Annotated in this window: 49 protein-coding genes and 1 pseudogene (2 of these 50 only partly in view); 38 read left to right on the forward strand and 12 right to left on the reverse strand. The window is 69.3% G+C overall.

Features of this window, described 5'->3' with window-relative positions; genetic code table 11:
* The 8 genes in view from AC07OH_RS02360 to AC07OH_RS02395 are tightly spaced (at most 9 nt apart) and all read left to right on the forward strand, a layout consistent with a single transcriptional unit that may run on beyond the window.
* On the forward strand, positions 1–507 hold the 3' portion of the coding sequence (locus AC07OH_RS02360) for a beta-ketoacyl-ACP synthase III (RefSeq protein WP_495299437.1). It extends 630 nt beyond the left edge of the window; 507 of the gene's 1,137 nt are visible here — the last part of the coding sequence; the start codon falls outside the window, past its left edge; it ends in the stop codon at positions 505–507.
* Positions 508–509: 2 nt separating this feature from the next.
* On the forward strand, positions 510–905 hold the full coding sequence (locus AC07OH_RS02365; protein WP_495299438.1) for a DarG family dialkylresorcinol biosynthesis protein: 396 nt from the start codon (positions 510–512) through the stop codon (positions 903–905).
* Positions 902–1,882, forward strand: a complete 981-nt coding sequence (gene darH, locus AC07OH_RS02370; protein WP_095947357.1) for a BtrH-related acyltransferase DarH — start codon at positions 902–904, stop codon at positions 1,880–1,882. Before AC07OH_RS02365 ends, darH begins: the two co-directional genes overlap by 4 nt.
* Complete coding sequence (locus AC07OH_RS02375; protein WP_495299439.1) at positions 1,882–2,790, forward strand: ABC transporter ATP-binding protein; 909 nt, start codon at positions 1,882–1,884, stop codon at positions 2,788–2,790. The genes darH and AC07OH_RS02375 overlap by 1 nt, the downstream gene beginning before the upstream one ends.
* A gap of 9 nt (positions 2,791–2,799) precedes the next feature.
* On the forward strand, positions 2,800–3,957 hold the full coding sequence (locus tag AC07OH_RS02380; RefSeq protein ID WP_495299440.1) for an ABC transporter permease: 1,158 nt from the start codon (positions 2,800–2,802) through the stop codon (positions 3,955–3,957).
* Positions 3,954–4,232 (forward strand): acyl carrier protein, encoded by a 279-nt coding sequence (locus tag AC07OH_RS02385; protein WP_139706326.1) that lies wholly within the window; start codon positions 3,954–3,956, stop codon positions 4,230–4,232. Before AC07OH_RS02380 ends, AC07OH_RS02385 begins: the two co-directional genes overlap by 4 nt.
* Positions 4,229–5,308, forward strand: coding sequence for a beta-ketoacyl synthase N-terminal-like domain-containing protein (locus AC07OH_RS02390; protein WP_495299441.1), 1,080 nt, complete (start codon positions 4,229–4,231; stop codon positions 5,306–5,308). The genes AC07OH_RS02385 and AC07OH_RS02390 overlap by 4 nt, the downstream gene beginning before the upstream one ends.
* Complete coding sequence (locus AC07OH_RS02395; protein ID WP_495299442.1) at positions 5,305–5,826, forward strand: hypothetical protein; 522 nt, start codon at positions 5,305–5,307, stop codon at positions 5,824–5,826. Before AC07OH_RS02390 ends, AC07OH_RS02395 begins: the two co-directional genes overlap by 4 nt.
* Here the strand turns inward: AC07OH_RS02395 and AC07OH_RS02400 are convergent.
* The 5 genes from AC07OH_RS02400 to AC07OH_RS02420 form a co-directional block, all read right to left on the reverse strand.
* On the reverse strand, positions 5,805–6,425 hold the full coding sequence (locus tag AC07OH_RS02400) for an HD domain-containing protein (protein WP_495299443.1): 621 nt from the start codon (positions 6,423–6,425) through the stop codon (positions 5,805–5,807). The two genes, AC07OH_RS02395 and AC07OH_RS02400, sit on opposite strands and share 22 nt — an antisense overlap.
* Before the next feature lie 5 nt (positions 6,426–6,430).
* On the reverse strand, positions 6,431–7,534 hold the full coding sequence (gene mltB / locus AC07OH_RS02405) for a lytic murein transglycosylase B (RefSeq protein ID WP_489057292.1): 1,104 nt from the start codon (positions 7,532–7,534) through the stop codon (positions 6,431–6,433).
* 65 nt (positions 7,535–7,599) lie between these two features.
* Positions 7,600–9,630 (reverse strand): transglutaminase TgpA family protein, encoded by a 2,031-nt coding sequence (locus AC07OH_RS02410; protein ID WP_495299444.1) that lies wholly within the window; start codon positions 9,628–9,630, stop codon positions 7,600–7,602.
* A gap of 13 nt (positions 9,631–9,643) precedes the next feature.
* Entirely contained in the window at positions 9,644–10,624 is a 981-nt protein-coding gene (locus AC07OH_RS02415; protein WP_159277455.1) for a DUF58 domain-containing protein, read from the reverse strand.
* The gene (locus tag AC07OH_RS02420) at positions 10,621–11,541 is read right to left on the reverse strand and encodes an AAA family ATPase (RefSeq protein WP_495299445.1); all 921 of its coding nucleotides are present in this window, start codon (positions 11,539–11,541) and stop codon (positions 10,621–10,623) included. The genes AC07OH_RS02415 and AC07OH_RS02420 overlap by 4 nt, the downstream gene beginning before the upstream one ends.
* An 89-nt stretch (positions 11,542–11,630) precedes the next feature.
* Between AC07OH_RS02420 and AC07OH_RS02425 the strand changes: the two genes are divergently transcribed.
* From AC07OH_RS02425 to cydX, 12 genes are all read left to right on the forward strand, one after another.
* Entirely contained in the window at positions 11,631–12,584 is a 954-nt protein-coding gene (locus tag AC07OH_RS02425) for a histone deacetylase family protein (RefSeq protein WP_099796365.1), read from the forward strand.
* A gap of 39 nt (positions 12,585–12,623) precedes the next feature.
* Positions 12,624–13,913 (forward strand): mechanosensitive ion channel family protein, encoded by a 1,290-nt coding sequence (locus AC07OH_RS02430; protein ID WP_495299446.1) that lies wholly within the window; start codon positions 12,624–12,626, stop codon positions 13,911–13,913.
* Between the two features lie 136 nt (positions 13,914–14,049).
* Positions 14,050–14,799, forward strand: a complete 750-nt coding sequence (locus tag AC07OH_RS02435; RefSeq protein WP_095743555.1) for an electron transfer flavoprotein subunit beta/FixA family protein — start codon at positions 14,050–14,052, stop codon at positions 14,797–14,799.
* Between the two features lie 2 nt (positions 14,800–14,801).
* Complete coding sequence (locus tag AC07OH_RS02440; protein WP_095744806.1) at positions 14,802–15,734, forward strand: electron transfer flavoprotein subunit alpha/FixB family protein; 933 nt, start codon at positions 14,802–14,804, stop codon at positions 15,732–15,734.
* A gap of 87 nt (positions 15,735–15,821) precedes the next feature.
* Positions 15,822–17,612, forward strand: coding sequence for an acyl-CoA dehydrogenase (locus AC07OH_RS02445; protein ID WP_070059450.1), 1,791 nt, complete (start codon positions 15,822–15,824; stop codon positions 17,610–17,612).
* Positions 17,613–17,692: 80 nt separating this feature from the next.
* On the forward strand, positions 17,693–18,655 hold the full coding sequence (locus AC07OH_RS02450; protein WP_062482679.1) for an NAD(P)H-dependent flavin oxidoreductase: 963 nt from the start codon (positions 17,693–17,695) through the stop codon (positions 18,653–18,655).
* A 74-nt stretch (positions 18,656–18,729) separates the two neighbouring features.
* Positions 18,730–19,824: an acyltransferase family protein gene (locus AC07OH_RS02455; protein WP_489057285.1), complete on the forward strand. Its 1,095-nt coding sequence runs from the start codon at positions 18,730–18,732 to the stop codon at positions 19,822–19,824.
* 156 nt (positions 19,825–19,980) lie between these two features.
* The gene (gene cydD, locus AC07OH_RS02460; protein WP_495299447.1) at positions 19,981–21,678 is read left to right on the forward strand and encodes a thiol reductant ABC exporter subunit CydD; all 1,698 of its coding nucleotides are present in this window, start codon (positions 19,981–19,983) and stop codon (positions 21,676–21,678) included.
* Entirely contained in the window at positions 21,675–23,387 is a 1,713-nt protein-coding gene (gene cydC / locus AC07OH_RS02465; protein WP_495299448.1) for a thiol reductant ABC exporter subunit CydC, read from the forward strand. The genes cydD and cydC overlap by 4 nt, the downstream gene beginning before the upstream one ends.
* 53 nt (positions 23,388–23,440) lie before the next feature.
* Positions 23,441–25,060: a cytochrome ubiquinol oxidase subunit I gene (locus AC07OH_RS02470; protein WP_095744809.1), complete on the forward strand. Its 1,620-nt coding sequence runs from the start codon at positions 23,441–23,443 to the stop codon at positions 25,058–25,060.
* Complete coding sequence (cydB, locus tag AC07OH_RS02475) at positions 25,057–26,211, forward strand: cytochrome d ubiquinol oxidase subunit II (protein ID WP_495299449.1); 1,155 nt, start codon at positions 25,057–25,059, stop codon at positions 26,209–26,211. The genes AC07OH_RS02470 and cydB overlap by 4 nt, the downstream gene beginning before the upstream one ends.
* A gap of 18 nt (positions 26,212–26,229) precedes the next feature.
* A complete protein-coding gene (gene cydX, locus AC07OH_RS02480; protein WP_056583381.1) occupies positions 26,230–26,379 on the forward strand; it encodes a cytochrome bd-I oxidase subunit CydX in 150 nt (49 codons plus the stop codon).
* A 43-nt stretch (positions 26,380–26,422) separates the two neighbouring features.
* On the opposite strand, the gene AC07OH_RS02485 is transcribed toward cydX, so the two are convergent.
* Positions 26,423–27,013, reverse strand: coding sequence for a GbsR/MarR family transcriptional regulator (locus AC07OH_RS02485; protein ID WP_139703802.1), 591 nt, complete (start codon positions 27,011–27,013; stop codon positions 26,423–26,425).
* 187 nt (positions 27,014–27,200) lie between these two features.
* On the opposite strand from AC07OH_RS02485, the gene AC07OH_RS02490 reads away from it, so the two are divergent.
* A complete protein-coding gene (locus AC07OH_RS02490) occupies positions 27,201–33,590 on the forward strand; it encodes an autotransporter-associated beta strand repeat-containing protein (RefSeq protein ID WP_495299450.1) in 6,390 nt (2,129 codons plus the stop codon).
* A 10-nt stretch (positions 33,591–33,600) separates the two neighbouring features.
* Here AC07OH_RS02490 and AC07OH_RS02495 read toward each other — a convergent pair whose 3' ends face one another.
* The gene (locus AC07OH_RS02495) at positions 33,601–34,635 is read right to left on the reverse strand and encodes an AraC family transcriptional regulator (protein ID WP_495299451.1); all 1,035 of its coding nucleotides are present in this window, start codon (positions 34,633–34,635) and stop codon (positions 33,601–33,603) included.
* A gap of 139 nt (positions 34,636–34,774) precedes the next feature.
* Between AC07OH_RS02495 and AC07OH_RS02500 the strand changes: the two genes are divergently transcribed.
* Genes AC07OH_RS02500 through AC07OH_RS02525 form a run of 6 tightly spaced genes read left to right on the forward strand, consistent with a single transcriptional unit; the run spans position 34,775 to position 40,110 of the window.
* A complete protein-coding gene (locus tag AC07OH_RS02500) occupies positions 34,775–36,334 on the forward strand; it encodes a long-chain-fatty-acid--CoA ligase (RefSeq protein ID WP_495299452.1) in 1,560 nt (519 codons plus the stop codon).
* Between the two features lie 50 nt (positions 36,335–36,384).
* The gene (locus tag AC07OH_RS02505; protein ID WP_159272320.1) at positions 36,385–37,569 is read left to right on the forward strand and encodes a lipid-transfer protein; all 1,185 of its coding nucleotides are present in this window, start codon (positions 36,385–36,387) and stop codon (positions 37,567–37,569) included.
* An 11-nt stretch (positions 37,570–37,580) separates the two neighbouring features.
* Positions 37,581–38,021, forward strand: coding sequence for a MaoC family dehydratase N-terminal domain-containing protein (locus tag AC07OH_RS02510; protein WP_495299453.1), 441 nt, complete (start codon positions 37,581–37,583; stop codon positions 38,019–38,021).
* A 14-nt stretch (positions 38,022–38,035) separates the two neighbouring features.
* Positions 38,036–38,452, forward strand: coding sequence for a MaoC family dehydratase (locus AC07OH_RS02515; RefSeq protein WP_495299454.1), 417 nt, complete (start codon positions 38,036–38,038; stop codon positions 38,450–38,452).
* Between the two features lie 37 nt (positions 38,453–38,489).
* Positions 38,490–39,320: an SDR family NAD(P)-dependent oxidoreductase gene (locus tag AC07OH_RS02520; protein ID WP_495299455.1), complete on the forward strand. Its 831-nt coding sequence runs from the start codon at positions 38,490–38,492 to the stop codon at positions 39,318–39,320.
* A 1-nt stretch (position 39,321) separates the two neighbouring features.
* Positions 39,322–40,110, forward strand: coding sequence for an enoyl-CoA hydratase/isomerase family protein (locus AC07OH_RS02525; protein ID WP_495299456.1), 789 nt, complete (start codon positions 39,322–39,324; stop codon positions 40,108–40,110).
* A gap of 24 nt (positions 40,111–40,134) precedes the next feature.
* Here AC07OH_RS02525 and AC07OH_RS02530 read toward each other — a convergent pair whose 3' ends face one another.
* Entirely contained in the window at positions 40,135–41,052 is a 918-nt protein-coding gene (locus AC07OH_RS02530) for a DUF2167 domain-containing protein (RefSeq protein WP_495299457.1), read from the reverse strand.
* A gap of 80 nt (positions 41,053–41,132) precedes the next feature.
* A complete protein-coding gene (locus tag AC07OH_RS02535; protein ID WP_095744821.1) occupies positions 41,133–41,555 on the reverse strand; it encodes a cupin domain-containing protein in 423 nt (140 codons plus the stop codon).
* A gap of 106 nt (positions 41,556–41,661) precedes the next feature.
* Between AC07OH_RS02535 and AC07OH_RS02540 the strand changes: the two are divergent.
* From AC07OH_RS02540 to AC07OH_RS02585, 10 genes and pseudogenes are all read left to right on the forward strand, one after another.
* Positions 41,662–41,841 (forward strand): annotated as a pseudogene (locus tag AC07OH_RS02540) (ArsR/SmtB family transcription factor); the annotation flags it as partial.
* 149 nt (positions 41,842–41,990) lie between these two features.
* Positions 41,991–42,473 (forward strand): SRPBCC family protein, encoded by a 483-nt coding sequence (locus AC07OH_RS02545; RefSeq protein ID WP_495299458.1) that lies wholly within the window; start codon positions 41,991–41,993, stop codon positions 42,471–42,473.
* Positions 42,470–43,744 carry an RNA polymerase sigma factor gene (locus AC07OH_RS02550; protein ID WP_495299459.1) on the forward strand — a complete coding sequence of 425 codons (1,275 nt, stop codon included), beginning with the start codon at positions 42,470–42,472 and terminating at the stop codon, positions 43,742–43,744. The genes AC07OH_RS02545 and AC07OH_RS02550 overlap by 4 nt, the downstream gene beginning before the upstream one ends.
* Positions 43,745–43,816: 72 nt before the next feature.
* On the forward strand, positions 43,817–44,197 hold the full coding sequence (locus AC07OH_RS02555; RefSeq protein ID WP_495299460.1) for a YciI family protein: 381 nt from the start codon (positions 43,817–43,819) through the stop codon (positions 44,195–44,197).
* Positions 44,194–44,571: a YciI family protein gene (locus AC07OH_RS02560; RefSeq protein WP_495299461.1), complete on the forward strand. Its 378-nt coding sequence runs from the start codon at positions 44,194–44,196 to the stop codon at positions 44,569–44,571. Before AC07OH_RS02555 ends, AC07OH_RS02560 begins: the two co-directional genes overlap by 4 nt.
* Positions 44,568–46,160, forward strand: coding sequence for an MFS transporter (locus tag AC07OH_RS02565; RefSeq protein WP_495299462.1), 1,593 nt, complete (start codon positions 44,568–44,570; stop codon positions 46,158–46,160). Before AC07OH_RS02560 ends, AC07OH_RS02565 begins: the two co-directional genes overlap by 4 nt.
* A gap of 54 nt (positions 46,161–46,214) precedes the next feature.
* Positions 46,215–46,400 carry a hypothetical protein gene (locus AC07OH_RS02570; RefSeq protein WP_056583411.1) on the forward strand — a complete coding sequence of 62 codons (186 nt, stop codon included), beginning with the start codon at positions 46,215–46,217 and terminating at the stop codon, positions 46,398–46,400.
* Between the two features lie 33 nt (positions 46,401–46,433).
* On the forward strand, positions 46,434–47,546 hold the full coding sequence (gene aroC / locus AC07OH_RS02575) for a chorismate synthase (protein ID WP_493192686.1): 1,113 nt from the start codon (positions 46,434–46,436) through the stop codon (positions 47,544–47,546).
* Positions 47,546–48,739 (forward strand): MFS transporter, encoded by a 1,194-nt coding sequence (locus AC07OH_RS02580; RefSeq protein ID WP_369632301.1) that lies wholly within the window; start codon positions 47,546–47,548, stop codon positions 48,737–48,739. Before aroC ends, AC07OH_RS02580 begins: the two co-directional genes overlap by 1 nt.
* A gap of 104 nt (positions 48,740–48,843) precedes the next feature.
* Positions 48,844–51,006, forward strand: a complete 2,163-nt coding sequence (locus tag AC07OH_RS02585) for a LamG-like jellyroll fold domain-containing protein (protein ID WP_495299463.1) — start codon at positions 48,844–48,846, stop codon at positions 51,004–51,006.
* Between the two features lie 33 nt (positions 51,007–51,039).
* Here the strand turns inward: AC07OH_RS02585 and AC07OH_RS02590 are convergent, their stop codons facing one another.
* The 3 genes from AC07OH_RS02590 to aspT (AC07OH_RS02600) form a co-directional block, all read right to left on the reverse strand.
* Positions 51,040–52,686, reverse strand: coding sequence for a bifunctional aspartate transaminase/aspartate 4-decarboxylase (locus tag AC07OH_RS02590; RefSeq protein WP_495299464.1), 1,647 nt, complete (start codon positions 52,684–52,686; stop codon positions 51,040–51,042).
* Between the two features lie 61 nt (positions 52,687–52,747).
* A complete protein-coding gene (gene aspT / locus AC07OH_RS02595; RefSeq protein ID WP_062475727.1) occupies positions 52,748–54,436 on the reverse strand; it encodes an aspartate-alanine antiporter in 1,689 nt (562 codons plus the stop codon).
* 73 nt (positions 54,437–54,509) lie between these two features.
* Positions 54,510–56,198, reverse strand: coding sequence for an aspartate-alanine antiporter (aspT, locus tag AC07OH_RS02600; RefSeq protein WP_495299465.1), 1,689 nt, complete (start codon positions 56,196–56,198; stop codon positions 54,510–54,512).
* Between the two features lie 462 nt (positions 56,199–56,660).
* Here aspT (AC07OH_RS02600) and AC07OH_RS02605 point away from each other — a divergent pair, with 462 nt between their 5' ends.
* Positions 56,661–57,671, forward strand: the 5' portion of a protein-coding gene (locus tag AC07OH_RS02605; protein WP_489057266.1) for a sugar ABC transporter substrate-binding protein. It continues 3 nt past the right edge of the window; 1,011 of the gene's 1,014 nt are visible here — the first part of the coding sequence; its start codon is at positions 56,661–56,663; its stop codon lies off the right edge, out of view.

Genomic DNA, 57,671 nt, shown 5'->3' on the forward strand with positions numbered 1-57,671 from the left:
GTCGAGTGGATCGAGCTGTCGTCGGCGGCGCACGAGCTGCCGGTGTGCATGTATGCCGGCGCGGACAAGAACGAACAGGGCGGCCTCGACGGCTGGGCCCGCACCTTGCCGGCTGACTGGCAGCGCGACTCGACCTTCGCCGTCAAGCAGGACGTGCGCCTGCTCAACGACAACATCGTGCGCGCCACGCTGACCGAGCCGCTCGCGGCCATCATCGAACGCCGCGGGCTCAAGACCGAGGACATCGACTGGTTCCTGCCGCACCTGTCGTCGCACTATTTCGTCGAACCCGTGGCCGCGAGCCTGGCCGCGCTGGGCCTGCCGATTCCGCGCGAGCGCTGGTTCAGCAACCTCGCGACCAAGGGCAACACCGGCTCGGCCTCGCCGTACATCATGCTGGACGAGCTGTTCCGTTCCGGTCGTATCAAGCCCGGCCAGAAGTTGCTGATGTTCGTGCCCGAAAGCGGTCGCTTCTCCAGCGGCTTCATCTACCTGGAGGCTGTGTAGCCATGGACCTCGATGCCGTGCCACAGGAGGGCAACGCGACCCTCGCCGGCCATTCCAAGCTGATGTATGCCCGCGACGCGCAAGGCCGCGTCGTCACCACCACCTCGAAGGGCTGGGAGGCGGAAGAGATCGTCACCAGCCACGCGGTCGACGTGCTGCTCGAGCAGGCGCAGGAGGCCAAGGCGCGCGTGAAGGCCGGGCTGGCCTCGCCGCTCGAGTACTGGATGTACGAGCGTCGCATGGACGTGGCGCTGCTCTCGCAGACCAGCGGCTTCTGGCAGTGGCGCGTGCGTCGCCACCTGCAGCCGCGCCATTTCGCCGCGCTGTCGCCGGCCCAGCTCGCCCGCTACGGCCAGGCGCTGGGGCTGCCCGTTTCCACCCTGCAAGGCCTGCCGTGAACTTCCAACACCAACAGGCGGCGCACTGCGAAAGCGGCGTCATCTCCAGCCTCATGCGCCACCACGGCGCGCCGATGAGCGAGGCGATGGCGCTGGGGTTGTCGTCGGCGCTGTCGTTCGCCTACCTGCCGTTCATCAAGCTGTCGGGCCTGCCGCTCATCTCGTACCGCATGCCGCCCAAGGCCATCATCAAGGGCCTTTTGGCGCCGATGGCCGCGCGCTTTCGCTTCGAGACCTTCCGCAGCCCGCAGGCCGGGCAGCAGCGGCTGGACGCGCTGCTGGCCGACGGCCAGCTCGTGGGCCTGCAGACCTCGGTCTACTGGCTGCCGTACTTTCCGCCGAACATGCGCTTTCACTTCAACGCGCACAACCTGCTGGTCTACGGCAAGGACGGCGACGACTACCTGATCAGCGACCCGGTGTTCGAGGAGCCCGTGCGCTGCGCCAGCGAAGACCTGTCGCGCGCCCGCTTCGCCAAGGGCGTGCTGGCGCCCAAGGGCCTCATGTACTACCCGCAGGCCATCGAGCGCAAGGCGGTCGATGCCGCCTCGGTGACCCAGGCCATCCGCAAGACCGTGCGCAACATGCTCGCGCCCGTGCCCATCGTGGGCGTGCGCGGTATGCGCACGCTGGCCAAGCGCATGCAGAAGCTGTCGCCCAGCGATCCGCGCAGCGTCGACTTCATCGGCCACCTCGTACGCATGCAGGAAGAAATCGGCACGGGCGGGGCGGGCTTTCGCTTCATCTACGCGGGCTTCCTGCAGGAGGCGGCGCAGCTGCTCGACAAGCCGCAGCTCACGCAGATGTCCGAACGCCTGATCGCCATCGGCGACGGCTGGCGTGCGTTCGCGCTCAAGGCGGCGCGCATGGTCAAGGGCCGCGAGCCGGTCGATCCGGTGGCACTCGCCGGCAAGCTGCGCGAGCAAGCGCAGCAAGAGGAAACCTTCTTCCGCGACCTCAAGGCCGCCGTCGCCTGATGCTCGAGCTTCACCAGCTCGGCTACCGCTACCCGCACGCTGACAAGGCCGCGCTGGCCGACGTGTCGCTCGCCGTGCCGCGCGGTTGCGTGCTGGGCCTGCTGGGTCCCAACGGCGCCGGCAAGACCACGCTGATCTCGCACCTGTCGGGCGCGCTCGCGGTGCAGTCGGGCGACATCCGCATCGACGGCCAGCCGCTGCAGCAGGTGCGCGCCAAGGCGCCCACGCGCATTGCCGTCGCGCCGCAGGACCAGGCCTTCTACCCGATGCTCACCGTGGCCGAGAACCTGGCCTGCTTCGCCGCGGCCGGCGGTCTCTCGGGTGCGCGAAAGAAGGCGCGCATCGACACCTGCACGCAGTTCGCGCAGCTCGAGCAGTTCGCGGGCGTGCGCGCCGAGCGACTCTCGGGCGGCCTGAAGCGCCGCCTCAACCTCGCGATCGCCTTGCTGCCCGAACCCGAGCTGATGCTGTTCGACGAGCCGACGGTGGGCGTCGATCCGCAGTCGCGCGCCTTCATCCTCGATGCGATCAAGAGCCTGGCGCAGGCCGGCGCGGCGGTGATCTACGCCTCGCACTACATGGAAGAGATCGAGGCCATCGCCGACCGCGTGGCCATCCTCGACCAGGGCCGCGTGCTGCGCGAAGGCCCGCTCGACGCGCTGCTGTCGCAAAGCGCGATGCTGCTGACCCTGGCCGCCGACGGGCTCGACGCGCAGAGGCTCTCGCGCTTCGGCACGGTGGAGCAGGGCGCGGCGCACTGGCACATCCACCTGAACCCAGGCACCGGCCCCGGCCCCGTGCTGGCCGCGCTCGAAGCCGAAGGCATCGAGGTGCGCCAGGCCGAGTTCGGCCGGCACGACCTCGAGCAGCTCTTCATGGCGCTCACACACCGTTCGCTGCGCGACTGACCGAACGCCATGCTCCTAGCGCTCATCAAGAAAGAACTGCTGGCCCTCGTGCGCGACATGCACGGGCTGGCCGTGCTGTTCGTCATGCCGATGGTCTTCATCGTGCTGATGTCGCTCACGCTGAAGGACATCTACCGCCCGCCGCTGGCCGAGCTGAGCTACGCGGTCGATGCGCGCGACAGCGGCACGCCCGCCAAATGGCTGCTGCAGATCTGGCAGCGCAGCCACGGCGCACCGCAGCCGCTGGGCAGCGACTGGCAGGCGCGGCTGCGCAGCGGCACGCTCAAGTACGTGATCGTGCTGGAGCCGGGCCTGTCGGACGAACTGGAATCGGCCGCGCTCTCCACGCGCGCTCACATCCGCCTGTTGGCCGAGCCCGGCATCGACGCCAACCTGTTCAACGCGCTGCGCGCCGAACTCATCGGCGCCTCGGGTGAACTCAAGGCGCGGCTCGCGCTGGCGGTGCCCGGCACGGCCAGCCCCGCGCCCGAGGCGTCCATCCAGGCGATGGTGCAGGCCGAGCGCTTTGCCACCGCCGGCCCGCGGCCCACGTCGGTGCAGCAGAACGTGCCGGCCTGGCTGGTGTTCGGCATGTTCTTCGTGGTGGCCTCGCTGTCCAGCCTGTTCGTGCAGGAGCGCGGCTCGGGAGCGCTTGGCCGGCTGCAGAGCCTGGGCGTGTCGCGTTCGATGCTGCTGGCCTCCAAGGCCTTGCCCTACCTCGGCGTGAACGCGCTGCAGGCGCTGCTGATGCTGGCGGCGGGCATCTGGTTCATGCCGCTGATCGGTGGCGATGCGCTGTCGCTCGCGGGCATCCACTGGGGCGGCCTGCTGCTGTCGCTCGTGGCCGTGAGCCTGGCGGCGGTGAGCCTGTCGCTGGCGGTGGCCTGCCTCGTGAAGAGCCATGCGCAGGCCGCCACGCTCGGGCCGATGGTGAATGTGCTGATGGCGGCGGCGGGCGGCATCATGGTGCCCAAGTTCGTCATGCCGGGCTTCATGCAGCGCATGGTCGAAATCTCTCCCATGAACTGGGGGCTCGAAGCGTTGCTCACCGTGCTGCTGCGCGGCGGCGGCGTGGCCGAGGTGCTGCCGCAGGTCGGCCGGCTGGTGGCGTTCGCGGCTCTCATGTTCTTCGTGGCTGTCTTTCTGTTTCGCAGGCGCGCACCGTGACGAGCACCGTTTCTTCTCCTGAATTCATCGCCCGCCTCAAGGCCCTCGTGCTCGAGGCTGTCGAAAAAGACGCGCCGCCCGGCGGCCTTGGCGACGACGAGCCGCTGTTCGGCCCCGAAGCGCGGCTGGACCTCGACTCGCTCGATGCGCTGCAGGTGTCGATGGCGATCCAGCAGCACTTCGGCCTGCGCATGCCCGACAGCAAGGACACGCGCCGCGCGATGACGTCGATCGCGCACCTGGCGGAACACCTGGTGCAAGCGGGCAAGGCATGAGCCTGATGCCGGTGTACCTGGCCGGCATGGGCCTGGCCTGCGTGCTCGGCGACGATGTGCCGTCGGCGCTCGCGGCATTGCGGCGCGGTGGTGTGCCGCCCACGCCGGTGACCGTGGCTGACGGCCTGCAGTGGCCGGTCTACACGCTGGCGGTGCCGCCCGGTGACTGGGCGCAGCGCGTGCAGCACACGGTGCGCCGCGTGGTCGCGCAGACCGGCGACGGGCTGGACCGGCAGGGGCCGATGTTCGTGGCCTCGTCGTCGCTCGACATCGGGGCCATGGAGCATGCGCAACACGAGGCGCGGCTCAGCGGCGACCTGCAGGATTTCGCCGACATCGCCGCGACCGCGCTCGACTGGCAGGGCCCGGTCTTCACCGTCTCGACCGCCTGCACCTCCGCGCTCAACGCGATGCTGGCGGCGGCCGACATGGTGCGCGCGGGCAAGGCGCGCGAGGCGCTGGTGATCGGCGCCGAGCTCGACAACCGCTTCACCGTGGCCGGCTTCGGCGCGATGCAGCTGCTGGCGCCCGACAGCGCACGGCCTTTCGGCGCGGGGCGCCAGGGGCTGGTGCTCGGCGAAGCGGTGGCGGCGCTGCGTCTCGGGTCGCAACCCGCGCGCTGGGCGCTGCTGGGCGGCGCCAATGTGGTCGACGGCCGCAACCCCTCGGGCACCGAGGCGAGCGCAGTGCGCGCGATGTGCCGCGACACGCTGGCACGCAGCGGCCTGCAGTCCGCGGACATCGACCTCATCAAGGTGCAGGCGGCCGGCAGCCCGGTCAACGACGCGATCGAGGTCGAGGCGCTGCGGGAGGTGTTCGCGCCGCTGCCGCCGCTGGTGTCGCTCAAGTCGGCGATCGGCCACACGCTGGGCGCGGCCGGGGCAGCGGAGCTGGCCCTGCTGGTCGGCTGCATCGAGGGCGGCGCCTGGCCGTCGGTCGGCTACGCACTGGACGAGACGCTGGGCATCGCGCTGAGCGACGGGCCGCCGGCGCGGCTGCGCCACATCCTGCTCAACGTGGTGGGCTTCGGCGGCGGGCATGCGTCGCTGGTGCTCAAGGATTGCAACGCCGCATGAGCCACGCTGCAACTCCCTGGCGCACCGTCGCGCATGTCGTGGCGCATCCGCCGCCCGACGACTGGCGCGACGCGCTGGCGACCCGCCTGGGCCGCCGGCCGCGCCGCGTCGGCCTGTGGACCGAGCTGGCGATGTATGGCGCGCTGCGTTGCCTCGACGCGGCCGGCGAAGCGGCGCTGCCGGCGGGCGCGCGCCTGCGCGTGACCAGCCGGCGCGGCGCGTGGGAGGCCACGCGCGCAGGGCTGGCGCAGCTCGACGCGGGCTTGCCGATGCCCTTCACCTTCATGCAGGGCCAGCCCGCGCTGATGCTGGCCGAGGTCGGCCGCAGCCTCGACTGGCAGGGCGATGCGAGCTTCATGCTGTGCCGCGATCTCGCGCGGCCGTTGGTGCTGTCGCAACTCGGTGCGGGGCGCGACGGGTTGCTGTTCGGCGTGGTGGAGGAGACGTTTGGCGACGTGCCGCCGCGCTCGGAATGGTGGCGGCTGGTGCCGGCCGATCAGGCGGCGATCGAACGCTGAAGGTTCTCGCGCGCTCGCGCTTCGAGCAGGGCGTGCAGGCGCGGCGTGGCATAGATCGCCGGACGGTCGAGAAAGCGCTGGAGGATCGCGCGCCGGCGCGGCAGGCGAATCTCCTCGGGAACGAAACCGTATTCCGCGTGCACCTGGCGCTCGTACTCGTCGAAGCGCGCGCGCTCGGCGCCGAGGATCGACAGGTCGATGTCGATCAGCAGTTCGGCGTCGCGGCCCTCGGGCACGGCGTCGTGGCGCGTGGCCATGACGAGCGCGTGGACGCGGTCGGCCGACGCATCGCTCGCACCGGCCGCCTGCAGTGCCTGCCGCGCCCAGTCGGCGCTGCGGGCCTCGTTGTCGTGCGCATGCACGTCGTAGATCGTGTCGTGGAACCACAGCGCCAGCGCGACTTCGCCGGGGCGTTCGGCCAGCGCCTGTTCCCGGTCGAACCACGCGAGGCATTCGCCCAGGTGCTGCATCGTGTGGTAGTGGCGCTGCGGCTCGCCGTAGCGGCGTTGCAGTTCGAGCCGCAGCGCGTCGTCGGGCGCGGCCACGCCCAGCGCCTGCCAGGCGGCGTTCCAGTTCGCGTGCAGCGCCTGCGGTGTCATCGCGGTTATTGCTCCATCGCCGCCTTGACCTCCTGGCCGAGGTCGAGCACCGACATCGCGTAGTAGCTGCTCCAGTTGTAGCGCGTGATCACGTAGAAGTTGCGCGTGCCGGCGACGTAGGTCGGCGGTGCGTCGAGGCCGTTCTGCAGCTCGATGAGCGCCAGCAGGCCCTTGTGCTTCAAGCCTTCGCCCTCGGGCACGGCGCCCGCGGCCACGAAGCTGTCGGCGCTGAAGGTCGGCAGGATGTCGGGCGCCAGCAGCAGCGCCTTCTTGAGGCGGGCCTCGTCGAAATGCACGGGGTAGATCGACGGCATGCCGGGTGTCCAGCCGAAGGCCTTGAAGTAGCTCGCCACCGAGCCGATCACGTCGACCGGGTTGTTCACGAGGTCGATGCGACCGTCGCCGTCGAAGTCGACCGCGTACTTGGCGATGCTGCTGGGCATGAACTGCGGCATGCCCATGGCGCCGGCGTAGCTGCCCACGGGCGTGAGCGGGTCGTCGGCGGTGCGGCTTTCGGTGCTCAGGAAGCTCTCGAGCTCGCCGCGGAAGAAGGCGATGCGCTCGGCCGCGCGCGGGTGGCCCTGCGGGAAGTCGAAGGACAGCGTGGCCAGCGCATCGATCACGCGGAAGTTGCCCATGTTGCGGCCGTAGATGGTCTCGACGCCGACGATGCCGACGATGATTTCCGGCGGCACGCCGTAGGTGGCCTCGGCGCGCGCGAGCGTCTCGGCGTTGGCGCGCCAGAAGCGCACGCCGGCCGCGATGCGCACCGGGTCGATGAAGCGGCTGCGGTAGGTCTGCCAGTTCTTCACCGTGCCGACCGGGCCCGGCAGCATCAGGCGCGGCACATTGGGCAGGAAGCGCGCGGCGCCGATGGTGGCTCGCACCCAGTCGCGATCGAGGTTGCGGCGCTGGGCGACGTCGTCGGCGAACGCCATGGCGTCGTCGCGCGTGGCGTACGGGGTGCTGCCGCGCACCGGCGTGACGGCGGGGCGGGCGTTGGCCTGGGGCTTCTGGGCCAGGGCGCCCGTGGGCCAGGCGACGCAGGCGGCGAGGAGGGCGGTGGCGGCCACTGCGGCGCGCAAGGGCGTGGGGAAGGCGTGTGACATGGGCACGATTGTGCCGCCCGTGCGCATGCGCACTTTCGGGGGACACATGTGGTTGCAGCCGCGCTTCAGGCGCGCGGCGGCGTGGGCGGCCAGGGCAGCCGGCGGAACTCGGCGCGCAGCGCGGCGAGCGAGGCCGACGGGCCGGACGCGGCGGGTGCGTAGCGCTGGGCTTCGAGCTTCAGCAGCCAGTCGTGCACGGCCTGCGCAGCGGGCCCGAAGCGGGCGTCGGCGGCCTGGGCCATCTGGCGCGGCGGCGCCGTCTCGGGCAGCGGCAGGCCGGCCTTGGCCAGGCGCGCGCGGGCCCGGCCCAGCAGGCGCAGCCACGGGTCGTGCCGGCTGCGCTCCCACAGCGTCCAGCCGGCGCCGGCCAGGCTCGCGGCCACCAGCAGGTACAGCAGCACGTAGCCCAGGTCTTCCAGGCTCGGGGCGTTGAAGCCCAGGGTCTTGAGCAGGTCGAGCTGGCGGCTCTGCGTGTAGTTGAGCACCCACTGGTTCCAGCCGTTGTTCACGGCCTCCCAGGCGGCGCGCAGGTTCTGCACCAGTGTCGGGCTCATGACGCCGATGGCGCCGGCCAGCAGGCCGGGCTGCGGCGTGAGGCGCTGGAACTGCCCGATGCGCCCCGGCGCGACCGAGCCGGTCGGGTCGACGCGCACCCAGCCCGCGCCCTCTTGCCACACCTCGGCCCAGGCGTGGGCGTCGCTCTGGCGCACCACCCAGTAGTTGTCGACGTTGTTGAGCTCGCCGCCCTGGTAGCCGGTGACGATGCGCGCCGGAATCTGCAGGTGGCGCATCAGCACCACGAAGGCCGAGGCGATGTGTTCGCAGAAGCCTTCCTTGCGATCGAACCAGAACTCGTCGGCGGTCTCGTTGCCGTACACGCCGGGCTGCAGCGTGTAGGTGTAGCCGCCGGTGCGCAGGCGTTGCAAGGCGGCCTGCACGAAGGCGTTGGCATCGGCGCCGGCCAGCGCGGGGTCGGCGCGCATCTGGGCGGCGAGCGCGGCGGTGCGCGGGTTGCTGCCGGCCGGCAGCGCCAGGTAGGGCTGGAGCCGGCCGCCGGTGCGTGTCAATGGGCCGCTCTGGAACTGCGGATGGCTCTCGGCGCGGTAGCGCACGAGGTCGGTGATCGGGCGGTTCACGAACCACTGCAGGTCGGGCGTGCCGGTGACCTCGTAGCCGGGCACCTCGGGGGCGCGCGGCGCGGCGTCGAGCGTGAGCAGCCACGGGCGCTGGCTGGCCTCGAGCGTGACCTCGTAGCGCACCGGCTCGCCGCGCGTGCGCAGGTTCGGCACCGACTGCCCGCTGCGCGCCCAGGTCGGCAATGCCGTCCATTCGCGGCCGTCGAACTGCGTCAGCACCGGGCCACGGAAATACAGCTGGCTTTGGGGCGGTGCGCGGTTGTCGTCGAACTTGATGCGCGCGGCGATGCTCCCGTCGAGCGCCAGTTCGGCGATGGTGCCGACCCGCATCGTGTTCGACAGGCCGCTGCGCCCGGCCATGGCGTCGCCGGGCGTGCCCCACAGCGGCGCGAAGCGCGGGAACAGCAGGAACAGCGCGAGCATCACCGGCGCGCCCGCCAGCGCCATCCAGCCGGCCATGCGCGCGGCCTGCATCAGCGGCGGCCGGCCCACGGGCATGTGGGCGTTGACCAGCGCCGTCAGCAGGCCCAGCAGCGCCAGCAGCATGGTGAAGGCGGTGAGCAGCGACTGCGAATAGAAGAAGTTCGTGAGCATCGCGAAGAAGCCCAGGAAGAAGACCACGAAGGCGTCGCGCCGCGCGCGCAGCTCCAGCGTCTTGAGCGCCAGCAGGCACACGACCAGCGTGACGCCCGCGTCGCGGCCCAGCAGCGTGCGGTGGGTCGCGTAGGTGCCGGCCAGCGCCAGTGCCAGCAGCGCGAGGCGCCACCACTTGCTGGGCAGCGGGCGCGCCTGCAGCGCCAGCGAGGCGCGCCACAGCAGCACCAGGGCGGTGATGGCCGAGCACCACCAGGGCAGCTCGTCCACCTGCGGCAGCAGGATGAGGCCGATGACGCAGAGCAGGAACAGCGTGTCCCGTGCGTCCCTCGGCAGCGCGGTGAGTTCGCGTACGACCCGGTTCATGCCGCGACCCCGTTCATGCGCACAGCGCCAGTGCCTCGAGGCAGGCGCGGCGGTGCGCCTCGCCCTGCGAGGGTTTCACCGTGCGGCCGGCGACGCGCACGCCGTAGTCCACGCCCAGCCGGTCGGCCATGAGCACCCAGGCGCACAGGCGCGACAGCCGGGCCTCGATGTCGGGCAGCGCGGCGGCGTGCGCGTCGAGCCAGAGTTCTTCGCGTTGCGTGTGCTGCGTGTCGCGGCTCACCAGGTCTTCGGAGCCGTTGGCCTGCGCGCGCGCTGCCTTCTTCCAGACCACGAGCTTGAGCGGATCGCCGCGGCGGTAGGCGCGCACGCCGTCGTACTCGCCGGCGTTCTGCGCCCGCATCGCGGCCGACGCGGCGGCTGGGCCGGACAGGGGTTCGCCCGGCGGCAGCGGCGGCGGATGGGCTTCGGGCGTCGGGTACACGAGCAGCTGCGCGGCCGGGCGCCAGACCGTCCAGACGCGGAAGGTGCCGAGCGGAAAGCGCGTCTCGGCGGTCAGCGGCGGCACTGGGTGCAGGCCGCGCCGCTCGGGCTGGAAGGCGATCTCCACCGTGGCCGTGCCTTCGGCCGGCACGTCGGTCCAGGCCCACTGGCCGCTGCCGCGCACCGCCATGCCGATGCCGTAGCGCACGCTGCGCCGTTCGTTGTGCAGCACCACGCGCAGCACCGCCGCGGCGCCCGCGAACTGCGCCTCGGGCGGCACCATGCGCAGCGCCAGCCCGCGCAGCGTGGCGTGGCACACGTGCATGCCCACGGCGACGCTGCCGGCCAGCAGGAAGGTCAGCAGGTAGCCCAGGTTGAGCTGGTAGTTGATCGACGCCACCAGCAGCACCAGCAGCGTGGCCGCCAGCGTCCAGCCCGCGCGCGTGGGCACGATGTAGACGTTGCGCTGGGTGAGTTCGAGCGTGTCCGACGGGGCCCGGCGCGAGAGAAACCAGCCGTCGATGCGCGAGCGCAGGACGCCGACAGGGTTCACGGCAGCGGCACCGCGGCGATCATCGCCCGTACTTGTTCGACGGCGCCACGGCCGGCATCGCCCACGGGCGTGAGGCGGTGCGCGATGGTCTGCGGCAGCACGGCCTGGATGTCGTCGGGCGCGACGTAGTTCCGGTTGGCCAGCAGCGCCTGCGCCTTGGCGGCGCGCAGCACGGCGATGCCCGCGCGCGGCGACAGGCCCTGCAGGAACCAGCGGCCCGAGCGGGTCGCGGCGATCAGGTCCTGCAGGTAGTTCAGCAGCGGCTCGGCCGCGTGCACCTGCTGCACGCGCTGCTGCAGGGCGGTGAGTTCGCCGGCGGTCAGCAGGGCAGGCAGGCCGGCGAGCATCTCGCGGCGGTCGGCACCCGCCAGCAGCTGGCGCTCGGCCGCGCGGTCGGGGTAGCCCAGCGAGATGCGCATCAGGAAGCGGTCGAGCTGCGACTCGGGCAGCGCGAAGGTGCCGAGCTGGTCCTGCGGGTTCTGCGTGGCGATCACGAAGAAGGGCGAGGGCAGGGGGCGGGTCTCGCCCTCGACCGTGACCTGCTTTTCTTCCATCGCCTCGAGCAGCGCGCTCTGGGTCTTGGGGCTGGCCCGGTTGATTTCGTCGGCCAGCAGCACCTGCGCAAAGATCGGCCCGGGGTGGAACACGAAGGCCTGCTGGCCCCGGTCGTAGATCGCCACGCCCGACAGGTCGCCCGGCATCAGGTCGGCCGTGAACTGCACGCGCGAGAACTGCAGGCCGAAGGTGTGCGACAGCGCATGGGCCAGGGTCGTCTTGCCGACCCCCGGCACGTCCTCGATCAGCAGGTGCCCGCCGGCCAGCAAGCAGGCCACGCAGTCGCGCACCTGGGCCTCTTTGCCAACAATCACCGTGTTAAGCTGACTCAGCAAAGAGGCTAGCTTCGCGGCTACGTCCATATTTGTATCCATATGCAAACGATACCGTAAGACCTTGCGGCCCCATGCCGTGTGAGGTCTAGACGCGACGACACAAGACACGGCGAGAGATGGGCAAGACAGGCTACTTCACGCATCGCGACTTCTGGAAGCACGACATGGGCAACGGGCATCCCGAATGCCCCGAGCGGCTGGATGCCATCGAAGACCGGCTGCTGCTGACCGGCGTCGGCGACGCACTGGCACGGGGCGAGGTGCCCCTGGCCACGCTGGAACAGATCACCCGGGCCCACAGCCACGCGCATGTCGAACACCTCGAGGAACTGCAGCAGCGCCTCGTGGCTGACGCGCCTGCCGGCGGCCCCGACCACGCGCAGGTCGACCCCGACACCGTACTCACCCGCTTCACCCTGCTGGCCGCACGCCGCGCCGCGGGCGCTGCCGTGGCGGCCACCGATGCCGTGATGGCCGGCGAGATCGAGAACGCCTTCTGCCCGGTGCGCCCACCGGGCCACCATGCCTGCCGCGAGCAGGCCATGGGCTTCTGCTTCTTCAACAACGTGGCCATTGCCGCACGGCACGCGCTCGAGGTGCATGGCCTGGACCGCGTGGCCATCGTCGATTTCGACGTGCACCACGGCAACGGCACCGAGAACATTTTGTCGAACGACCCGCGCGTGCTGATGGTCGGGTTCTTCCAGCACCCGTTCTATCCGTACAGCGGCACCGAGCACCCGGCGTCGAACATGCTGAACCTGCCGATCCCGGCCTACACCAAGGGCATGGACGTGCGCGAGCTGGTCGAGGCGATCTGGATGCCGCGGCTCGACGCCTTCAAGCCGCAGATGGTGTTCATCAGCGCCGGCTTCGACGCCCACCGCGAGGACGAGCTGGGCCAGCTCGGCCTCAACGAAAACGACTTCGCCTGGATCACCGGCCGCGTGCGCGATGTCGCCAAGCGCCATGCGCGCGGGCGCATCGTCTCGCTGCTCGAGGGCGGCTATCACCTCGATGCCCTGGCGCGCAGCGTGGAAGCGCACATCCGCGTGCTGGCGGACCTGTAACCCGGTTGGCGCCCGCGGGGCGTCCTGTTTCTTTCACCGATGAATTTCAATTTCGACGACTTCCTCCAGCGCCTGCGACAGGTCGACGCGCACGGCCTGGGCATCGAACTCACCGTGCTCGTGGCCTGCGTGGGCGTGGCATGGGCGGTGTGCAAATGGTTCGGGCGCGACCAGCCCAAGGATTCGATCTGGTTCGGCGAGCGCACCTTCGACGGCCTGCTGTTCCCGCTGCTCGCGCTGGTGCTCACCGGCATCGCGCGCCGCGTGGCGCTCGATATGCTGCCCGTGGTGCTGGTGCTGCGCATCGCCGTGCCGGTGTTCCTGTCGCTGGCGGTCATCCGGCTGTTCGCGCGGGTGCTGCGGGCCGTGTTCCCCACCTCCAGCCTGGTGCGGCTGATCGAGCGCACCATCTCGTGGCTGGCCTGGATCGCCGCCGTGCTGTGGATCGTCGGGCTGTTGCCGCCGGTGCTGGCCGAGCTGGACGACATCACGCTGGCCTTCGGCAAGACCCGCGTGAGCCTGCAGACCATCATCCAGGGCGCGCTGTCGGCGGGGCTGGTGCTGATGATCGCGCTGTGGATCTCCAGCACCATCGAAAAACGCATCCTGCGCGAGGCCGTGAGCGACCTGTCGATGCGCAAGGTGGCGTCGAACGCGGTGCGCGCCTTCCTGCTGCTGATCGGCCTCTTGTTCGCGCTGTCGGCGGTGGGGGTCGACCTCACGGCGCTGTCGGTGCTGGGCGGCGCGCTCGGCGTGGGCCTGGGCTTCGGCCTGCAGAAGCTGGCGGCCAACTACGTGAGCGGTTTCGTGATCCTGCTGGAGCGCTCGATTCGCATCGGCGACAACGTGAAGGTCGACACCTTCGAAGGCCGCATCACCGACATCAAGACGCGCTACACGCTCATCCGCGCCGGCAACGGGCGCGAGGCCATCGTGCCGAACGAATCGCTTATCACCGGCCGGGTCGAAAACCTGTCGCTGGCCGACCGCAAGTTCAACATCACGACCAACATCGTGGTCGGCTACGAGAGCGACGTGGCGCAGGTGCAGGGCATCCTGTGCGACGCCGCCAAGGCCCAGCCGCGCGTCATGACCGACCCGGCGCCCATCGCCTACCTGGTCACCTTCGCGCCCGACGGCCTGGAATTCAGCCTGAACTTCTGGGTCGCTGACCCTGACAAGGGCAAGGACAACGTGCGCTCGGCCATCAACATCGCCATCCTCGAAGGACTGCGGGCCGCCCGCATTGACATTCCCTATCCGCAGCGGGTGCTGCGAGTGGAATCTTTGCCGGCGGGAGTGGCCGCAGCGCCTCCCGCTGTTTTATAATCACGGAAAAGCACGATCGTTCTTTTTTGAGCCCTCGAGGCCGACAAGAAGAATGGAGAGGCAGCCAAGGCCGGCGTCCTAAAATGGCCGGCTGCTCTCGAAGCCCCCCTTTTTGCAATCCAATGGAGTCAAGTCAATGAAGGTTCTTGTGCCTGTCAAACGGGTCGTCGATTACAACGTGAAGGTGCGCGTCAAGAGCGACGGCACCGGGGTGGACATTGCCAACGTCAAGATGAGCATGAACCCCTTCGACGAGATCGCTGTCGAAGAAGCGGTGCGGCTGAAGGAAAAGGGCATCGTGACCGAAGTCATCGCCGTCTCCTGCGGTGACGCGAAGTGCCAGGAAACCCTGCGCACCGCGATGGCCATCGGCGCCGATCGCGGCATCCTGGTCGAGACGAGCGAAGAGCTGCAACCCCTGGCCGTGGCCAAGCTGCTCAAGGCACTGGTCGACAAGGAACAGCCCCAGCTGATCATCCTGGGCAAGCAAGCCATCGATGACGACGCCAACCAGACCGGCCAGATGCTGGCTGCCTTGGCCGACCTGCCCCAAGCCACCTTCGCCTCGAAGGTCGACCTCGCAGCCGACAAGGTCACCGTCGCACGCGAAGTCGACGGCGGCATGGAAACGCTGACGCTCACGCTGCCCGCAGTCATCACGACCGACCTGCGCCTGAACGAGCCGCGCTACGTCACCTTGCCCAACATCATGAAGGCCAAGAAGAAGCAGCTGGACACCTTCAAGCCGGAAGACCTGGGCGTGGACGTCAAGCCCCGCCTGAAGACCCTGAAGGTCAGCGAGCCGCCCAAGCGCGGCGCCGGCATCAAGGTGCCTGACGTTGCAACGCTGGTGGACAAACTGAAGAACGAAGCGAAGGTGATCTGAACATGACCGCACTTGTTATTGCCGAACACGACCACGCCAGCATCAAGCCGGCCACCCTCAACACCGTGACTGCAGCCCTGGCCTGCGGTGGCGACGTCCACATCCTCGTGGCCGGTGCCAACGCCGCAGAAGCCGCCAAGGCCGCCGCGCAGATCGCCGGCGTGTCCAAGGTGATCGCTGCCGACAGCGCCAGCCTGGCCGAAAACCTCGCCGAGAACGTCGCCGCACAAGTGCTGGCCATCGCCGGCAACTACAGCCACATCCTGTTCCCCTCGACCGCCAACGGCAAGAACGTCGCACCGCGCGTGGCTGCCAAGCTCGATGTGGCGCAGATCTCCGACATCACCAAGGTCGATAGCCCGGATACGTTCGAGCGCCCGATCTACGCCGGCAACGCCATCGCCACCGTGCAGAGCACCGACGCCACCAAGGTGATCACCGTGCGCACGACCGGCTTCGACGCCGCAGCCGCCACCGGTGGCAGCGCCACCGTTGAAACCGCTGAAGGCGTGGCCGACAGCGGCAAGAGCGCCTTCGTGGGCCGTGAAGTCACCAAGAGCGACCGCCCCGAACTGACGGCCGCCAAGATCATCGTCTCGGGTGGCCGCGCTCTCGGCAGCGCCGAGAAGTTCAACGAAGTGATGACGCCGCTGGCCGACAAGCTCAACGCCGGCCTGGGCGCCAGCCGCGCCGCAGTGGACGCGGGCTACGCCCCGAACGACTGGCAAGTGGGTCAGACGGGCAAGATCGTCGCGCCGCAGCTGTACATCGCCGCGGGCATCTCGGGTGCGATCCAGCATCTGGCCGGCATGAAGGACTCGAAGGTCATCGTCGCGATCAACAAGGACGAGGAAGCCCCGATCTTCTCGGTGGCCGACTACGGCCTCGTGGCCGACCTGTTCACGGCCGTGCCGGAACTCGTGAAGGCGCTCTGATCGCTTCAACGCATTGAGCCAGAAGGCATCGTTCGCGATGCCTTTTTTACATCTGCCGCCCCCCACCGCGGCCCCTGGAGAGAAGACATGAGCTACACCGCCCCCCTCAAGGACATGCTGTTCGACATCGAACACCTGGCCAACATCGGCGAGATCGCCAAGCTGCCCGGCTTCGAAGATGCCGGCCTCGAAACCGCACAGGCCGTGCTCGAAGAGTGCGCACGCTTCAACCAGGACGTGGTCGCGCCGCTGAACGTCGAAGGCGACCGCAATCCTTCGTCGTTCAAGGACGGCGAAGTCACCACCAGCAAGGGCTTCAAGGACGCCTTCGCGCAGTACGTGTCGGGCGGCTGGCAGGGCCTGCAGCATCCGGCGGACTTCGGCGGCCAGGGCCTGCCCAAGACCATCGGCGCGGCCTGCGGCGAAATGCTCAACTCGGCCAACATGAGCTTCGCGCTGTGCCCGCTCTTGAGCGACGGCGCCATCGAGGCGCTGCTCACCGCCGGCTCCGACGAGCTCAAGGCCGTGTACCTCGAGAAGCTCGTGAGCGGCCAGTGGACCGGCACGATGAACCTCACCGAGCCGCAGGCCGGCAGCGACCTGGCCATGGTGCGCAGCCGCGCCGAGCCGCAGCCCGACGGCACCTACAAGGTGTTCGGCACCAAGATCTTCATCACCTACGGTGAGCACGACATGGCCGAGAACATCGTGCACCTCGTGCTGGCCCGCGTGAGCGGCGCGCCCGAAGGCGTGAAGGGCATCAGCCTGTTCGTGGTGCCGAAGTTCATGGTCAACGCCGACGGTTCGCTCGGTGCGCGCAACGACGTGCACTGCGTGAGCATCGAGCACAAGATGGGCATCAAGGCTTCGCCCACCGCCGTGCTGCAGTACGGTGACCACGGCGGCGCCGTCGGCTACCTCGTGGGCCAGGAAAACCGCGGCCTCGAGTACATGTTCATCATGATGAACTCGGCCCGCTACGCCGTGGGCATGCAGGGCATCGCGATCGCCGAGCGCGCCTACCAGCACGCCGTGGCCTACGCCAAGGACCGCGTGCAGAGCCGCCCGGTCGATGGCTCGATCAACGCGAGCGCGCCTATCATTCACCACCCCGACGTGAAGCGCATGCTGATGACGATGCGCGCCTACACCGAAGGCTGCCGCGCGATGGCCTCGGTGGCCGCCGCCGCCTACGACGCCGCGCACCACCATCCCGATGCCGACGCGCGCAAGCAGAACCAGGCCTTCTACGAATTCATGGTGCCGCTCGTAAAGGGCTACAGCACCGAGATGAGCCTCGAAGTGACCTCGCTGGGCGTGCAGGTGCACGGCGGCATGGGCTTCATCGAGGAGACCGGTGCGGCGCAGTACTACCGCGACGCGAAGATCCTCACGATCTACGAAGGCACCACCGCGATCCAGGCCAACGACCTCGTGGGCCGCAAGACCGCACGCGACGGCGGCCAGACGGCCAAGGCGATTGCCGCGCAGATCGAGAAGACCGAGGCCGAACTCGCCAAGAGCGACAGCGCCGCGGCCGCCGCCGTCCTCAAGCGCCTGACCGCCGCGCGCCTCGCGTTCATCGACGTGGTCGACTTCGTCGCCGGCCAGACCAAGGCTTCGCCGAACGCCGTGTTCTCGGGCAGCGTGCCGTACCTGATGCTGGCGGGCAACCTCGTGGCCGGCTGGCAGCTCGCGCGCTCGCTGATCGTGGCGCAGGACCAGGCCTCGCACAACGTCGACGTCGCCTTCATGCAGGCCAAGATAGCCACCGCGCGCTTCTACGCCGAGCACATCCTGAACAAGGTGCCGGGCATCCGCGACAGCATCGTCGAAGGCGCCGAGAGCGTCACGGCGCTGGCGCTCGAAGCGTTCTGACGCACCCGCCGCTGTCGCCCATCTGACGGGCGGCAGCGGCCCCTTGCTCTTATAAAACCGAACCCCTTCCCGGAGACGACATGTCCAAGCTGCCTTCTGTCCTCGCGAACCTGCCGCTGCCGATCATCGGCTCGCCGCTGTTCATCATCAGCAACCCCAAGCTCGTGATCGCGCAATGCAAGGCCGGCGTGGTCGGCTCGATGCCGGCGCTCAACGCCCGCCCCGCAGCGCAGCTCGAAGAGTGGCTGATCGAGATCACCGAGGAGCTGGCGGCCTACAACAAGGCCAACCCGGACAAGCCGGCCGCGCCCTTCGCCATCAACCAGATCGTGCACAAGAGCAACGACCGCCTGGAGCACGACATGGAGATGGTCGTGAAGTACAAGGTGCCGATCGTGATCACCTCGCTGGGTGCGCGCACCGATGTGAACGACGCTGTGCACAGCTACGGCGGCGTGACGCTGCACGACATCATCAACAACAAGTTCGCGCAGAAGGCGATCGAGAAGGGCGCCGACGGCATCATCGCCGTGGCAGCCGGTGCCGGCGGCCATGCGGGTGTGAAGAGCCCGTTCGCGCTGGTGCAGGAAATCCGCCAGTGGTTCGACGGCCCGATCGCGCTGTCGGGCTCCATCGCCTCCGGCGGCGCGGTGCTCGCGGCGCAGGCCATGGGCGCCGACTTCGCCTACATCGGCACCGCCTTCATCGCGACCGAAGAAGCGCGTGCGAGCGAGGAATACAAGCAGGCCATCGTGGACGGCAACTCGGACGACATCGTCTATTCGAGTCTGTTCACCGGCGTGCACGGCAACTACCTGGCGCCCAGCATCGTCAAGGCCGGCATGGACCCGGCCAACCTGCCCGAAGGCGACGTGACGACCATGAACTTCGGCGGCGGCGAAGGCAGCAAGGCCAAGGCCTGGAAAGACATCTGGGGCTCGGGCCAGGGCATCGGCGCGATCACCGAAGTGGCGAGCGCGGGCGCCTTCATCGAGAAGCTCAAGCGCGAATACCAGGAAGCACGACAGCGATTGGCACTTTGAACAGTTCGCACGCACCGGCATCGACCTCCGCTGCGAGCGGTGGCGGCGGGGCCGTGCCTGCGCGGCAGGGGCGGATGCCGCTGCTGGACGTGGTCAAGGGCCTGGCCTGTGCGCTGATCGTCGGGCATCACCTCGCGCGCTACGGCCCGATGCCGGCCGGCGCGCAGGTGCTGGCGCCCGATTTCTTCGGCTGGCTGGCGGACGACGGCCGGCTCGCGGTGCAGGTGTTCCTCGTGATCGCCGGTTTTCTTGCGACCGCGAGCCTGGCGCCCGACGGCGTGCTGCGCGTGGACCGGCCCGTGACGCGCATCCTGCAGCGCTACGCCCGGCTGGTCATGCCCTACCTTGCGGCGCTCACGGTGTGCGTGCTGGTGGCCGACGCGGTGCGGCCATGGCTCGGTGAAGACGTGGTGCCGGCCGCGCCGAGCCTCGGCCAATTGCTGGCGCACGGCCTGCTGCTGCAGGACCTGCTGAACTACGAGTCGCTGTCGACCGGCGTCTGGTACGTGGCCATCGATTTCCAGCTGTTCGCGCTGGCGCTCGCGCTGGTCGGGCTGCCCGCTGTGCTGCGGCAACCAGCTTCGGCCGCGCGGTGGGCGCCGGTGGCGCTGGTGTTCATCGTGGCCGTGGCCTCGCTCGCGCTGTTCAACCGGCAGGCGCGGCTGGACGACACCGCGTTCTATTTCTTCGGCGCCTACGGGCTCGGCATGCTGGCTTTCTGGGTCGGCCGCGCCACGCGTGCCAGCACCTGGCACGGCGCCGTCGCGCTGTTGGCGCTGGTGGGGGCGGGCGCGCTCATGATCGATTGGCGCAGCCGCATTGCCATCGCGCTGGTGACTGCACTGCTCATCGCGGTGGCGCAACGCCGGCAGTGGCTGTCGCCCGCGCACTGGCCCGCAGCCGCCGTGCCGCTGCAGCAGCTGGGGCGCATTTCGTATTCGCTGTTCCTGATTCATTTCCCGGTGCTGCTCGCCGTGAACGCGCTGGTGGCGGGCCTGGGGCCGCACGGGCCGTGGGTCGACCTGCTGGGCATGGTCGCGACCTTCGGCCTGTCGGTGGGCGCCGCAGTGCTGCTGTACCGGGGGGTCGAAGCCCGGCCGGCCTCGCTGCGCAGCGTATGCACACTTTTTGCCGCGTTGCTGGTCAGCGGCCTCATCGTGTCGTACTGAAGCGCGCCGCACCCGCTGCGGTGCGGCCCTTTTTCTTCCCATTCCTTTGCAAATCTGTTGCCTTCGGGCTTCAGAGCGGGCAGTCTGCGCGAACTGCCCCTGTTGTGTATGATTGTGAATCTTTCAGTAAATACTGAAAATACACAAAATCAAGGAATGACAGAACCATCGCCGCCACGATCGCCGTTGAAGGCTTTCACGTCGCCCGACATCGGCAGCGTGGTGCAAGGCGTCGCGGCGCTCGCTTGGTTGCCGCAGGCGGCGCTGCTGGCGATGGCGGTGCAGGGCCTGGCCAACGGCGAGGACATGGCGGCCGTGCTGTGGCCGGCGGCGGGCATCCTCTTGCTCGGCCTGCTGCGCGCGGGCTGCGAAGCCTGGGGCGTGCGCCGCACCTTCGGGCGCGCGCGGGCGCAACTGACAAGCTTGCGCGCGCAGACCGCGGCGGCGTTGGCGGCGGGCTCGCCGCTCGACCGCGAACGTGCGCCCTCCGGCCTCGCGGCCAGCGTGCTCGCCGAACAGGCCGAGGCGCTGGTGCCGTACCTTGTGCGCTACCAGCCCGCGCGCTGGCGCGCGACGGTGGTGCCGCTCTTCCTGATCGCCGCGGTGGCCTGGTTCTCGTGGGCCGCGGCGCTGGTGCTGCTCGTGGCGGCGCCGCTGATCCCGATCTTCATGGCCATCGTCGGCTGGCGCGCCAAGGCGGCCAGCGAGGCGCAGATGGTCGAGATGGGCGGCATGAACGCCTTCCTGCTCGACCGCCTGCGCGGCCTGGCCACGCTGCGCGCGCTCGACGCGGTCGATGCCACGGCCGACCGGCTCGGCGCCTCCGCCCAGTCGCTGCGCCAGCGCACGATGGCGGTGCTGCGCATCGCGTTCCTGTCGTCCGCCGTGCTGGAGCTGTTCTCCGCGCTGGGCGTGGCGCTGGTCGCGGTCTACATCGGTTTCCACCTGCTGGGCTCGCTCGGCTTCGGTGCCTGGGGCCAGCAGCTCAGCCTGGGCGAAGGCCTGTTCGTGCTGTTGCTGGCGCCGGCCTTCTTCGAGCCGCTGCGCGAGCTGTCGGCGGTGTGGCACGACCGCGCGGCCGGCGAAGCGGCGCTGCAGGCGCTCGATGACCTGCAAGGCGGCGCACTGCCGCTGCCCGGCGCGGGTGTCGCGGTCAAGCGTGCAGCGACCGGTGCCGCCGGCGCGGGCGCCGCACCGGCCGTGACGGTCCACGGGCTCCATTTCTCCTGGCCCGGCGAGTCGACGCCGCTCTTCGACGGATATGAATTGCGCATCGGCGCCGGCGAGCATGTCGCGCTGGCCGGCCCCAGTGGATCGGGCAAGACCGCGCTGCTCTCGCTGCTGGCCGGGCTGATGCCGGCCACGCGCGGCGAGATCGCCATCGGCGGCGTGCCGCTCACCGAACACACAGCCGCCGCATTGCGCCAGCGCACGGCGTGGATGGGGCAGAAGCCCCACGTCTTCGCCGGCTCGGTCGAAGCCAACGTGGCGCTGGGCCGTGCCGACATCGGCGCGCCCGAGGTGGCCGAGGCGATGCGTTTCGCGGCGCTCGACGACGTGGCGCAGGCCCATCCCGGCACCGCGCTGGGCGAGGGCGGCAGCGGCCTGTCGGGCGGCGAGGCCGTGCGGCTGGCGCTGGCACGCGTCGCGGTGCACCCGCATGCCGACCTGATCCTGGCCGACGAGCCCACGGCCCACCTCGACACCGCCACCGCCGCGCGCGTGGCCGACGCACTGGTGGCGCTCGCCCGCGGCCGGACGCTGATCGTCTCGACCCACGACCCGGTGCTGGCCGCACGCATGGACCGCACGGTGAGCCTCGGCCCCGAGCCGCTGGTGGAGAAGGCCGCATGAGCCGCCACGCCACCCGTTCCCCGCGCTGGCGCGACCTGCGCCTCGTGCTGCGTCCCTTCCTCGCGACGCAGCCGCGCGCCTTGCTGCTGGGCTGCCTGCTGGCCGCTGTCACGGTGCTCGCGGGCATGGCGCTGCTGGGCCTGTCGGGCTGGTTCATCACCGCGACCGCACTCGCGGGCCTGCATGCGGCCACGGCCTTCACCTTCGATGTCTTCATGCCCTCGGCCGGCATCCGGCTGCTGGCGCTCGGGCGCACGGGGTCGCGCTACGGCGAGCGGCTGGTCACGCACGACGCCACCTTCGCCGTGCTTGCCGAGCTGCGCGTGCGGCTGTTCCGCGGCTGGGCACGCCCCGAGGCCGCGCGCGACCTGCTGATGCGGCCGGCGCGGCTCTTGTTCCGCCTGACGTCCGACATCGACGCGCTCGAGTCGCTCTACCTGCGCCTGTTCGTGCCCGCCGCCGCGGCGCTGGGCGCGGCGCTGCTGGCGGGCATCGTGCTCGGCTTCATGCATGTGGGGATGGGCGTGGCGATCGCGCTCTGGCTCTGCGCCGTCGGGTGGGGGCTGGCGTTCCTCATCGCGCGGCGTGCGCGGCAACCGGCGCGACAGCGCGCGCATGCCGTGGAAGCGCTGCGCGCACGCGCCGTCGACCTGGTCGCAGGCCAGGCGGATCTCGCGATGGCCGGCCGGCTCGACGCCCAGCGCGCCGCGCTGATGAATGCCGACGCGCACCTCGCGCAGGCCGACCTCGCGCTGAACAAGCTCGAAGCCGCGGCCGGCTTCGCCTATGGCAGCGCGGGCACGCTGACGCTGGTCGGCGTGCTGTTGGCCGTCGGCGCGCTGGTGAGTGAAGGCGTCATCGGCGCCCCCGGCGCGGCGCTTGCACTGCTGATCGCGCTCACTGCCACCGAACCGTTCGCGGCGCTGCGGCGTGGCGCGCTCGATGCAGGACGCACCTGGCTGGCGGTGCGCCGGTTGGCTCCACATCTGGACCCGTCGGTGGAAGAGGGCGCGCGCCCCCATCGCACCGCGCAGACGGCGGCCGTGCAGGTCGACCAGCTCACCGTCATGCACCCCGGCAGCCTGGTCGAAGTGCTGAGCGGCGTGTCGCTGCACTTGAGCGCGGGTGAGCGCGTCGCGCTGATCGGCGCCAGCGGCGCAGGCAAGTCCACGCTGCTCTCCGTGATTGCCGGCGACCTCACGCCGCGTGCCGGCCAGGTGCAGGCGCAGCCGACCTGCCTGCTGACCCAGCGCACCGAACTCTTCCAGGACAGCCTGCGCGACAACCTGCGCCTGGCCGATCCGCAAGCGAGCGACGAGCGCCTGTGGGCCGTGCTGCATGCCGCCGGCCTCGATGCCGATGTGCGCGCGCTGGCCACCGGCCTCGACACGCGCCTGGGCGAAGGCGGCCTCGGCCTCTCGGGCGGGCAGTCGCGCCGGCTCGCGCTCGCGCGGCTGCTGCTGCGCCCGGTGCCGCTGTGGCTGCTCGACGAACCGACCGAGGCGCTCGACGCCGCCACCGCGCACGACGTGCTGCAGCGCCTGGCGCAGCAGGCCGGCCCGCGCACGCTGCTGATCGCCACGCACCTGCGCCGCGAAGCCGCGCTGGCCGACCGTCTCGTGTGCATGGCGCAGGGCCGCATCGTCGCCGACCTGCGCCGTGGCACGGAAGCCTTCGAGGCCGCGCTGCGCGGCCTGCGACCCGATTGATGAGTTGACCGACCGAGCAACGAACGAACAGAGAACACATAAAGGAAGCCCCCATGGACCTTGACATCGTCGCGCTCTCGCGCCTGCAGTTCGCCGTGACGGCGCTGTACCACTTCCTGTTCGTGCCGCTCACGCTCGGACTGTCGATCATCCTGGCCATCATGGAGACGGTCTACGTGATGACCGGGCGCGTCATCTGGCGCGACATGACCAAGTTCTGGGGCGTGCTGTTCGGTATCAACTTCGCGATGGGCGTGGCCACCGGCATCGTGATGGAGTTCCAGTTCGGCATGAACTGGAGCTACTACAGCCACTACGTCGGCGACATCTTCGGCGCGCCGCTGGCCATCGAAGGGCTCATGGCCTTCTTCATGGAAGCGACCTTCGTGGGCCTGTTCTTCTTCGGCTGGGACAAGCTCTCGAAGGTGGGCCACCTCACGGCCACCTGGGCCGTGGCCATCGGCTCCAACTTCTCGGCGCTGTGGATCCTCATTGCCAACGGCTGGATGCAGAACCCCGTGGGCGCGGCCTTCAACCCCGCGACCATGCGCATGGAAGTGACCGACTTCGCCGCCGTGCTGACCAACCCGGTGGCGCAGGCCAAGTTCGTGCACACCGTGTCGGCCGGCTATGTGTGCGCCGCGGTGTTCGTGCTCGGCGTGTCGGCGTGGTACCTGCTCAAGGGCCGCCACATCGAACTGGCCAAGCGCTCGATGACCGTGGCCGCGTCCTTCGGCCTGGCCGCCGCGCTGTCGGTGGCGGTGCTCGGCGACGAGAGCGGCTACCTCTCGGGCGAACACCAGAAGATGAAGCTGGCCGCCATCGAAGGCATGTGGGAGACGCAGCCCGCGCCCGCCGCCTTCACCGTGATCGGCTTCCCCGACCAGAAGGCGCGCGAGACGCACTACGCGATCCACATCCCCGCGGTCATGGGCCTGATCGGCACGCGCTCGCTCAACACCGTGATGCCCGGCATCGACGAGCTCGTGAAGCGCGCCGAGGCCCGCATCCGCGAGGGCCTGAAGGCCTACGACGCGCTGCAGAAGATCCGCGAGGCCGGCGGCACCGACAAGGTCACGCAGGGCGTGCGCGGCGACTTCGAGGACAACGGCATCAACATGGGCTACGCGCTGCTGCTCAAGCGCTACGTGGACGATCCGCGCCAGGCCACCGACGAGCAGATCGCCAAGGCCGCATGGGACACCGTGCCGCAGGTGGCGCCGCTGTTCTGGCTGTTCCGCGTGATGGTGGGCATCGGCATGCTGCTGATCCTGCTGACGGGCACCTTCTTCGTGCTGTCGGCGCGCCGCGCGCTCGACCGCCACCGCTGGCTGCTGAAGGTCGCGGTGTGGGCGATTCCGCTGCCGTGGATCGCCATCGAATCCGGCTGGCTGGTGGCGGAGTTCGGCCGCCAGCCCTGGGTGATCGAGGGCGTGCTGCCGACCGCGGTGGCCGTGTCGAACCTGGGCGTGACGACCTTGCTGATCACGCTCGCGGGCTTCATCGCGATCTACACCACGCTGCTCATCATCGAGATGAAGCTGATGCTCAAGGCCATCCGCAAGGGGCCCGAGGTCGAGCATGCGCCTACCGAGGGCGATGCCCGCTCGCACATTCCGCCGGCGCGTGCCGCCACGTCTTCCTCTTCTGCCTCGACCGGGAGCGCCGCATGATCCTCCACACACTCCTCGACTACGACACCCTGCGCTTCATCTGGTGGCTTTTGATCGGCGTGCTGTTGGTCGGCTTCGCGGTGACCGACGGCTTCGACCTGGGCGCCGGCATGCTGCTGCCCTTTGCCGCGCGCAACGACATCGAACGGCGCGTGGTCATCAACAGCGTGGGCCCGGTGTGGGAGGGCAACCAGGTGTGGCTCATCCTGGGCGGCGGCGCCGTCTTCGCGGCTTGGCCGCAGCTGTACGCCGTGTCGTTCTCGGGCTTCTACCTGGCGATGTTCGTGATCTTGTCGGCGCTGATCCTGCGGCCGGTGGCCTTCAAGTTCCGCAGCAAGCGCGAGTCGCCGCAGTGGCGCGCGCGCTGGGACGGCGTGCTGTTCTTCAGCGGCTTCGTGCCCGCGCTGATCTGCGGCGTGGCCGTGGGCAATGTGCTGCAGGGCGTGCCGTTCCGCTTCGGCGCCGACATGCACATCTTCTACGACGGCAGCTTCTTCGGCCTGCTGAACCCCTTCGCCATCCTCTGCGGGCTGGTGTCGGTGGCGATGCTGGTGATGCACGGCGCGGCCTGGCTGCTGCTCAAGACCTCCGGCCCGGTGGCCGAGCGTGCGCGCAGCTACGGCATGGTCGCGGCGGTGCTCACGCTCGTGTTCTACGCGCTGGCCGGCGTGTGGCTGGCCATGGGCATCGGCGGCTTTCGCATCAGCAGCGTGGTCGACGCGGTGGGCCCGTCGAACCCGATGCTCAAGACCGTCGAGCTGCATGCCGGCGCCTGGATGGGCAACTACGCGACGCACCCCTGGACCATCGCCGCGCCGGCGGCGGGCTTCGTCGGCACGCTGGGCGCATTGCTCGGTCTGGTGCTGCGCCGGCCGGGGTTCGCGCTGCTCACGGCGGCGCTGGGCATCGCTGGCATCATCCTGAGCGTGGGCGCGTCGATGTTCCCGTTCATCCTGCCCTCGTCGATCGACCCGCGCGCCAGCCTCACGGTATGGGATTCGTCGTCGAGCCACCTGACGCTGTTCATCATGCTGGTGGTCACCGCGATCTTCATCCCGATCATCGTGGCCTACACCACCTGGGTCTACCACGTGCTGTGGGGTAAGGTCGACGAGCAAGCCATCCGCGACGAGAGCGGACACGCCTACTGAAACGGGAAGGAAAAAGACATGTGGTACTTCGCCTGGATCCTCGGCCTGCCGCTGGCCGCCGCCTTCGCCGTGCTCAACGCCATGTGGTACGAGCTGATGGACGACGAGGCCATCCGCAAGGAAAAGCTCGGCATGCCGGAAGCCCCGCAGGGGCAGGAACGGCTGTGAGGGCGTAGCGCCCCCGTCCGGTCCCTCAGCCTCGCGGCGCGACTCAGGTTTCGCCCGCGGGGCCCTTGCTCTTCTTCGACGCACCGCCCGTGAGGCGGTCCTTGAGCGTCAGCACCTTCGTCACCGTCGCGCCCATGCCCATGAGCTGCATCGCAGTCTCGGGCGCCAGGCGCTGCACGTCGTCGAACCATTTCATCAGCCGGTCGATCAGGTCGTGCATCTCGCGCATGCGGGCCTGCGCGTGGCGCTCGGCGTCGCTGGTGGGCGATTCGAGCAGCGCGTTGCGCAGCATCGAGAGCGTGGGCTCGATCTCGCGGCGCCGGCGTTCCTCGGCCAGCACGCGGAAGATTTCCCACACGTCCTTCGGCGCCTCGAAGTACTCGCGGCGGTCGCCCGCGTGGTGGCGCAGGTGCACGAGGCGCCAGGCCTGCAACTCCTTCAAACCCATGCTCACGTTGGAGCGCGAGAACTCCAGCATCTCGGCGATCTCGTCGGCATTGAGCGCGCGCTCCGACAAGAAGATCAGTGCGTAGATCTGGCCGACGGTGCGGTTGATGCCCCACTTGCTGCCCATTTCGCCGAAGTGGGCGACGAACTGGCGGTTGAGGGGAGGGAGGTCGGGTGCGGAAGCCATGCGGCGGATTGTCGCGCCGGATTGCTGGACGTACGGAAGTTTCCGAAAACCCAGCAAGGATGGCGGCGCGCATGAATAACTAGTTCTGGTGATGGGTTGGAAACAATTTATTTACAAAAATAAACGTTTCCTGACGGTTTGCCCATTTCTGGTGCATCCGGCCTCTCATTTCAAGGTTTTTCTCCCCATGAACAAAGCACATCGCAGCCTCTGGAACTCGTCGTTGGGGGCCTGGGTGGCCGCACCTGAAACCGCGCGTGCCTCGGGCAAGTCGGGCGGGGGCTCGAAGGTGCGTGCGGCTGTCCTGGCCGCGGGTCTGACCGTGGCCGGCGCTGCCGCACTGGCTGCCGGGGGCGCTGGTGGGGCGGGAGACTTTGACAGCGGTGGCGCGGGCGGCGATGTGGGACAGGCCGGTGTTTCTACGGGCCATGTCGCAGGCGGGGCGGCCGGTGCGTCGCCGGGCGCCAACGGAGCCGACGGTGTGCCCAACTCTCAACCAACCGCGGGCAGCGGAGGGGGCGGCGGCGCGTCCGGTACCTTGCAGTCGCCGACCGGCGGCAATGGCGGCAATGCCGGCGAAACAAGAGCCGGCGGGAACGCGAGCTATGGCGGCGGCGGTGGCGGCGCGGGTGGCCATGGGTCTGTGGCATCCACCGATGTTGTCAACGCAGTGGCCGTTCGAGGCGGGAATGGCGGCAATGGCAGCGCCGGGTTCCGCGGCTATGGCGCTGGCGGGGCGGGAGGGGGCGGCAGTGGCGGCGACGGGGGGCTCGGGCTTGTTGTCGACACGGCCGTGGCGACGATCACGAATGCCCAGGGCGGCAGCGTGTCTGGCGGCAATGGCGGCAATGGAGGAGCGGGCGACGGTGTTGCCCTCGCCGGGGGGGCTGTCGGTAATGGCGGCAGTGGTGGCCGAGGTGGGGTGGGCCTCTCGCTCTCAGGAGCCGGGCTTTCACTTGTCAACGCCGGCAGCATCACCGGTGGCAACGGCGGCACAGGGGGCAGCAGCACGGACGCTGCAGCAGGCGCTGCGGGCGCGGGTGGAGAAGGCATCGTCGCCAGCGGTGCCTCGCGCATCGTCAGCAGCGGCACCATCTCGGGCGGGCTCTCTGGCGATGGCGTCACCCGCGCGAACGCCATCAGCTTCAGCGGCGGCAACGCTTCGCTCACGCTGCAGACGGGGTCGGTGCTGAACGGCCAAGTGGTTGCCCTCGGTAGCGGCAACACCCTGAATCTCCAGGGCAGCGGCAGCGAAGACGATGCGATGTCGGGCTTCTCGAGTGTCCATGCCCACAGCGGCAGCCATTGGACGCTGACGGGCGCGTTCCTGCCCACGGGCGACCTTACGGTCACCGTCGACGGCACCGGCCCCACGCCTGCGCATCTGGCCATGAACGGCGTCATCTCCGGCGCCGGCAGTCTCACGGCCGACGGCGGCGGCACGCTGGCGCTGGGCGCAGCCAACACCTACATCGGCGGAACGACGATCAAGACAGGCACCACGGTGCAGATCGGCACGGCCGGCGCGCTCGGCGCCGGCACAGTCACGCTCGAAGGCGGCAAGCTGACCGCCACCGCGAGCCTCGACCTGACCAACTCATTGCTCTTCGCCAACGGACAGCGCAGCACGGTGGCCGCCGCCAGTGGCACGACCATCGGCATCGATGGTGGACTTTGGCTCCGCGATGGGGCGACCGCCGTTTTCGGCAATGCCGTTGAAAACGGCACCATCCGCTTCGGCAGCAGCGGCGTCGCCGGCCTCTTTCCGTCTGCCGCGGTCGTCGTGGCCGGCGGCACGCTGCAGGCGGCGGGCGCCACTGTCCCCGATTTCATCTTCTCCCACGTTGCCTCCACCACAGTGGACAAGGGCGCCACGCTTGACCTGAACGGCTACAACGTCACCATCCGCAACCTGCAGGGCGCCGGAACGCTGAACACCCGGACCGGCAATGGCCCGGTCCAGACCACGAGGGTGGAGTCCGGCGCGTTCTCGGGCGCGATCACCGGCACGGGCCAGTTGGTGAAGACGACGGCGGGCACCCTGACCCTGACTGGCGCCAACACTTACAGCGGCGGTACCGTCCTCAACGACGGCACGCTGCAATTCGGCGCCGCATCGGCCCTGTCGCAGAACACGCCGTACACCATGCTTGGCGGCGTGCTCGACCTGGGCAGCTTCAACCTGCGTGCATCGAGCCTGTCGGGCACCGCAGGCGCCGTTCAGCTGGGCAGCGCCACCCTGACCGTCGGGTCGGCCAACGCCAGCACCACCTTCGCAGGCAGCATCGACGGCACGGGCTCGCTGGTCAAGGAGGGCTCGGGCACCTTGACGCTCTCGGGCCCTAACACCTACACCGGCGGCACGACGGTCAGCGCGGGCACCTTGCAGATCGGCAGTGGCGGCAACAACGGCAGCATCACCGGCGACGTTACCAACCACGCGGCGCTGGTCTTCAACCGATCGAACGATGCGGCCTTCGCAGGCCTCATCACCGGCAGCGGCAGCGTGACGAAGACCGGCGCGGGCACGCTGGTCTACACCGGCAACGCCACGCACACCGGCGGCACGACCATCGACAGCGGCACGCTGGAGATCCGCGACAGCGGCAGCATCGTCGGCCACATCGCCAACAACGCCGCGCTGGTGTTCAACCGCAGCGCCGACACCACCTTCGCCGGCAACATCAGCGGCACCGGCAGCCTCCTGCAGAGGGGCGCGCGCAAGCTGACCCTGACCGGCGACAACACCTTCACGGGCACCACCACCGTCGTGGTCGGCAACATCCTGCAGATCGGCGCGGGTGGCACCACCGGCAGCATCGCGGGGAACATCACCAACGACGGCGACCTGGTCTTCGACCGCGCGGACAGCCTGAGCTACGCAGGCGTCATCAGCGGCACCGGCACCCTGTCCAAGAACGGCGCGGGCGTGCTGGAACTGACGGGCGCCAGCATCTACACCGGCGCGACCGAGGTCAACGCCGGCACGCTGCGCGTGAACAACACCACCGGCAGCGCCACGGGCGCGGGCCCAGTGCTGGTCAAGAGCGGCGCCACGCTCAGCGGCGGTGGCACCATCGCGGGCCAGGTCACCATCGCCAACGGCGCGACGCTCGCACCGGGCAGCAACCTCGGCACGCTGACCACGGGCATGCTGCGCTTCGACCCGGGCGCCTTCCTGAGCTACGAGCTGGGCCAGGCGGGCACGGTAGGCGGTCCACTCAATGACCTCGTCAAGGTCAACGGCGGGCTCGTGCTCGACGGCACGCTCAACGTGGCGCAGGCCCCCGGCGGCACCTTCGGGCCCGGCCTGTACCGCCTGATCAGCTACACCGGTTCGCTGATCGACAACGGCCTGAACATCGGCACAGCGCCCGCGGGCACGGCGGCCGGCGACCTGCACGTGCAGTCTTCGGTGTTGGGCGAGATCAACCTGATCAACAGCAAGGGCGTATCGCTCGGCTTCTGGGACGGCGCGGGCGGTGACGCCACCCAGTACAACGACGGCAAGATCGGCGGCGGCTCCGGCATCTGGCGCCTCGGCAACTCCACCCTCAACGACCCGTCCGACAGCTGGACCGGCGCCAACGGCAAGACCAACACCGGCTGGCAGCAGAACCAGTTCGCGCTGTTCGGCGGCGCGGCCGGCACGGTCCGGGTGGACAACACCGGCGGCGCGATCAGCATCGATGGCGCGCAGTTCTCCACCGGCGGTTATGTCGTCACCGGCGACGCGCTGACGCTGGGCAACGCCAACACGGTCATCAAGGTCGGCGACGGCACGGCCTCGGGGGCGCAGATGCAGGCCACCATCGCGTCGGTGCTGAGCGGCGGGGGCGGCCTCACGAAGGATGACCTGGGCACGCTGATCCTGAAGGGCGCCAACACCTACACCGGCGGAACGCTCGTGCGCGCCGGCACGCTGCAGGGCGACACGACCAGCCTGCGCGGCGCCATCGTCAACGACGCCCGGGTGGTCTTCGACCAGGTAGCCAGCGGCAGCTTCGTGGGCACGATGAGCGGCACGGGCAGCCTGCGCAAGATCGGCGGCGGCGAGCTGCTGCTCACGGCGGCCAACAGCTACAAGGGCGGCACGCAGGTCGATGGCGGCACGTTGAATGTGGGCGCGACGGGCGCGGTGGGCACCGGCCCCGTGGGCGTGGGCAGTGGCGCCGGCCTGGTCTTCAGCGGCGGCGCGGACGCGCAAAGCCTGCAGATCACGGCAGGCGCCGCCCAGTCGGGCAACGGCGGCTACGTCCAGTTCCAGGACAATGCCTCGGCCGGCCACGCGACCTTGACTGCGCAGGCCGGTGGATCGATCGACTTCCGCGGCAACGCGACCGCCGGCAACGCCACCATCGAGAACCGGGGTGGCCAGGTCACGGTCTCGTTCGACGCCACCGCAGGCAAGGCCCACATCACCAACCTCGCCGGCGGCTGGACCAACCTCTGGGACAACGGCTCGGCCGGGCAGGCGACGATCGTCAACGAGGACCGCGGCACGTTGGACATGCAGAACGACGCGACGGCCGCTCAGGCGCGTGTGGTGAACAAGGCGGGCGGCACGGTTCGCATCGCCCGACTCGCGGCTGCTGGTACGAGCATCGGCGCATTGGAAGGGGCGGGCCGCGTGCTGCTTGGCGCCAAGGCGCTGACAACGGGCGCTCTCAACACCGACACGGAAATCTCGGGCGTGATCTCCGGCGTCGGTGGCTCGCTCGTCAAGGTCGGCACGGGCGCGCTCACGTTATCGGGCGAGAACACCCACACCGGCGGCACGGCCCTGCGCCAGGGTCGCCTGAACGTGGGCCACAGCCAGGCGCTGGGCACCGGCACGCTCTCGATGGACGACGACACCACGCTGGGCTTCAGCGCGAACGGCCTGACGATCGCCAACACGATCAAGCTCACCGGCAACAACGACCCGGTCATCGATACCGGTGCGTTCAGCGGCACGCTGAGCGGCGCGATCAGCGGTGGTGGCTTCATCACCAAGCAGGGCACGGGGACGCTGACGCTGTCGGGCGCCAACACCTACACCGGTGCGACGAACGTGGCGCAGGGCACGTTGAAGGCCGGTGCGGCGAACACGCTGAGCGCTGCTTCGGCGCACAGCGTGGCCGCAGGCGCCACGCTCGATCTCGCGGGCTTCAGCCAGACCGTCGCGTCATTGGCCAACAGCGGCACTGTGTCGCTGGCCGGCGTGACCGCAGGCACCACGCTGACAGTCAAGGGCGCCTACGTCGGCACGAACGGCGTGCTCAAGCTGAGCACGACGCTCAACGGCACCGGCCCCTCCGACCTCCTCGTGCTCGATGGCCCCACCGCCGTCGCCAGCGGCAAGACCCAGGTGCAGATCAGCAACCTCGGCGGCCTGGGCGCACTCACGAGCGGCAACGGCATCGAGGTCATCACCGCACAGAACGGCGCGACCACCACCGCGCAGACCACGAAGGACGCCTTCTCGCTGGCCGGCGGCCACGTCGACGCCGGCGCCTACGAGTACCGCCTGCATGCCGCCGATGCGAAGGGCGCGGGCGAAAACTGGTACCTGCGCTCCACCACCGACGCGGTGGCGCCGGGTCAACCGGTGGGCCTGCCCGTCGTCACCTACCGCCCGGAAGCCGCGCTGTACGCCGCGCTGCCGGGCCAGCTGCGCCAGGGCAACCTCGCGATGCTGGGCGATGTGCGCAAGCGCGTGGGCGACGACGATGTGAAGGGCGCCGCGAGCACACCGGCGGGATCGGACCGCCGCGCCTGGGCCCGCGTGCTCTCCACCGACATCGACATCCAGCAGGGTGGCACCGTCTCGCCCACCAGCAAGGGGCGCCTCACCGGCTTCCAGGCCGGCACCGACCTGCTCGCCACGCCGAACTGGCGCGCTGGCCTGTACGTCGGCCAGCTCGACGGCGATGCCCGCGTGAGCGGCTTTGCCAGCGGCATCCGCAACCTCGCGGTGGGCCGCAACGACCTGCGCAGCCAGTACGTCGGCGTGTACGGCACCTACACCGCCGACAGCGGCTTCTATGCCGATGCCGTGGTGCAGTCGGGCCGTCACCGCTACACGGTCGAGCCGATGCTCGGCGCGGGCGTGGGCGGCAAGGGGAACAGCTTGCTGGGCTCGATCGAAGTGGGTCAGTCCTTCGCGATCGGCGGCAGCGGCTGGCGCGTCGAGCCGCAGCTGCAGCTGATCCACCACCACATGGACCTGGGCAATGCGGCCATCGCCGGCGCCATCGCGCAGCCCCAGGCCGACAGCGGCTGGATCGCCCGCGCAGGCGTGCGGGTCAAGGGCCAGGTTGACACCGGCCTGGGCGTGCTGCAGCCCTACGGCCGCGTCAACATCTACAAGACCTCGAGCGGCACCGACATCGCACGCTTCGTGAACGGCGCGACCACGACCGACATCGCGGCACCGACCGGCGGCACCAGCACCGAACTCGCAGGCGGCTTCACGCTGGCGTTGAGCCAGACGACCAGCCTGTACGGCGAAGTCGGCAAGCTGTGGTCGTCAGGTGGCGATGCCAAGGTGAAGAGCTCGATCAACGGCTCGCTCGGCGTGCGGGTCAAGTGGTAGGCGGGTAGCTTCAGGCCTCGGGGTCGGGTCCAGGACGCCGCCGGTACGACCCCGGCGCCCCACCGGTCCAGGTCTTGAACGCGCGCTGGAACGCCGCACTGTCCGAAAAGCCCAGCTCCTCGGCCAGTGCCGCCAGCGGCACGGTGCTGGTGTTCAGGCGCACGATGGCCACGTCGCGCCGCAGCTGGTCCTTGAGCGACTGGAACGAGGTGCCCTCGGTGGCCAGGTGGCGCTGCAGCGTGCTCACCGACATGTGCAGGCTGCGCGCGGCCGTGGCCAGGTCGACCCAGGCCGGGCGGCGCTGCTGCAGCACGGTGCGCACGCGCGCGCTCACCGCCAGTTCGCCCAGCGGCGGCAGGATCACGTGCGCCGGCGCGGCGGCCAGAAAGTCGCGCATGGCCCGCGCGTCACGGTGGATCGGCGTGGCCAGCGCACTCGCATCGAACCACACGGCCGACAGCGGCTGGCCGAACTGCAGCGGCGCGGGAAACACCTTGGTGTAGCCGGCCGCGTAGGGCGGCTGCGCAAAGCCGAAGTCGAAGCGGCGCGCCGTCAGCCGCCCGCCATGCAGCCAGGCGAAGAGCCGCCAGTACACGCGCAGCATCAGTTCGTGCAAGAAGTTCAGCGGCGTGCGCGGCAGCTGCTGCACCCGCAGGCCGAAGCCCGCGAGCGGCCCTTCGCGCAGCAGCACCATCTCGAGGTCGTCCTGCAGCAGGCTGAAGGCCCGGGCCACGCGCCGCAGCGCCACCTCGAGCGTGGGCGCGCCCAACGTGGCGCGCGTCATGAGCGCGAAGCTGCCCCGGCGCAGGCGGCGCGACAGGAAGCACAGGGCTTCGTCGTCCAGCCGCTCCATCAGCAGCGCGAACAGCGCCACGTACTGCTCGGCCGTGACGCGCGCGCCCGGCGCGTCGAGCAGGGCGGGGGCGATGCCGGCGTCCTGCAGCGCGGTGTCGATGCAGATGGGGGCGTTGTCGCCACGCGCGCGCACGCCCGAGAGCATGCCCTGGACGAACACGATCGGGATGGTGACAGGCGGTTGCAGCATGCGTGAGCGGATCAGACCCGACGGCGGCGCGGGTGTCGATTGAGGTTTTCTGCCATGCGGGCGATGCGATGCGCAATCGCCGCGGCACGGCGCGGTTTCTACCATGCGCCTACACAAGAACCGAACGGAGACAACCGCCATGTACCTGACCCAGTCGCTGCACCGCAGCGTGCAGCAGCACCCCGACCGGATCGCCGTGCGCGCCGCCGGCCGCACCCTGAGCTTTCGCGCCTATGCCGAGCGGGTCGCGCGCCTGGCGGGCGCCCTGCAGGGGCTCGGCATGCAGCCGGGCGACCGCGTCGCCATGCTGGCGCTCAATTCGGCGCGCTACCTCGAATACCAGATGGCCGTGCCCTGGGGCGGCGGTGTGCTCAACCCCTGCAACATCCGCTGGTCGGCGGCCGAAATCCTGTACTCGCTGGACGACTCGGGCTCCACGCTGCTGCTGGTGGACGACACCTTCCGCCCGGTGGTCGAGCAGATGCGCGGGCAGGCGACCAGCCTGCGCGAGGTGATCTATTGCGGCGACGGCCCGACGCCGCCCGGCATGCTCGGCTACGAGGCGCTGCTGGAGGCCGCTTCGCCCGTGCCCGACGCGGGCCGCTGCGACGACGACCTGGCGGGCATCTTCTACACCGGCGGCACCACGGGTTTTCCCAAGGGCGTGATGCTGAGCCACACCAACATGGGCAGCTCGGGGCTGGCCCTGCATGCCGAAGGCCTGGCCTCGCCCGACGGCTGCTACCTGCACGCCGCGCCGATGTTCCACCTGGCCGACATGGGCCTGGCCGCGCCGCACTGGCTGGAGGGCAACACGCACGCGATCATTCCGGCCTTCAGCCCTGAAGCGGTGCTGAACGCCATCGCGCAAGACCGGGTCACGCACGCGCTGCTGGTGCCCACCATGATCCAGATGCTGGTCGACCATCCCGCGATGCGCGAGCCGCGCGACCTCAGCAGCCTCAAGTGCATCGCCTACGGCGCCTCGCCGATCTCGGAGGCGGTGCTGAACCGCGCAATGGACGCCTTTCCGGGCGTGGACTTCGTGCAGGCCTACGGCATGACCGAGCTGTCGCCGCTGGCCACCATCAACCCGGCGCGCAACCACACGCCCGAGGGCCGGCGGCGGGGCAAGCTGCGCTCGGCGGGCCGCGCCAGCTACTGCACCGAGGTGCGCATCGTCGACGGCGAGGGCCTCGAGGTGCCGCGCGGCACGGTGGGCGAGGTCGCGGTGCGCGGCCCCAACGTGATGCAGGGCTACTGGAACCAGCCCGCGCAGACGGCCGCGGCCGTGCGCGGCGGCTGGATGCACACCGGCGACGGCGCCTACATGGACGACGACGGCTACATCTTCGTGGTCGACCGCCTGAAGGACATGATCATCAGCGGCGGCGAGAACATCTATTCGGCCGAGGTCGAGAACGCCATCAACCAGCATCCGGCCGTGGCGGCCTGCGCGGTCATCGGCATCCCCAGCGAGGCGTGGGGCGAGGCCGTGCATGCGGTGCTCGTGCTCAAGCCGGGCCAGCAGCTGGCGGACGAGGCGCTCATTGCGCATTGCAAGGCGCTGATTGCACCCTACAAGTGCCCGCGCAGCGTGGCGGTGGTCGAGGCGTTGCCGCTGTCGGGTGCGGGCAAGGTGCTCAAGACCCGGTTGCGCGAACCGTTTTGGCAAGGGCGCCAACGAAGCGTAGCCTGAGCCCTGTTTCCCTTCCCATTTCACTCATTCATTCACTTCAGGAGCCCCTCATGAGCCAGGATGTCCACGTCGTCGGTGTCGGCATGATCCCCTTCACCAAGCCGGGCGCGAACCAGCCCTACCCGCAGATGGCCGCGCACGCCACCAACGCCGCATTGAAGGACGCCGGCATCGGCTACGAGCTGGTGCAGCAGGCTTACGTCGGCTACGTGTACGGCGACTCCACCGCCGGCCAGCGCGCGCTGTATGAAGTGGGCATGACCGGCATTCCGGTCGTCAACGTCAACAACAACTGCTCTACCGGCTCGACCGCGCTGTTCCTCGCGCGCCAGGCCGTGGCCAGCGGCGCGGCCGACTGCGTGCTGGCGCTGGGCTTCGAGCACATGAGCCCCGGCGCGCTGGGCGCGGTGTTCAACGACCGCCCGAGCCCGTTCGACCACTTCGAATCGATCACCGACGAGCTGGTCGGCAACGAGCAGGTGCCGCTGGCGCTGCGCTACTTCGGTGGCGCGGGCCTGGCGCACATGCAGCAGTACGGCACGCAGATGTCGACCTTCGCGAAGATCCGCGCCAAGGCCAGCCGCCATGCGTCGAACAACCCGGTGGCGCTGTTTCGCACCGTCGTCACCGAAGACGAAGTGATGGCCGCGCCCGTGATGTGGCCCGGCGTGATGACGCGGCTCATGGCCTGCCCGCCGACCTGCGGCGCGGCGGCCGCCATCGTCTGCTCGCCGCGTTTCGCCGAACGCCATGGGCTGGACCGCAGCGTGCGCATCAAGGCCCAGGCCATGACCACCGACCGCGCCATCACCTTCGAGGCGCGTGACATGCGCGAGGTGGTCGGCTTCAGCATGGCGCAGGAAGCCGCGCAGAAGGTCTACGACGCGGCCGGTGTCGGCCCGCAGGACATCGACGTGGTCGAGTTGCACGATTGCTTTGCGCACAACGAACTCATCAGCTACGAGGCGCTGGGCCTGTGCCCGGTGGGCGGCGCGGAGAAGTTCGTGGTCGATGGCGACAACACCTACGGTGGCAAGGTCGTCACCAACCCCTCGGGCGGCCTGCTGTCGAAGGGCCACCCGCTGGGCGCCACCGGCCTTGCGCAATGCACCGAGCTGGTCCAGCAACTGCGCGGCACGGCCGAGAAGCGCCAGGTCGAAGGCGCGCGGATGGCGCTGCAGCACAACCTCGGCTTGGGCGGCGCCTGCGTGGTCACGCTGTACGAACGCGTCTGAGGGCGGCCCAGATGATCGACAAGAAATGGATCGGCCACGAACTGCTCGCCTCGGTGCTGCCCATCGAGCGCAGCCGGCTGCAGTTCTTCGCCAAGGCCATCGGCGAGACCGACCCGGTCTACACCGATGCCGCCGCCGCGCGCGATGCGGGCTACCCCGACCTGCCGGCACCGCCCACCTTCCTGTTCGCCGCCGAGCTGGATTCGGGCGCCTCGGACCAACTGCTCACCGACCTGCAGATTCCGTTGTCGAAGCTGCTGCATGGTGAGCAGAGCTTCAGCTACCACCGCCCCGCCTGCGTGGGCGACACGGTGACGGTGCGCTCCACCATCAGCGACATCTACGACAAGAAGAACGGCGCGCTCGAATTCGTCGTGAAGACCTCGCGCGCCACCAACCAGCGCGACGAACTCGTGGCCGAGCTGCGCACGGTGATCGTTTGCCGCCACTGAAGAAAGAACCTGCGATGACCCTCCGCTACGACACCGTCCAGGTCGGCGACGAACTTCCCGCGCTGCAACTCCCGCCGGTGAACCGCACCACGCTCGCGCTCTTCGCGGGCGCCTCGGGCGACCACAACCCGATCCACATCGACACCGACTTCGCGCGCAAGGCCGGCATGCCCGACGTGTTCGCGCAGGGCATGCTGGGCATGGCCTGGCTCGGCCGGCTGCTCACGCAGTGGGTGCCGCAGGCGCAACTGCGCCGCTTCGACGTGCGCTTCCAGGGCATCACGCACCTGGGCCATGCCGTGCGCTGCACCGGTCGCGTGGTCGAGAAGCTGGAACACAACGGCGAGCGCTGCGTGCGCGTGGAAGTGATCAGCGCCAACCAGCACGGACAGACGCGCATCGCGGGCGAGGCGCTGGTGGCGCTGCGCTGACCCCTTGAACGAACGAATGAAAGAAGAGAGAAGAGACATGACACCCAAACTCGAAGGCAAGGTCGCCCTCATCACCGGCTCGGGCCGCGGCATCGGCCGCGCGATCGCGCTCAAGCTGGCCAGCGAAGGCGCGCGCGTCGTCGTCAACGACCTCGACGCCGCACCGGCCGAGGAGACCGTGCAGGCCATCCGCGCCGCGGGCGGGCAGGCCGTGGCCTGCGTCGGCAGCGTGTCGGCGCCGGACTTCGCCGAGCGCTTCGTGGGCACGGCGGTGAACGAGTTCAAGGGCCTGGACATCATCGTCAACAACGCCGGCTACACCTGGGACAGCGTGGTGCAGAAGATGACCGACGAGCAGTGGTACGCCATGATCGACGTTCACCTGACGGCACCGTTTCGCATCCTGCGCGCTGCGCAGCCCGTGATCCGCGCGCTGGCCAAGGCCGAGGGCGAAGCGGGCCGGCGCGTGGTGCGCAAGGTGGTCAACATCTCGTCGGTGGCAGGGCTCTTCGGCAATGCGGGCCAGGCCAACTATTCGACCGCCAAGGCCGGCATCGTCGGCATGACGCAGACGCTGGCCAAGGAGTGGGGCCGCATGAACGTCACGGTGAACTGCGTGGCCTTCGGCTTCATCCAGACGCGGCTCACGGCCAGCACGGCCGAGGCCACCACCGCGAACATCGAGGGGCGCGAGATCAAAGTCGGCGTCAACCCGGGCCTGCTGGCGATGATGGAACAGTCGATCCCGCTGGGGCGCGGCGGCACGCCCGAAGAGGCGGCCGGTGCGGTGTACCTGCTGTGCGCGCCCGAGTCGGACTACGTGAGCGGCCAGACGCTCATGTGCACCGGCGGGCTGACGGGGATCTGAGATGCAGTTCGAAGAAGGCATTGCCTGGGGCGTGCAGGACGGCATCGGCCGCATCGTGCTGAAGCGGCCCGAGCGCGCCAACTCGGTGTCGCTGGCGAGCAGCCATGCGCTGGCGCGCGCCATCGACGAGGTGCTCGAAGCGGCACCGCGCGCCATCCTGCTGACGGGCGAGGGCCGCGTGTTCTGCGCGGGCGGCGACATCGACAGCTTCGTGGCGGCGGGCGACAAGCTGCCCGAGCTGGTCGACGCCATCCTCGACCGGCTGCATCCCGCGCTGCTGCGGCTGGTTCAGAACCCGGCGCCGCTGGTGGTGGCGGTGAACGGCACGGTCGGCGGTGCCGGCGTGGGGCTGGCGCTGTGCGGCGACTTCGTGCTCGCCACCGAGTCGATGAAGCTGCGCACGGGCTACGCGGCCATCGGGCTGTCGCCGGACGCGGGGAGCTCGTATTTCCTGTCGCGCCGCATCGGGCCGGTGCGCGCGCAGCAATGGCTGATGCTGAGCGACGCGATCGACAGCGCGCGCTGCCTGGCGGCGGGCGCGGTCGATGCGCTGTACCCGGACGCCGAGCTGGCGGCGGCCGCCGAAGCGCTGGTGACGCGGCTGGCGAACGGTGCCACCGCATCGTTCGCGGGCATCAAGGCGCTGTGCGGTGGTGCCACCGCGCGCCCGATCGAAGAACACTTCGAGATGGAGCACCGCCTGCTGCGCCAACGCGCGGGCAGCGCGGACGGGCGCGAAGGCGTGAAGGCCTTCACCGAGAAGCGCGCACCGCGCTTCTCGGGCCGCTGAGCGCGGCGGGCTGCTGATACAGGCTCAGCTCTTCTTCTTGAAGAGCTTCGTGAGGCCCCACAGCGCCGCGCCGCCCGCCACCACGGCGACCTTCGCGAACTTGGCCAGGAAGGCGAGGGCGACCGCGAACAGGCCCAGCTTCTTCGCGGCCGCGCCGGCCACCAGCGCCGCCAGGCCGTAGGCGGCGACCTTGTCGGTGGACGCATTGAAGTCCGCGTACTTCTTGCCGTCGTCGTACTGCAGCGCGCCGAGCAGCTTGGTGGCGTCGGGCTTGTACTTCTCGAGGTCGTTCGCGTTGGTGATGAGGTTCAGGCTCAGGTAGCCCTCGCGGCCCAGCGCGTAGGTGTTGTAGTTGACGCCGGGGTTGCCGCCGTCGCTGCCCTTCTTCTTCGACAGGGCCGACCACACCAGCCGGTGCGTCGCGGCGTCGTACTGCGGCTTCTGCGCCCAGCCCGTGACCTCGATGCCCGGGATGCCGCGCTTGGCGCGTTCCTCGTTCGCGGCCTCGGTGCCTTCCTTCAGGCTCGTGAGCAGCTCGTCGGCGTTCCAGTCCTTGGCGTCGTCGTCCTTGATGTAGCCCTCTTTCACGAACTTCACGACCGCCATCCAGTCGCCATCGTCGGCGGGGAAGATGGCGCCGATGAAGGTGTCGTCGGTGCGGTTGCCCATGCTGCGCATGAGCTGCGCGGCGGCGGGCGTCGGCACCCAGACGTAGCCGGCGGGCAGCTTCAGGTGGGCCTGGTCGCGCAGCGTGATGTCGGCGGGGCCGGCTTTCTGCACGGCCTTGGCGGCCTTGAAGGCGGCTTCCTGCTCGGCTTCGAGCGAGCTCGCCGTCGAGGTTGTGGAAGCGGTGGTGGGGGATGCGGCGTTGCTGAGATTGGCGGCGGTCAGGGCGCACGCGAACAGCAAGCCGGCCGTCAGGCGGGCAGTATGAATACGCAAGTTCTCTCTCCTCGGTTGTTGTCGTTTCTGGTGAGACGCGAGGAGTTTATCGGCGCGCGAAGCCGCGCCGGCCGTGGGTTTCAGGGCCAGGGCGTGGGCGGCGGAATCTCGCACACCGGCTCGACGTCGATGCTCTTGAAGTCGGCCGGCGAGACGATCTCCAGGTACTCCATGTCGGGCGAATAGTCGAAGAGAAAGTGGCGGATGCCGGGGCGCTGGTGCACCACGTCGCCGGCCTCGACGCGCGTTTCCTTGTCCTCGTACATGAAGCGCGCCCAGCCCTTGAGCATGATGACGATCTGGAAGTCCGCCTCGTGGCGGTGCCAGCCGGTGCCCGCTTCCGGTGCCATGTTGGCCTTGACCAGGTGCGCAATCACCTTGCCGTGGGTGGCGGCCGCAATGCCGAGGTCGCGGTACAGGAAGAAGTCTCGCAACCCGCCCGAGACGTAGTCGGTGTCACCGGGCTTGACGTGGGAGAACTGGGTGGCGGTTCGGTCCAGCATGGGCGCTCCTTCGCGGGGGATGATGCTGCGATGCAGCATGCATAAACCGTTCCTGAGCGAGGTCCATGGCTTGACGGCTCACGGGCCGCTCCAGATACTCAACCGCATGGTTCACTCAGATGCCCTGGACGCCGTGTTTGCGGCCCTGTCCGACCCGACCCGCCGCAGCGTGCTCGAAGCGCTGGGTGAGGGCGGCCTCAGCGTGACCGAGCTCGCCGAACCGCACGGCATGTCGCTGACCGGCTTCATGAAGCACCTGCGTGTGCTCGAAGGCGCCGGCCTCATCTCGCGCACGAAGGCGGGCCGCGTCGTGCGCTGCGAGCTGTCGGCGGGCCCGATGCAGGAGGCTGCCGTGTGGCTCTCGCGCTACGAGAAGTTCTGGACCGGCCGCCTCGATGCCTTGGCGCGCTTTCTCTACCACCAGGAGGACACCGAATGGCGAAACCTTCCCCCGGCCCCACCGCCGGCCCCGGCACCGATCGCCCCTCGCTCACGCTCCGCCGGCACTTCCGCGTCAACCCCGCCAAAGTCTGGCGCGCGTGGACCGACCCGCAAGCGCTGAAGCACTGGTTCGGCCCCGAGGAAATCGTCGACGTGCCGCTGGCCGAGGTCGACCTGCGCGTGGGCGGGCGCTTTCGCGTGACCATGTTGGCGGCCGACGGCGAGACGCACGACGTGAGCGGCACCTATCTGGAGGTCGTGCCCGAGCGCCGGTTGGTCTTCAGCTGGGCCTGGCGCAGCACACCCGAGCGAGAGTCGCGCGTCACCGTGCAGCTCGAGCCCGACGCGGGCGGCTGCGAGCTCGTGCTCATGCACCAGCAGTTCTTCGACGAAGCGGCGCGCGACGGCCACAACCACGGCTGGACCGGCTCGCTCGTCAAGCTCGAAAGTTGGCTGGCCGGCGGCGACACCGGGTGACCGAACAACCGACGGCGATCGCCGACACGCTCGACGCGATCTACCGCAGCGAGTCGCGCCGCATCTTCGCCACGCTGGTGCGTCTGCTGGGCGATTTCGACCTGGCCGAAGAAGCCCTGCACGACGCCTTTCGCGCCGCGCTCGAACAATGGCCGCGCGAAGGCGTGCCGGCCAACCCGCGCGCATGGCTGGTGTCGGCGGGGCGCTTCAAGTCGATCGACGGCATCCGCCGGCAGGCGCGCTTCACCGCATGGGACGAGGCCACCGCCCACACCGACACGCTGGCCGACCCCGCGCCCGCTTGGCACGAGGCCGACCCCGATGCCGACGCGCTCGAGGACGACCGCCTGCGCCTGGTCTTCACCTGCTGCCACCCCGCGCTCGCGCCCGACGCCCAGGTGGCGCTCACGCTGCGCGAGGTCTGCGGGTTGGCGACCGAGGAGATCGCGCGCGCCTTTCTCGTGCCCGCGCCCACCATCGCGCAGCGCATCGTGCGGGCCAAGGCGCGCATCCGCGATGCGGGCATTCCGTACCAGGTGCCGGGCCTGACCGAGCTGCCCGAACGGCTCGATGCCGTGCTGCGCGTGGTGTACCTCGTGTTCAACGAAGGCTACGCGGCCTCGTCGGGCCAGAGCGTGACGCGCGCCGACCTCTCGGCCGAGGCGATCCGGCTCGGGCGCTTGGTGGCTGAACTGCTGCCCGACCCCGAGGCGCTGGGCCTGCTCGCGCTGATGCTGCTGCACGACGCGCGCCGCGCTGCGCGCACCTCGGCGCAGGGCGAGCTCGTGCTGCTCGACGCGCAGGACCGCAGCCTGTGGCACCGCGGGCAGATCGGGGAGGGCGCGGCGCTGGTCGAGCGTGCGCTGCTGTCGCGCCGCTTCGGTCCGTACACCTTGCAGGCCGCCATTGCCGCGGTGCATGCCGAAGCGGCCGAGGCCGCCGACACCGACTGGCCGCAGATCGTCGGCCTGTACGACGTGCTGCTGCGGCTCGACCCCTCGCCCGTGGCCGAGCTCAACCGCGCGGCGGCCGTGGCGATGCGCGACGGGCCGGCGGCCGGGCTGGCGCTGATCGACGCGCTGCTCGCGCGCGGCGAGCTGGCCCGCTACCACCTGGCGCACGGCGCGCGCGCCGAACTGTGCCGGCGCCTGGGCCGCACCGACGACGCGCGTGAGGCTTACCTGCAGGCACTGTCGCTGGTGCGCCAGCAGCCCGAGCGGCAGTTCCTAGAGCGGCAGCTGGCGTCCTTGCCGGACACGAAAAATATTTGATGCCCCTTGTCGATTCCGGCCGTCGCCGTTCGACCAGTGGTGTCCTCACTCACATCTGCAAGGAGATTCCGCATGAAATACCTCTGCCTCGTTCACTGCGACGAAGCGGTGCTTCGCGCGCTGCCGCCCGACGAGCGCCGTGCGCTCAATGCCGACTCGATGGCCTACGACCGTGTGCTCGAAGCCGCCGGCCACTTCATCGCCGCCGAGGCGCTGAGCCCGGTGCGCGCCGCCAAGGTCGTGCAGGTGCGCCAGGGCCAGCGCTCGCACGTCGACGGCCCCTACGCCGAAGCGCGCGAGCAGCTGTGCGGCTTCATCCTGGTCGAGGCGCGCGACCTGAACGCCGCGATCCAGCTGGCGGGCCGCATTCCGATGGCGCGCTACGGCGCCATCGAGGTGCGTCCCATCGAGGTCATGGAAATGATCGAAAACCCGAAGGGGAATGCCGCATGAGATACCTTTGCCTGATCTACGGAACCGACGCGCAGACGAGCCACTTCTCGGCGCAGGACATGGACCACTACATCAACGAACACATCGACTACGACGCCCATCTGCAGGCGCTCGGCAAGCTCGTCGTGGCCGAGGCCTTGCAGCCGGCCGGCACGGCGGTCACGGTGCGCATGCGCAACGACAAGCTCTCGGTCACCGACGGGCCCTTCGCCGAAACCAGCGAGCAGCTGGGCGGCTTCTACCTGGTCGAGGCCGACAGCGACGAAGAGGCGCTGCAGCTCGCGGCCGGCATTCCCTCGGCGCGTTTCAGCAGCATCGAAGTGCGCAAGGCCCTGTCGCTCGGCGACGGTGGCGACCGGGGGGGCGGCCCATGAGCGGCGCACCCGACCGGGCGGCACCCGCCCGCGCCACGGCGCGCGAATGGACCGGGCTGGCCGTCATCGCGCTGCCGTGCATGCTCTATTCGATGGACCTCACGGTGCTGAACCTGGCGATCCCGTCGATCAGCGAAGACCTCAAGCCCACCGCCTCGCAGCTGCTGTGGATCGTCGACATCTACGGTTTCTTCGTGGCCGGCCTGCTGGTCACCATGGGCACGCTGGGCGACCGCATCGGGCGGCGCCGGCTGCTGCTGATCGGGGCGGTGGCGTTCGGCGTGGCCTCGGTGCTCGCGGCCTTCTCGACCAGCGCCAACATGCTGATCGCCACGCGCGCGCTGCTGGGCGTGGCGGGGGCGACGCTGGCGCCGTCCACACTCTCGCTGATCCGCAACATGTTCCTCGACCCGGCGCAGCGCACCGTGGCCATCGGCGTGTGGATCTCGAGCTACTCGGCGGGCGCCGTCATCGGCCCGGTGCTGGGCGGCGTGCTGCTGCAGTTCTTTCCGTGGGGCTCGGTGTTCCTCATCGGCGTGCCGGTGATGGTGCTGCTGCTGGCGCTCGGGCCCTGGCTCTTGCCCGAGTACCGCGACCCCGACGCGGGCGCGCTCGACCTGGCCAGCGTGGCGCTCTCGCTGGGCGCCGTGCTGGCGGCCATCTACGGCATCAAGCAGGTGGCCGAGCACGGGCCCGACGCGGTGTCGCTGCTGGCCATCGCGGCCGGTGCGCTGCTGGGCTGGCTGTTCGCGCGCCGGCAGGGGCGGCTGGCCAATCCGATGATCGACCTGCGCTTGTTCAGGCTGCCGGCCTTCAGCGTCTCGCTGGGGGCCTACATGCTGGCCTGCTTCGTGATGTTCGGGCTCTTTCTGTACAACGCCCAGTACCTGCAGCTGGTGCTCGGCCTGCCGCCGCTGGAAGCGGGCCTGTGGAGCATGCCGGGCGCCGGCGCCTTCATCGTCGGCTCGATGATCGTGCCCGCGCTCACGCGGCGCCTGTGCCCGGCCTACGTGATGGGCGGCGGGCTGGGCGTGGCGGCGCTGGGCTTCGGCATGCTGGTGCTGCTGCCCGCGCAGGGCGGGCTGGCCTGGATGGTGACGAGCGCGGTAATCTCTTCGCTCGGCCTGGCGCCGGTGTTCACGCTGGCGACCGACCTGGTCGTGGGCAGCGCGCCGCCGGAGCGCGCGGGCGTGGCCTCGGCCATCTCGGAGACCAGCTCCGAGTTCGGCGGGGCGCTGGGCATCGCCATCCTCGGCAGCGTCGGTGCGGCGATCTACCGCGCGGCCATGGCCGATGCCGTGCCTGCCGATCTGACGGGCCTGGCCGGTGCGGCGGCGGTCGAAGCCGCCCGCAGCACGCTCGGCGGGGCGGTCGCGCTGGCCGGGGAACTGCCCGGTACCACCGGCGCCGCGCTGCTCGACAACGGGCGCGAGGCGCTGCTGCGCGCCCTGCGGCTGGTGGCCGGCCTGTGTGCCGCGGTGCTGCTGTTCGTCGGCGTGCTGGTGGCGGTGCGGCTGCGCGGCGTGGGCGTGTCGCATGCACAGGAGGGCGCCGTACCCCCGGGCGGCGCCGCATTGCCGGAGCGTTGACGAGCCTCCATACTGAGGCTTCCACGACGCACCCCACGACCGAACGGAGGCCCCATGAGCAACGAACTGCGCAAGAAGCTGCATGACCTGGCGGAACTGTCCGACAGCACCTCCGACCCGCAGACCAAGGCCATCGTCGAGGCGATCCGGCTGCAGACGGCGGTGCTGAACGAGCGGCTGTTCAGCATCGAGCTGCAGCTCGGCGTGCTCGCCAAGCGCATGGAAAACACCACCGACTGAGTCGGCTGCTGCTTTGTGGGGATAATCCCCGCCATGAGCGGCAACACCTTCGGAACTCTCTTCGCGGTCACCAATTTCGGCGAGTCGCACGGCCCGGCCATCGGCTGCGTGATCGACGGCTGTCCCCCGGGCATGGCCCTGAGCGAGGCCGACATCCAGGGCGACCTCGACCGCCGGCGCCCTGGCACCAGCCGCCACGTCACCCAGCGCAACGAGCCCGACGCGGTGCAGATCCTGTCCGGCGTGTACGAGGGCAAGACCACTGGCACGCCCATTGCGCTGCTGATCCAGAACACCGACCAGCGCAGCAAGGACTACGGGCAGATCGCCCAGCAGTTCCGTCCCGGCCACGCCGACTTCACCTACTGGAAGAAATACGGCATCCGCGATCCGCGCGGCGGCGGGCGCTCCTCGGCACGGCTCACGGCGCCCATGGTCGCGGCCGGCGCGGTCGCCAAGAAGTGGCTGGCCGAAAAATACGGGATGGTGTTTCGCGGCTGCATGACGCAGATCGGCGAGATCGCCATTCCCTTCGAGAGCTGGGACCACGTCCCGAACAACCCCTTCTTCGCCCCCATCGCCGATGTGAGCGCGCTGGAAGACTACATGGACCGCCTGCGCAAGGCCGGCGACTCGTGCGGCGCGCGCATCCGCGTCACCGCCACCAACGTGCCCGTGGGCCTGGGCGAGCCGCTCTTTGACAAGCTCGACGCCGAGATCGCCTACGCCATGATGGGCATCAACGCCGTGAAGGCCGTGGAAATCGGCGCCGGCTTCGACAGCGTCACGCAGCGCGGCACTACGCACGGCGACTCGATCACGCCGACCGGCTTCCTCAGCAACAACGCGGGCGGCATCCTGGGCGGCATCAGCTCGGGGCAGGACCTCGAGGTGAGCATCGCGATCAAGCCCACCAGCTCGATCATCAGCCCGCGCCAGTCAATCGACGTGAACAACAACCCCGTCGAAGTCATCACCAAGGGCCGCCACGACCCCTGCGTGGGCATCCGCGCCACGCCCATCGCCGAAGCCATGCTCGCGCTGGTGGTGATGGAACACGTGCTGCGCAACCGCGCGCAGTGCGGCGACGTGAACCCACCCGCTGAGAAGAGCGAAGCTGCGTCGCCGCAGTCGTCCTTTCTGTAGTGTCGACGCCGCCACCTGTGGCCGCCGGGCGCGGCCACCTGTTGGCATTCGCTGGCCTGTCGGCCAGCTACTTCGCGCACATCGGTTTCTTCAATCCCTACCTGCCGCTGTGGCTCAAGGACCTGGGCCTGCCGATCTTCACGATCAGCCTGTTGGCCTCGGTGCAATCGATCACGCGCGTCTTCGCGCCCTATGCCTGGGGCGCGCTCAGCGACCACACCGGCCAGCGCGTGAAGCTGCTGCGCTTCAGCGCCGCGGTGGCGCTGGCCAGCTCCTTCGGCCTGTGGTGGCACGGCGGTGCCTGGTGGCTCGCGCTGGTGCTGCTCGTGATGTTCACGCACACCAGCTCGATGATGTCGCTCACCGAAGCGGCCATGGCGCAGATCGTCGCGGGCGACTGGGGGCGCTACGGGCGCATCCGCCTGTGCGGCTCGGCCGGCTTTTTGGTCACCGTGTTCGTCGCGGGCGAGTGGTTCGAGCGCTTCGGCATGAAGCACTTTCCGTACTGGGCCGCCGGCACGCTGGCCGTGGTGCTGCTCGCGACCATGAAGCTGCCCGACCTGCGCGAGCCGCCGGCCGCGCACGACGCCGTGAAGGAACCCATCGGCCCCGTGCTGCGCATTCCCGCCGTGCGCTGGTTCTTCGCCTCGCTGTTCTTCCAGGTGATGTCGCACTTCTCGGTGTACGCGTTCTTCTCGCTGTACCTCGACTCGATCGGCTACGGCAAGAGCACCATCGGCCTCTTGTGGGCGCTGTCGGTGGTGGCCGAGATCGTCTGGTTCTTCCTGCAGGGCCGGCTCATCGGCCTGCTGCCGATGCCGCGCTGGATGCTGGTGTGCGGCATCGCCGGCGTGGCGCGGCTCGGCCTCACGGCCGGGCTGGGCGGCTTTGTCGCGGCGCTGGTCATCGCGCAGTGGCTGCATGCGCTGAGCTTCGCGGCGCACCACACGGCCTGCATCGCCGTGGTGTCGCGCCGCTTCCCCGGCCACCTGCGCGGACGCGGGCAGGCGCTGTTCACGGTGATCGGCTACGGCTTCGGCGGTGTGCTGGGCGTGCTGCTCGGCGGGGCGGTGGCGCAGGAGCTGGGCTATCGCACGATGTTCGCGCTGGCGGCGTTGCTGGCGGTGGCGGGGACGCTGTGCGCGTGGCGGATGGTGGTGCTCGAGCCGTCGGGGCGCGCGGCCAAGGCCTGAGCCGGGTTCAGGGGAGGGCGCTTCGGGGGGAAGTGTCATGGGCCGTACATGACCGAGTCATGGCCGCGACCTACGCTGGGTGCTTCCCAACGTTTTCTCTTGTCATGTCCGATTCCGTCGATCCGCGCGGCGCACGCGCGCTTGCGCTTTCTTCTTTCCCTTCCCCCTCCGCTCCCGACACCGAACGCGTCCCGCAACGCCGGCAGATGCTCAAGCTCGGCGCCTCCCTGCTCACCGTGGGCAGCAGCAGCGCCCTCATCGCCGCCTGCGGCGGTGGTGGTGGCGGCAGCGCCGGCTTCGGCCCGCTGCCCGCCCCCGCACCGGCGCCCAACCCGCCCGCGCCAGAACCTGTCGTGAGCAAGCGTTCGAGCTTCGCGCTGGCCGTGATGCCCGACACCCAGTTCTACGCGCGCTACGCCACCGCCGCCGAGAGCGACCAGTACGACAAGCGCTTCGGCAGCGCGCCCTTCGCGGCGCAGACGAAGTGGATCGCCGCCAACGCCAAGGCGCTGCACATTCCTTTCACCATCCACCTCGGCGACGTGGTCGACCAGGTCGGCAAGCCCGACCAGTGGAAGGTGGCCGATGCCGCCATGAAGGTGCTCGAGGACGCGAAGCTGCCCTACAGCGTGCTGGCCGGCAACCATGACGTGCTGAACGACGTCGACTACGGCGTCGACCCCGTCAACGGCACCGACGCCGCACGCAACCTGGCCGCCGAGCCCTACCTGAAGTGGTTCGGCACCGAGCGCGCGAAGAAGCAGGCCACCTTCGGCGCGCGCGACACCAGCGGCTTCCACGAGTACCACGTGTTCGAGGCGCAGGGCCAGAAGTTCATGGTGCTGTCGCTGTCGTGGCGCGTGTCCGACGCGGGCATCGCGTGGGCGCGGCAGGTGATCGCGAAGAACCCGACGCTGCCCGTGATCCTGGTCAACCACCAGCTGCTCAACATCGCGCCCGACGGTACCAGCCCGCTGGAAACCGACTACGGCAAGATGCTGTGGGAGAAGCTGATCCGCGACAACGACCAGATCTTCATGACGCTCAACGGCCACCACCACGGCGCCGCGCACCTTACGAAGACCAACGACTTCGGCCACAAGGTCGAGGAGATGGTGGTCGACTACCAGATGGCCTACCAGGGCGGCAACGGCCTGATGCGCCTGTACGAGTTCGACCTGACGAACAAGCAGATCAAGGTGCTGTCGTTCTCGCCCTGGGTGCCGCAAAAGCCCGCTGCCACGCTGAACGCCTTCGACCAGGCCGTGCTCACCACGCCCAACGAGGCTTTCACCATCGAGATGGATTTCGCGCAGCGCTTCGCGGGCTTCAACAAGGGCTTTGCCGCGGGCGAGGCCACGGTCGAGCAGTCGCTGGTCGAGCAGGCGAGGGCGCTGATCCTGGCCAACTACAAGGACCCCGAGGCCACCGTGCAGCGGCCCGCCGCCGATGCGCAGGACTACCCCAAGGTCGCGAACACGCTGGCGCACTGGCGCTTCGTCGGCGGCACGGTGAACCAGCCGGTGCTGCCGGGCACCGTGATCGCCGACGTGACGGGTGCGAACCCGCTGCGTCGCGATGCGCTGAACCAGAGCGTCATCCGCAATGCCGCCGACGGCGACATCATCTGGACCGACGACCGCCACCGCCTCTCGGCCGCGCCGGGCTCGGTGCGTTTCCGAAACACCAACAAGAACGCACCGCCGCGGATGAGTTACTTCCTCACCGATCCGGCAGCGCCCATCAACGCGCACACGCTGGACCAGGGCTACACGGTCGAAGCCTTCGTCAAGATCGACAAGGCCTGGACCAGCAAGGACCACGCGTGGATGAACATCATGACGCGCGACGGTCGCAGCGGGGACCTGCCCGGTTTCCAGGGCGACGGCGACGCGCCGCCGATGCTGTTCGCCATCTCGAGCCTGCGCGAAGTGCAATGGGAGGTCGTGCCGAGCCCGGCAGGAACCCCTTATGCAAAGACCAACTGGTCGGGCGAGGTCATTGCCGACCGCTGGGTGCACATCGCGATCGTCAACGACCCGGTGTCGCACGACACCACGATGTACGTCGAAGGCGCGCCGGTGTTGCGCAACACCGCGGCGGCGCAGGGCCTGGCCTCGCTCTCGGCCTCCGCGCAATGGGTGGTGGGCGGCGGCTCGTGGAACAACGAGCGCTCCGACGGCTTCTTCGGCAACATCGGCGAAGTGCGCGTGGTGGCGGCGGCCCTGGCGCCGTCGCAGTGGCTGACGGCGCGCAGGGCAGGCTGAGCGCCCTGCGGGGCCGGTAGCCGGGGAGAAGGGCTACTTCTTCTTCCCGGCCTTCGCCGGCTTGCCCTTGGCGGGGGCGGCACTCTTGCTGCTCCCGCCGGTCTCCTTCTCGAACACCGCAAAGTACTCCGAAGCCATCTTGCGCAGCGAGCGCCCGATGTTCGCGTAGTCGTACTCGTTGAGGTTGGCCAGCGACACGCGCCCCGACGGGTGCTTGCCACCGAAGCCGCGGCCGGGCAGCAGCACGATGCTGGTCTCGGCGGCGATGCGGAACAGCGCCTCGTTCGGCTGCAGCTTGGTGAGAATCCATTTGCCGAAGCGCTCGCCGTGCATCTGCGTGGCGATGTCCTGCAGGTCGAGCAGGTGGTAGTAGCTCACCGAGTTCGGGTCAGGCGGCAGGGGCAGGCCGAGCTCGCGGTACAGCGCCTCCTTGCGGCGCGAGACGATGTGCTTCATCGACTTCTTGTAGGTCTCGCCCTCGTCCATGAGGCAGAACAGCGAGAACATCACCATCTGCGCCTGCACGGGCGTGGAGAGGCCGGCCGTGTGGTTGAGCGCCACGGTGCGGCTGTCGGCCACGAGGCGGTCGATGAACTTCAGCTTGCGCGGCTCGGTGGTGATGGAGCTGTAGCGCGCGTCGAGCTCCTTGCGCTTGGCCTCGGGCAGGGCGGCGATCTTGCGGTCGAGGATGTTGTCCTCGTGCGTGGCGACCACGCCCATGCGCCAGCCGGTGGCGCCGAAGTACTTCGAGAACGAGTACACCAGGATGGTGTTCTGCGGGCAGATCGCGAACAGCGACAGGAAGTTGTCGGCGAAGGTGCCGTACACGTCGTCCGTGAGGATGATGAGGTCGGGCCGCTGCTTCACGATGTCGGCGATGTAGCCCAGCACCTCGTCGCTGATCTTCACCGAGGGCGGGTTGCTCGGGTTGCACAGGAAGAAGGCCTTGACCTTCGGGTCGAGCAGCTTCTGCAGCTCCTTCTTGGTGAACTGCCAGTTGTTCTCCGGCGGCGCGTCGATCAGCGCCTCGATGAGCTGGTAGTCGTTCAGGTGCGGGATTTCGATGTAGGGCGTGAAGATCGGCATGCCCAGCGCGATGGTGTCGCCGGGCGACAGCAGGTGGTTCTCGCGCAGGCTGTTGAACAGGTAGGTCATGGCGGCGGTGCCGCCTTCCACCGCGTACATGTCGAACTTGCCCACGAAGGGGTGGGTGCCGATCATTTCCTTGTGGATGTACTGGCCCACGACGATCTCGGTCAGGCGCAGCATGCGGTCGGGCACCGGGTAGTTGCAACCCAGGATGGCCTCGCACATCTCGTAGATGAAGTCGCCGGCCGACAGGCCCAGCTGGTCGCGCACGTAGGACACGGCGGCCTCGATGAAGCGCACGCCGGGCTCGCCCTCGTGCGACTTGGCGAAGAGCTCGAAGCGTGCCTCGATGCCCTCGCGCTGCGGAAAGCCGCCCACATCCGCCATGTAGATGTACGAGCGCTCGGCCTCGGTCATGGCAAAGAGGCCGAACTGGAAGAAGCCGTGGCGCGGTGTGGTGGCCAGGAAGTTCGGGTTGCCGCGGCCGGCGTTGAGCATGAGGCGGTCACTCTGTCGTGCGACCTGGATCAGCGCATCCTTCAGTTCGAACGGGCTCAGGCCGCCCAGCTTTTTCACGTCGCCGAAATCCATGGAGTACTCCTTGGTTGAAAAAAGAAAAAAGAAAGAAGAAAGAAAAGGGAAGGCGTGGTGCTCAGACCAGCGCCACGATCAGCGGCCCCAGCAGCGTGAGGAACACGTTGGCCAGCGCATAGGTGATGGCGAAGGGCACGGTGGGAATGGCGTTCTCGGCCTTGCCCAGCACTTCGCCGAAGGCCGGGTTGGCGCTGCGCGAGCCGCTCAGCGCGCCCGCGAAGACGGCCGTGTTGTCGTAGCGCAGCACGTAGCGCCCGAACAGCATCGTGAGGATCATCGGCACGAGCGTGACGACCACGCCGACGCCGAAGATGGTCAGGCCCAGCTCCTTGATGGTCTGCACGGCCTGCAGGCCCGAGGTCAGGCCGACCACGACCACGAAGCCCGCCAGGCCCAGGTCTTTCAGCAGCTGCACCGCGCTGGGCGGCAGCGCGCCGAAGGTCTGCTTCTTCGCGCGGTACCAGCCGAACAGCAGGCCCGACAGCAGCGCGCCGCCGCCGGCGCCGAGCGTCAGCGGGATGGCGCCGATCTTCACGCTCAGCAGGCCGACCAAGAGGCCCACCACCAGGCCCGCGCCCAGGTACACGAAGTCGGTCTTGGCGCTGGGCACGATCACGTCGCCGACGAGGGAGGCGACGCGCTTCACGTCCTGCTCGGCGCCGAAGATCGACACCAGGTCGCCGACCTGCACCACGGTGTCGGGCTTCATCGGCAGCACCTGGCCCATGCGGCTGAGCTGCACCACGAAGATGCCGTGGCGCACGCCGCCGGCGGTGGCCTGGCGGATCTGGTCGACGGTCTTGCCGCCGAAGTCCTTGTTGGTGAGCACGATCTCGCGCTTGTTCAGCGTCAGCTCCATGCCGTCGACCGCGTCGACCTCCTTGCCCAGCAGCGGCGCGCTCGCCACCACGGCATCGCGCCGGCCCACGGTGAGCACGTAGTCGCCCTGGCGCAGCACGAGCGTGGGGCTGACCTCGACGAACTTGCCGTCGCGCTTCACGCGCTCGATGGTGATGGTGGTGGCCGGGTTGGCGTTCTCGATGTCGGCCACCGTGCGCTGCGGGTCGCTCGTGAGCTGGTAGATGCGCCCGACCAGCGAGGGCGCGGCTTCTTCCTGGTCGGGGCCGAGCACCTTCACGCCGGCCTGCATCGCGGTTTCGGCCGCGATCGCGTCGTCGCGGATGCTGCGGCCCATGAGCTTGGGCAGGATGTTGACGCACACGATGATCGCGCCGAACGAGCCGAACACGTAGGTCACGGCATAGCCGATGGCCACGTTGCCCTGCAGCCGCGCCGTCTCGGCCGCGGCGAGGCCGAGCTTGCCGATGGCGTCGCCCGCGGTGCCGATGATGGCGCTCTGCGTGAGGCCACCGGCCGCCACGCCCGCCGCCAGGCCCTTGTCGAGCCCGAACAGCTTGGCCATGACCACCACGGTCGCCAGGCCCGTGGCCGCCATCACGGCGGCCAGGATGATTTCCTTGATCGACTGCTTGCCGAGCGAGCTGAAGAACTGCGGCCCGCTCTCGAAGCCCACGGCGTAGATGAACAGCGCGAACAGCACGGCCTTCACGCCGCCGTCGATCTGCACGCCGACCTGGCTCACGATCACTGCCACCAGCAGCGAGCCGGCGACGCCGCCGAGCTGGAACTTGCCGAACTTGATCTTGCCGATCCAGTAGCCGACCGCCAGCGAGAGAAAGAGCGCCATTTCGGGCGACTTCTTGAAGAGTTCATGCAGCCATTCCATAGGGGAAGTCCTTTCAGTGCATCAATGAGAAGAAGAGAGAAGAGAAGGGCGTGGAGCGTCTCGGGTCGTTGTCTTATTTCGCGTGCTGCACCAGGCCGGCCAGGGCCACGATCAGCGGCCCCATCAGCGGCAGCACGACGTTCGAGATGGCGTAGGTGATCGTGTAGCCCAGCAGCGGCGTGGCGTTGCCCGCGGCGTTCTGCACCGCGCTGAGCGCGGGCGTGCTGCACTGCTGGCCGGCGATGGCGCCCAGCAGCACCGGCGCCTCGAGCTTGAGCAGGCGGTGGCCGACGAACAGCGAGATGCTGGCCGGCACCACCGCGACGGCGATGCCCACCAGCGGCAGCGCAACGCCGAACTTCTGGACCAGCGCCAGCGCCTGCGGCCCCGAGGCCAGGCCCACGCAGGCGATGAAGGTGGCCAGGCCCAGGTCCTTCATGAGCGCCAGCGCGTCGGCCGGCACGCTCAGGCGGTGCGGGTGCTTGGACTGGTACCAGCCGAAGGCCAGCCCGGTGAGCAGCGCACCGCCGCCGGTGCCGAGCGAAAACGGAATGCCGCCGAGCTTGGCGCTGAAACTGCCGATGAACACGCCCAGCAGGATGCCCGCGGCGGCGAAGCTGATGTTGCTGCGCGTGGAGGCGATCACGCGGTCGCCGACCTGCGCGATGGCGCTCGCCACCTCGGGCGCGGGGCCGTAGAGCTTGAGCACGTCGCCGCGCTGCAGTGTGAGGTCGTTCACGAGCGGCATGGCATGGCCGTCGCGCGCCACGCCCACCACCTGCACGGCGGAGGGCAGCACGGCTTCGAGTGCGCGCAGCCCGCGGCCGAACCATTCGCGGCGGTTGGCGACGACCTCGGTGGTCTCGACCACGGTGTCGAAGGCGGTGGTGTCGGCGAACTCGCGGCCCAGCAGCTCGCCCACGTTGACGAGCGCGCTGCGCCGGCCGATGGCCAGCACCTGGTCGCCCACGCGCAGGTGCAGCCCGGGCTCGACCGCGAGGCTCTGGCCGTCGCGCACCACGCGCTCGATGCTGGCCTGCCGCCCGAGGATCGACGTCAGCTCGCCGACCGAGCGGCCGCGGCCCACGGTGACGCGGAACACGCGTCCGACCATCTCGGGCGTGGCGCTGGCGGCGTCCGGGTCGTCGGCGCCGCCGCCCATGGTCTTCCAGAGCTTGTCGGCTTCGGCGCGCAGGTTCACGCGCAGCAGCAGCGGAAACACCTGGCTCGTGACCACCACGATGGCGATCAGCCCGAAGACGTAGGTGATGGAGTAGGCCGTGACCACGTTGGCCTGCAGTTGCGCGATCTCGGCGGCGGGGAGCGACAGCTTCGAGATCGCGTCGGTCGCCGTGCCCACCACCGCCGATTCGGTGGCCGCGCCCGCCATCAGCCCGGCGGCCGTGCCGCGGTCGAGCGACAGCAGCACCGTGGCGCAGAGCACCAGCGCGAGCACCACCACCACCTCGACCAGGCACAGCAGGCCCAGCCGCAGGCCCTTGGCGTCGAGGTTGGCAAAGAACTGCGGGCCGCCCGCGTAGCCGAGCGCAAAGATGAAGAGCATGAAGAACACGTTCTTCACGCTGTCGTCGAGCCGGATGCCCAGTTGGCCGACCACCAGCGCGGCAATCAGCGTGCCGCAGATGCCGCCGAGCTGGATCGGGCCGAAACGGATCTGGCCCACCGCGTAGCCGATGCACAGCACCAGAAACAATGCGATTTCCGGACTGTTTCTGAGTATTTCCACGAGCTGACTGACCATCTGCCGCAATTCCTCCGGGTTTATTTATTCAACTTATTCAAGCCGGCCGGCGGTTCGGAACGAAAAAACCAGAGCACTGCATCCATTGGCATCAACGCCGTCCGGGCACCGGGGCGGCGCGCGAACTTTGTTTTTCACTCACGAATTGATGATTTTTCCTATTAGGTCTGACGATAAATCAACACCCATGACAATTGTCAAATTTTGAAAAGAATAGCTGTCGCGGCAATTGAAACGAGACCATTTGAATTACAAACTGCCCGTCGCGACGGAATGGACCGACCGGAACCCGACGGCAACGCCCTCGGGTTTTCGATAACTAAAGTGACTTGATTTAGTCGGTCGACTGCTCGATAGTCCCCCTCGCGTCCGGATGCCTTCCCGCTTGTTTGCGGGCGGTGATCCGGTTCCAAAGCAAGCACGGCAGGCGCTGTGCGCCCGCCCCCTGAAGGAGACAACCTCATGTTCACCCGCCCGCGCTTCGTTCCCGCCCTGGCCGTCCTGGCCCTGGCCGCATCGGCCACGTCCACGGCCCTGGCCGCCGACCCGCCGGTCATCGGCCTGGTCACCAAGACCGAGACCAACCCCTTCTTCGTGAAGATGAAAGAGGGCGCGCAGGAAGAGGCCAAGAAGCTCGGTGCCAAGCTGCTGTCCGGCGCGGGCAAGGCCGACGGCGACAACGCGGGCCAGATCACGGCGATGGAAAACATGATCGCCGCCGGCGCCAAGACCATCCTCATCACGCCCAGCGACGCCAAGGCCATCGTGCCGGCCATCAAGAAGGCGCGCGACAAGGGCGTGCAGGTGATCGCACTCGACAGCCCGGCCGATCCGCCGGACGCCACCGACGCGCTCTTCGCCACCAACAACTACACGGCCGGCGTGCTCATCGGCGAGTACGCCAAGGCCGCGATGGCCGGCAAGACGCCCAAGATCGTCGCGCTCGACCTGCTGCCGGGCCACCCCGTGGGCGCGCAGCGCCACAACGGCTTCATGAAGGGCTTCGGGCTGCCGGCCAACGACGCCAAGTCGAACGAGCTGTCGAAGTCGCCCGAGATCGTCTGCATGGCCGACAGCTTCGGCGACCAGGCCAAGGCGCAGACCGTGATGGAGAACTGCCTGCAGAAGGCGCCCGACGTGAACCTGGTCTACACCATCAACGAGCCCGCCGCGGCCGGTGCCTACAACGCGCTCAAGCGCGCGGGCAAGGAGAAGGGCGTGATGATCGTCTCGGTCGACGGCGGCTGCCAGGGCATCAAGGACACGGCCGCCGGCATCATCGCCGCGACCTCGCAGCAGTACCCGCTGAAGATGGCCGCCATGGGCGTGGCCGCGGGCGTCGAGTTCGCCAAGACCGGCAAGAAGGCTTCGGGCTACGTCGACACCGGCGTGACGCTCATCGCCGGCAAGAGCGTGGCCGGCGTCGACAGCAAGGACACCAAGACCGGCACCGAGCTGTGCTGGGGCAAGAAG

The organism is Variovorax sp. GW821-FHT10C12, from assembly GCF_059415405.1.

Bases quoted from the DNA above. Each gene is read 5' to 3' on its own strand.
- AC07OH_RS02365 (WP_495299438.1), top strand. From the start codon at position 510: ATGGACCTCGATGCCGTGCCACAGGAGGGCAACGCGACCCTCGCCGGC.
- AC07OH_RS02375 (WP_495299439.1), top strand. From the start codon at position 1,882: ATGCTCGAGCTTCACCAGCTCGGCTACCGCTACCCGCACGCTGACAAG.
- AC07OH_RS02380 (WP_495299440.1), top strand. From the start codon at position 2,800: ATGCTCCTAGCGCTCATCAAGAAAGAACTGCTGGCCCTCGTGCGCGAC.
- AC07OH_RS02390 (WP_495299441.1), top strand. From the start codon at position 4,229: ATGAGCCTGATGCCGGTGTACCTGGCCGGCATGGGCCTGGCCTGCGTG.
- AC07OH_RS02395 (WP_495299442.1), top strand. From the start codon at position 5,305: ATGAGCCACGCTGCAACTCCCTGGCGCACCGTCGCGCATGTCGTGGCG.
- AC07OH_RS02400 (WP_495299443.1), bottom strand. From the start codon at position 6,425: ATGACACCGCAGGCGCTGCACGCGAACTGGAACGCCGCCTGGCAGGCG.
- mltB (WP_489057292.1), bottom strand. From the start codon at position 7,534: ATGTCACACGCCTTCCCCACGCCCTTGCGCGCCGCAGTGGCCGCCACC.
- AC07OH_RS02410 (WP_495299444.1), bottom strand. From the start codon at position 9,630: ATGAACCGGGTCGTACGCGAACTCACCGCGCTGCCGAGGGACGCACGG.
- AC07OH_RS02420 (WP_495299445.1), bottom strand. From the start codon at position 11,541: ATGGACGTAGCCGCGAAGCTAGCCTCTTTGCTGAGTCAGCTTAACACG.
- AC07OH_RS02425 (WP_099796365.1), top strand. From the start codon at position 11,631: ATGGGCAAGACAGGCTACTTCACGCATCGCGACTTCTGGAAGCACGAC.
- AC07OH_RS02430 (WP_495299446.1), top strand. From the start codon at position 12,624: ATGAATTTCAATTTCGACGACTTCCTCCAGCGCCTGCGACAGGTCGAC.
- AC07OH_RS02435 (WP_095743555.1), top strand. From the start codon at position 14,050: ATGAAGGTTCTTGTGCCTGTCAAACGGGTCGTCGATTACAACGTGAAG.
- AC07OH_RS02440 (WP_095744806.1), top strand. From the start codon at position 14,802: ATGACCGCACTTGTTATTGCCGAACACGACCACGCCAGCATCAAGCCG.
- AC07OH_RS02445 (WP_070059450.1), top strand. From the start codon at position 15,822: ATGAGCTACACCGCCCCCCTCAAGGACATGCTGTTCGACATCGAACAC.
- AC07OH_RS02450 (WP_062482679.1), top strand. From the start codon at position 17,693: ATGTCCAAGCTGCCTTCTGTCCTCGCGAACCTGCCGCTGCCGATCATC.
- AC07OH_RS02455 (WP_489057285.1), top strand. From the start codon at position 18,730: ATGCCGCTGCTGGACGTGGTCAAGGGCCTGGCCTGTGCGCTGATCGTC.
- cydD (WP_495299447.1), top strand. From the start codon at position 19,981: ATGACAGAACCATCGCCGCCACGATCGCCGTTGAAGGCTTTCACGTCG.
- cydC (WP_495299448.1), top strand. From the start codon at position 21,675: ATGAGCCGCCACGCCACCCGTTCCCCGCGCTGGCGCGACCTGCGCCTC.
- AC07OH_RS02470 (WP_095744809.1), top strand. From the start codon at position 23,441: ATGGACCTTGACATCGTCGCGCTCTCGCGCCTGCAGTTCGCCGTGACG.
- cydB (WP_495299449.1), top strand. From the start codon at position 25,057: ATGATCCTCCACACACTCCTCGACTACGACACCCTGCGCTTCATCTGG.
- cydX (WP_056583381.1), top strand. From the start codon at position 26,230: ATGTGGTACTTCGCCTGGATCCTCGGCCTGCCGCTGGCCGCCGCCTTC.
- AC07OH_RS02485 (WP_139703802.1), bottom strand. From the start codon at position 27,013: ATGGCTTCCGCACCCGACCTCCCTCCCCTCAACCGCCAGTTCGTCGCC.
- AC07OH_RS02490 (WP_495299450.1), top strand. From the start codon at position 27,201: ATGAACAAAGCACATCGCAGCCTCTGGAACTCGTCGTTGGGGGCCTGG.
- AC07OH_RS02495 (WP_495299451.1), bottom strand. From the start codon at position 34,635: ATGCTGCAACCGCCTGTCACCATCCCGATCGTGTTCGTCCAGGGCATG.
- AC07OH_RS02500 (WP_495299452.1), top strand. From the start codon at position 34,775: ATGTACCTGACCCAGTCGCTGCACCGCAGCGTGCAGCAGCACCCCGAC.
- AC07OH_RS02505 (WP_159272320.1), top strand. From the start codon at position 36,385: ATGAGCCAGGATGTCCACGTCGTCGGTGTCGGCATGATCCCCTTCACC.
- AC07OH_RS02510 (WP_495299453.1), top strand. From the start codon at position 37,581: ATGATCGACAAGAAATGGATCGGCCACGAACTGCTCGCCTCGGTGCTG.
- AC07OH_RS02515 (WP_495299454.1), top strand. From the start codon at position 38,036: ATGACCCTCCGCTACGACACCGTCCAGGTCGGCGACGAACTTCCCGCG.
- AC07OH_RS02520 (WP_495299455.1), top strand. From the start codon at position 38,490: ATGACACCCAAACTCGAAGGCAAGGTCGCCCTCATCACCGGCTCGGGC.
- AC07OH_RS02525 (WP_495299456.1), top strand. From the start codon at position 39,322: ATGCAGTTCGAAGAAGGCATTGCCTGGGGCGTGCAGGACGGCATCGGC.
- AC07OH_RS02535 (WP_095744821.1), bottom strand. From the start codon at position 41,555: ATGCTGGACCGAACCGCCACCCAGTTCTCCCACGTCAAGCCCGGTGAC.
- AC07OH_RS02545 (WP_495299458.1), top strand. From the start codon at position 41,991: ATGGCGAAACCTTCCCCCGGCCCCACCGCCGGCCCCGGCACCGATCGC.
- AC07OH_RS02555 (WP_495299460.1), top strand. From the start codon at position 43,817: ATGAAATACCTCTGCCTCGTTCACTGCGACGAAGCGGTGCTTCGCGCG.
- AC07OH_RS02560 (WP_495299461.1), top strand. From the start codon at position 44,194: ATGAGATACCTTTGCCTGATCTACGGAACCGACGCGCAGACGAGCCAC.
- AC07OH_RS02565 (WP_495299462.1), top strand. From the start codon at position 44,568: ATGAGCGGCGCACCCGACCGGGCGGCACCCGCCCGCGCCACGGCGCGC.
- AC07OH_RS02570 (WP_056583411.1), top strand. From the start codon at position 46,215: ATGAGCAACGAACTGCGCAAGAAGCTGCATGACCTGGCGGAACTGTCC.
- aroC (WP_493192686.1), top strand. From the start codon at position 46,434: ATGAGCGGCAACACCTTCGGAACTCTCTTCGCGGTCACCAATTTCGGC.
- AC07OH_RS02585 (WP_495299463.1), top strand. From the start codon at position 48,844: ATGTCCGATTCCGTCGATCCGCGCGGCGCACGCGCGCTTGCGCTTTCT.
- AC07OH_RS02590 (WP_495299464.1), bottom strand. From the start codon at position 52,686: ATGGATTTCGGCGACGTGAAAAAGCTGGGCGGCCTGAGCCCGTTCGAA.
- aspT (WP_062475727.1), bottom strand. From the start codon at position 54,436: ATGGAATGGCTGCATGAACTCTTCAAGAAGTCGCCCGAAATGGCGCTC.
- aspT (WP_495299465.1), bottom strand. From the start codon at position 56,198: ATGGTCAGTCAGCTCGTGGAAATACTCAGAAACAGTCCGGAAATCGCA.